Raw genomic sequence first — 50,900 nt, 5'->3', positions numbered from 1 at the left:
AAAAGCCCTCAGCTAACGCTGGGGGCTTTTTTGTTGTTCGCTCTTCGCACGCTCACTGCGTTCGCTCTTCGCACGCTCACTGCGTTCGCTCTTCGTTGTTGGTTTCAACAAACAGCGAACAGCAAACATCGCTCTTTGCTTTTATCTATTAACGCTCGAAGGTGTAGAAGATGTCGCCACCTTGAGCCTGACTACTGGTCATGGTTTCAATGAGTAAACGCTCAGTTAATTGGTAGCGAACCATAAAAGTATTCGTACTCTCTAGTAACCCCACGCCATATCTGACAAACAGTTTTGGCGATAAATACTTACCGATATAAAAAGACGTTTCGCGTGTGTTTGGATCGTTATCAATACCGAACTCATCGATACCAAAAGAATCTTGTAACGACTCTCCAATAGCTTCAGTTCCCTTGGCTCCCAACATAAGCAATGCCTGTAGCTGAATGTCGTCAGATCCCGTTGATGATGCCGACTGCATACTCTTACCTAATATCAGGTACGAAAGAATCTCTGAATCAGGCATGGCTGGTGTCGAGAATAAACGAAAATCTGGCTCAGTTAATGTTCCTACCACCTGTGCGCCAACGTTGACATTGCCAGCGCTATTGCCATTCGATATGTCGCGTTTCACTCTCAGGTTTAAGCCTGGATTACTGATATCGCCACCGTTATAGATAAAGGATCCGCGATCAATGTTTAGCTCTTGTCCATAGATTTCATAGCTACCTTTAGCGACATTGATACTACCGATTGCGGTGGTCGGACGCCGCGGTTCCTCCATAATCTCCAAGCTACCTTGCAGTCGACCGGTAAAGCCGTACGCGTCAACTGTCACTTGTTGCCCTAGGTTAACGCGAATTTGGGCGTTGACCTCTAATTCATCTCCACCTACCAATGCTTCTTCGACGGGCTTACCGTCGCGGGTAATAATTACATCGCTACTATTGCTGACGGAAGTTTCAAAATCAGGGGCTGCAATCGCCGCAAATGGCACATCGACAGTACCTGCGATATCGATCGTACGATTGTTAACGTGAACGGTTAGATTTGGGCTTACATCGACGGTCGCTGTAGGCATTTGCAAAGCACGGAAATTTTGTCCGGTAATCTTCAAATAGGCTTCAGCATCGAGCGGCATGGCCACCCCCTCAACTAACACCCAGCCGTCGTCACCCGCTTTAGCTTGACCTTGAATCTCTATCTCATCCTCAGTTTCAGCTTGATCGATCAAAGCGAGCCGAACGTCATTGAAGACAAAGTTGGTTTCTGCGAAGACGACGGACTCCGCATAGACCTCCATATCACCACTGAAACTGGGTTCTGCTAATGTGCCAGTCAGACTAAGCTGAGCCGTGGCTTTGCCACCGTTGTAGCGCATGCCGGGTAAAACCCAGTCAAGCATTGCTAAGTCATCCAATGCAAATAGCAGATTTCCCTCAACTTTAGGCTCGGTGTAGATATCTAGTAACGCCAGGTCACCGAACAAGCCACCTTCATTGTTAGCGAGTTGACCTTCGACTTCAGCGGTAATGGCATCGGCATTACCACGAGCTGCGAGCTCCCAATACGATAGTCGGGTACTTGTCTCTTGGTTTAAGGCGAAAAATACCGTGTTGTCGCTGGTTAACTGCAGTCCGAGGTCGTTCATTTGAAAGTTATCGCGACTAAAAGTTGTCGTCGCATTGAGCGAAACTAACCCAGCAATGCGCTGCGCTACGTCGCGCTCTCGGAAACGATTCAATAACCATAGCGAGAGGCGCTCGCCAGTTAGGTTCGCAATAACGCTTTCTTGGGTAAGGGCCAACTCGGTGCATAGTACTCCAAATTGGTTAGCGTCATGCTGTAAACACAGTTTATCCAATTCCGCCTGCCAAACCTGATTTTGTTGTTTAATTGCTAGCTGTGTTGGTTCGGTGAGTAGCCAACTGTCTAAACTGGCTGTTTGGAGCTTAAATTGCTGGAATAAGATTTGAAATTCGCTGAGCTGTGCCTGCGTATCAATACTAAACTCGGTTTCAAGCGATTGCAGTTCACTCAAACCCTCAGGAAGGTGAGGGAGCTGTTGAAGATCTTTAACTAACAAGCTACCACGCAAATTGTCATTAGCGGTTGAACCGTTCAACTGAAGTTCGGTTTGGCCAAGTGCTATAGCTAGCTCGGAGAAGCTAAGTTGATTGTTGTTTAGTTCTACGCTACCTGCGAGTAACGCTTCATTACCAGCAAGGCCTATGGTACTGCGTCCTGATTCAATATCTAAACTAAGGTTTAACGTGTTTTCCCATGACGCCTTAAGCGTCCCACGCATTTCAAACTCAGGGCTCGAAAGGGAAAGCTTCGCAACTTCAAGGTGTTTCATAGACCCAGAGCCATCAATCTCAGCTGTTAACTCTTCGACGAGAGATTGCCTGCTGGTTTTCATGCTCATGACGGATTGGTTCACAAATTTAAAGTCACTGAGGGTTCCGACCAACTGAGTAAATCCGACTTCGGCTTGGAGACTTAGGTCTGCGGACTGAAAACCTAAATTCGTGTAAGAAATAAGTAGGTCGAACGGCATCTGTTCATAGCTACTATTAAAGTTGTTATGTTGCCAAAATCCGTTGAGCGTCACTTCGCCTCTACGAGCCAAATTAATTGCGGTGACTTGCTGCAGTTGAATTTCGTTATTATCGACGTGGACATGGCCCGATAAAGCCGACGTTGCGGTGATATAACGTTCACTAACGTCTGCGTAATCGATTAACCAAGGTTGGATCAAGCTTAACGGTAGCTCACTTAAATTAAGCTCGCTTTGCCATGTTGGGTTCGCCAGTGGTGAACTGACGCTGGCAGTGAATTTCTGCTCTGGGGTATTCGCCCCCTTGAACGTACTCGTTAGCTGTAGAGGCACCTCTTGCAAAGCACCTTCCACATTAACTGTGCCTTCGACCATCGGAATACGCGCGTCAACGAACGCTAATGTATAACTACCGACGACCTTTAATGGGTAATTCTCTTTAAGGCGAGCAGAAACACTGCCGTTATGAGCAAAACTAAATTCTGGTTGCTCTGCGCGTAAAGTGAGTCCATTAAGTTTCAATTGACTGTCAACTAGGCTCAGCGAGCTCGATAATTCGATGGTTATGGTATTGAGCGAGCCCGCACCGTCAGCAGCTTGGAAGGCGAAATTAGTGATAGTTAATTCAGCAACATCCACTGCAAAAGGCAGGTCAATAGTGGGTAATACAATAGCGTCGTCGTCGCGCTGAGCTTGCTCTAGAAGCTGCAACTTTGAGTTATACAGGCTTAGTTTTTCAATGGTTAACTGACTATCCAACAATTCCCAGGGGCGCCAAGCCACAATGACCTCGTCGGCACTGTAGCGTTGTTTGGGCGTTTGTAATACGAAGCCATTGAGAGTGAGTTGATCAATAAGACTACCCTCGAGTTGGTCATAGCTCACTGTTACCGGGATAAACTTGAGCGCCTGCGACAGCATGAAGCGCGAGCCGGTCGTGGTGCTGACTAACACGTATAGTAAAATCGGTACGAGGATGAATAAGGCTACAATCACGGTAGCTAATCGTTTTAACCATCTCATAAGTCTGGCCCTATGGTTAAATGCAAGCGCCAAGGTTTATCAGGTTCATCTACTGCTTGTGCGACATCTAAGCGAACAGGGCCGATCGGCGATAGCCAACGTAGTCCAACCCCATACGTCTGCTTCCAGCTCATTGACCAATCCATACCGCTATTACCAACGTCAGTGAACAGGGCAACACGCCAATTGGGCGCTACTAAGTAATCAACCTCGGCGCTGGCGACGCCAAGGTAGCGGCCCCCAACCACGACACCTTCGTCGTTGGTTGGACCTAGTTGTTGATAGGCATAGCCGCGGACACTATGGTCGCCCCCCGCAAAAAAACGTAATGATGGTGATATTTCTTCGAATGCATTGGTTTCCATTGCGCCTAATTCTGCGCGCGCGAGTATGCGCCACTGCTCGTTGAGCGAATAAACAGCTTTACCGCTTAGGGTTAGCGAATAAAATGTGGCACTCGACAGAACGCTATCACTCGCCCCTTGGAGTCGCACACTGACGCGGTAGCCACTATCGACTAAGTTTCGGTTGCGTGGGTCCAGATTGCTACTGACATAGCTAAATTCGGCGCTTGGCACCAAAAAGTTCGACGTTTCTCGGGGATCTGTGCCAAAGCGAAAGTCTTCTTGTTGATAGCTTAATTGGTAGGTACGCTGCCAGCGGTCGTAATGGCGTGTATCGCGCACACTGGTTCGATACAGCGTCGACTGTAGCTCTTCATAACTGCGATCGATGACTTCACCAGTGAGACTGTATTGATCTCGTGCCGGGTTTTTGCCTGGAATAATGTAATCAACAAAGCCCGTGCTTTGTACCTGCGAAAGTCGCAACAGACTCGAAATTCGGTGCCCTCTGTCATTTACCCAGCGTCGGTCAAAGGCTAGCGTAAGGCGCGCACCTGTGTCGGTGCCATAGCCTGGGCCAACTTGATAGAAGTCGCGTTGATTAGGTGTCACCCGCACTGATACCGGAACGTGTTGGCTTTCTGCTTCTTGCCATAACGGTGCAACTTCCACGGTTTCAAAATAATCGCTCCCAGCTAGTGCCACTTGCAGATCCAGCAGGTCGCGGGTGTGAAACCAATCCCCTTCGGCAAACTGAAAGTAACGTTCGATAAATTCGCTCGATAAATGGTTACAGCAGATTGCAACGGAACCAAAACGGAATCGCTCGCCGCTGGCGTAGGTGAGTCGTACCGCCGCACTAGCATCACTCAACTCGACGTGGAGTTCTTGCTGGGTAAACTCTGCGTCGTAATAACCGCGTTCGGCAGCGAGGTTGCGTAGCATGGTCTTTACGCGTTCGTAATCGACGTGACGTAAAGGCTCGCCAACTTTCACCGGAAACCGTTTGCGTAACTCTTTATAAGCCTCGTCTTGTCCTAGTGCGCCAGTAACATTAATGGCAACTTCGCTGATGCGTGTGCGCTCACCCAGCTCAATAGCGTAGGCTACTTCGATTTGTTGTTCGCTAGTGTTGATGTCGGTGTCGACCTTCGTATGGTAATAACCAAAAGGTTGAAGCGCTTGTTTAATTTCAGCTTCACCTCGACGCGCTAGGAAACGCACGCGGAAAATACTCGGCGCCGCTTGGCCTGAGTATTCTAATATCCCAAGGTAACTCTCGACGTTGCTGGCAAGTTCACCATCAACACCGCTGTATGAGACTTTTAAAGTTGCATCGTTTCGCTGTTGTTGGGCGTTAGCGGCGTCGCTCAGCAAACACCCACAGAGTATAACGAGCAAGCCTATTCCATTGCGTACGATCACTTTGCCACCGTTACTTGCTTATTGAATCGCTCATAAAAATGAGTATATCAGAGCAATTACATGAAATCGGTGAAAAAACCCGCAAGTGAACTGTAAATAGCTATAAAACACTTGCCAGCACACAAGTGGCCAGTATAATTCGGGTTCTACTTTGCAGGGGTGTAGTTCCAATTGGTAGAACAGCGGTCTCCAAAACCGACGGTTGGGGGTTCGAATCCCTCCACCCCTGCCACTTTTAAGTCATCTCCAAATTCGCTAAGCTACAACCTTCTTCATTTTAGTGTGGGCGTTATCACTCGGTGTCGCTATGACCATTGATCACAAGAATCCTCCGCTTTGGAGCACGCAACAACAGCAAGCGCTTGCCGCACTTAAATTGACCTTGTGGCGCAGCAAGGGCAATGATGAACAACCTGCGGTCGCAGCGGAATCTACCGCGAAAACCGTTAATTGTTACAAAGCTGGGCCTTGGCTATTCGTAAGTGCTAAGCCGCTCGCTGTCGACTTGCCTGTTTGGTTGCGTGACCTTACTCGAGCCTGCTCGGGCAGCGCTGAGCGGCCAGCAGAAGTGAGTCCTTCGGCTGTGGCTGAATGGCAACAAGAGTTGGTGTTGCAGCTTGCGGAGAGTCTGCCGTCAGCCGCAGACAAGAAAGCGCTGTGGCGGCACATTGCTCATCGAGAACAATGATCACTCGATTAACTCATTATGACCCTCGCATGTTGGCGATTGAGCAGGCAAGCCATGTTGTTCCTTGGTCAGAGCGCACGCTCGAATCCTGTTTTCAAGCAGACTACCGCGTCTATGGTTGGTTTGCGGGCACGGAAAAAGTGCTGCAAGGTTTCTATATTGCACATCTGGTGTGTGATGAATTGACGTTGATGAACATTGCCGTGCATCCCGACTTACAAGGGCAGGGCATAGGTCGTTTACTGATACAGCATCTGTTAACACTGGCAACGCAAGACAACGCAAGTATTTGGCTCGAGGTCAGAGCATCAAATAAGCCAGCCCAAGCACTCTACTTGAGCGTAGGCTTTAGCGAAGTTGGTCGACGGCCCGATTACTATGCAGTGGCAAATGGCCGTGAAGATGCAATAGTCATGCGTTGGCGAGTTGCGGACAAAATGAAAAAAAGTTAAAAGTCTGGGCAGAATTTAGTTTTTAACAGGCGCATGAATTGCAAGGTGTCTTCGTCATTAATTGAATAATAGATCGTTTGCGCTTCTTTACGAAATTTGACCAAGCCTTGTTGCCGCAATACTGCCAAATGCTGCGAGAACGCTGACGGGCTCAATGGGAAATGCTGATTCAACACACCCACGCTCTGTTCACCATTGGCTAGGTGACAAAGGATTTGCAGGCGATGTTCATTGGCAATAGAGCGCAAAAATGTAGCAGCTTGTTGCGCTTCTTCCTGTTGCATTTCTTCGATTGTCAGCGTACTCATTCAGTATTCCTATTCTTATTCCGATCTAGCTAGTTCCCGTTCTGTTTTTAAACCAAAAAGTTTGCGTAGCGCAAGGCTTGCTGGACAAAAACCAGTAAACGACTGCTGAAAAAGGTTAGCACCTATAAAAACGGTCAACCAAACAAAGTTTGGATGTACCCATACAGTTAATGCGACCGATAACAGTACCATGAAACCAGCAAAAGCTGTTAGTGCGCGTTCGACAGTCATAAAACACCTCTATTAAGTTGTAGCTAATTTAGAGTTATCTTAAATATAGATTAGGCTGCCGAATTTGTCCATAGTTGCAGTACGAAAATAACACCCCTTAGCGATTTCATTGATCTCGCTGACTTGGAACAGAGAACCGAAAAGAGTAAGCTGATCGGCCGAAGATCAAGAAAGAAACATTATGAATAACGAACTACATCAATTGGAATTCCTCCGCCAGCATGCAAAGCAAGCAAGCGAAAAAGCTTACGTGCCTTATAGCCAGTTTCCTGTAGGTGCTGCTTTGTTGATGAAGAGTGGGGAAGTGATTAGCGGCTGCAATGTTGAGAATGTCTCTTATGGTTTATCTAATTGCGCCGAACGAACAGCTGTATTTAGTGCTGTCGCGCAAGGCTACGATGCCAGTGATATCGCTGCGGTAGTGGTGTACACCCCTGGTGATAAAGCTTACGCTCCTTGCGGTGCGTGCCGACAAGTTCTCGCTGAATTTTTGGCTACCGGTACGCCGATCGTTTCGACGAGCGAGCGACAAATGCGGCAGTGGGCGATTGAAGATTTACTCCCTGATGCCTTCGAATTCGATGTGAATGCTTATCGGAAACCGCTATGACCAGAAGCGAACGAGATGTCGCGCAACTTGCGTTGCGCTTGATGGATTTAACTTCACTGAATCAGTCTGACAGTCCCGCGGCAATTACCAAGTTGTGCATAAGCGCAGCTTCGTCGTATGGCAGCCCTGCCGCATTGTGTGTGTTTCCCGAATTTGTGATCTGGGCTAAGCATGAGTGCGAACGACTCAACTTAACGCAGGTAAAAATTGCCACGGTAACTAACTTTCCAATGGGCAGTATTGATGTTGCTCGTGGCGTGGCCGAAACAGAGCGAGCTGTGGGCGCAGGTGCTGACGAGGTTGATGTTGTTTTCCCTTACCAAGCCCTCACTGCCGGTGATGAAAAGGTTGGCTATGACATGGTGCAAGCGTGCAAGCAGGCCTGTGCAGAGCGTGCGCTGTTGAAAGTAATTTTGGAAACCGGTGAGTTACAAACGCCACAACTCATCCGCCGAGCCAGCGAAATTGCGATTCAAGCTGGAGCAGATTTTATTAAGACATCGACTGGTAAAGTCGCAGTCAATGCCACTCCTGAAGCCGCAAAAATTATGCTCGAAGCGATTCACGAAAGCGGAACGCAATGCGGATTTAAAGCTGCTGGCGGCGTCCGCACAGCGGCTGACGCGGCAGTCTACCTTGATCTTGCCGAACAGATTATGGGACCAAGCTTCTTGTCGCCAGAGCGTTTTCGGTTTGGTGCGAGCGGCCTTTTAACCAATTTACACGCTATTCTTGCTGGACAAAGTCCAGCATCAGCAGGGACGAGCTATTAATGTTTTTACCGCAAGAGATTATTCGCAAAAAGCGCGACGGAGGCACACTAACTCGCGCCGAAATTGACTTCTTTGTTCAAGGTTTGAGTGACAACTCGATTGCCGAGAGCCAGATCTCGGCTTTAGCGATGGCGATCTTCTTCCAGGGCATGAGTATGCAGGAACGGGTTTGCCTGACTGAAGCGATGCGCGATTCTGGGCAAGTCTTACATTGGCACGATTTAGATCTTGATGGACCCGTACTGGATAAGCATTCCACCGGCGGTGTTGGTGATGTCGTGAGCCTTATGCTGGGACCAATTATTGCCGCCTGTGGCGGTTATGTGCCAATGATTTCGGGACGTGGACTTGGCCATACCGGCGGTACGTTAGATAAAATGCATGCCATCCCGAACTATCAACCGTTTCCAAGCGATAACCAATTTCGTCAGGTCGTGAAAGATGTGGGCGTTGCGATTATCGGTCAGACAGGTAGTTTGGCTCCGGCTGACAAGCGCTTCTATGCTACGCGAGATGTTACTGCGACAGTTGAATCCGTGCCTTTGATAACGGCTTCTATTTTGTCGAAGAAGTTGGCAGCAGGTCTTGATGGACTCGTGCTCGATGTGAAGTGCGGTAACGGTGCCATCATGCCTAACTTGGCACGCGCAGAGGAACTGGCGGAGAGTTTAGTTACGGTAGCGCAAGGCGCAGGTCTCAACACCAGTGCGCTTATTACTGACATGAATCAGGTGCTCGCGCACTCCGCTGGGAATGCCATAGAGGTTCGTGAGGCGATAGCATATTTACGTGGTGACCATCGTACGCCACAGTTACATAAAGTCACGGTGGCGCTCGCTGCCGAGATGTTGTTGCTAGGCGGTTTGGCGCGTTCGCAAGAAGCCGCCGAACAAGCTGTTGATAAAGCCTTGGCCAGTGGTCGAGCTGCGGAAAAATTCGCTGCGATGGTGAAGGCTTTAGGCGGCCCTAGTGATTTGCTTGACAACGCCGCTACGCACCTACCGCTAGCTAAGGTGGCGCGGCCGGTATTTGCAACGGCGGAACAGTTAGCGGCGGGCCATAAGGTTACGCATATTGAAACACGCCAAATTGGCTTAGCTGTGGTTGCATTAGGCGGTGGTCGTCGGCGCAGTGAAGATGAACTCGACTACAGTGTTGGGCTTGAGCATATCGCTGCCTTAGGGCAAAACGTTGACGAACAGACGCCGTTGGCACACATTTATGCTGCTGACGAGACCAGCTGGCAACAGGCTGCAGAAACAGTTCGTCAAGCATTTCGATTTAGCAATGAAGCGAGCGATTTACCGCCCGCTGTTTATCGTCGAATTGGAGCCTAATGATGGCGCGTGCAATTGTCCTCGTACTTGATTCTTTCGGTGTCGGCGCCGCCGCCGATGCGGCAAAATTTGGCGATGAAGGGGCGAATACGTTAGGTCACATTGCTGAACAATGTGCGCAAGGCCAAGCCGACGAAGGGCGCAGGGGGCCTTTGCAGATACCGAACTTAGTGGTGCTTGGCTTAGCCGAAATTAGTCGCGGCGCTACTGGCAGCTATCCTCCTGGTCTTACCCCTATTCCGCAGTGCCGTGGGCGCTATGGTTGGGCACAAGAGCTCTCTTCGGGAAAAGATACGCCGTCAGGACATTGGGAAATGGCAGGGGTACCGGTGCTATTTGAATGGGGTTACTTCACTAACAAAGACGCATCGTTTCCGCCCGAATTACTTGACGAGTTGCTGGCGCAAGCAGCGCTGCCAGGTTATCTGGGGAATTGTCATGCATCGGGTACCGAGATCATCGAGCGCTTAGGTGCTGAGCATTGTCGGACGGGAAAGCCCATTGTTTATACGTCAGCGGATTCGGTTTTTCAGATTGCCTGTCATGAAGATACTTTTGGCTTGGAACGCCTTTACGAAGTGTGTGAAGTTGCCCGGAAGTTGGTCGATCCCTACAACATTGGACGCGTCATCGCGAGACCGTTTAAGGGCTCAGCCGAGAATGGCTTTGTGCGTACCGCAAATCGCCGTGACTATGCGACACCACCACCTGCACCGACGGTACTTGATAAACTCAAAGCTGCGGGCGGTGAAGTTATTAGTATTGGCAAAATTGCCGATATCTTCGCCCACCAAGGCATTACGCAAAAATACAAGGAGGATGGTTTAGAGGCGTTAGTGGCGAAGACGCTTGAAGTGATGACCCAGGCGCCAGAGCGAAGCTTGATCTTCACCAACCTGGTTGATTTTGACACCTTATATGGACATCGCCGTGATGTGGCTGGGTATGCCCGCGCATTGGAGACCTTTGATCGTTTGCTACCGAAGATTCTCGCGGAGCTGGAACAAGATGATATCTTGATTATGAGCGCCGATCACGGTTGTGATCCGACGTGGCCGGGCACCGACCATACACGGGAATATGTGCCGATAATGATGTACGGCAAGAATCTTCCGGCGCATAACTTAGGCCGTCGCGAAAGCTTTGCTGATATAGGTCAAAGTATCGCCGAGCTGTTGGAGCTTGAGCCGATGGATTATGGTATTTCTATGCTCCCTCAACGACTTTAGTGACAGGATAGAATCAACGTGCCAACACCCCATATCAACGCGGCGCCCGACGCATTCGCACCAACGTGTTTACTCCCAGGCGATCCGTTACGGGCGAAGTTCATCGCCGAAACCTACTTGAACGATGTTACCTGCGTTACCGATGTTCGTAACATGCTGGGTTTTACCGGAACCTACCAAGGCGAGCGAATATCGGTGATGGGCAGCGGCATGGGGATGCCCTCTTGCGCAATCTATGCGACCGAGCTTGTTCGCCATTATGGGGTAAAACGTATTATTCGCGTCGGTAGCTGTGGCGCCATCCAACCTGAAGTACAGCTGAATGATGTGATTATTGCGAATAATGCGAGTACCGACTCGAATATGAATCGTCAGCGTTTTGGCGAGTTTGATTTTGCCGCTTGTGCAACCCCGCGCCTTGCACATCAATTTTTAAAGTATGCCGATGCAGCAAAACAGACGGTGGCCATCGGGCATGTGTTTTCGACCGATAGCTTCTATGACGCACCAGATTCGAGACTGGAACAGTTACAGCGCATGGGCGTGCTGGCGGTAGAAATGGAAGCGGCAGGGTTGTATGCCATTGCCGCGCAATACAAGGTGCAGGCGTTGTGTGTGTTGACGGTTTCCGATCATATTCTTAGTGGACAGCAATTAACCAGTGCCGAACGGCAAAGTGGCTTTGCGAAGATGCTTGAGTTCACTCTGAACGCGCTTCATAACAAGTAAAAAAAGCCGCCACCCGCAAGGGTGACGGCAGGGACTAACCTCGATTTAATTTGCGATGCGCGGCAACAATTGGGTTACATCGCGGGCAAATTCCGCTCGTGTTACCTTTTGGTCGCCATTAAAGTAGGCTTTTAGGCTCGGTTGTAGATCAAATGGGCCTTGTTCAACTTCGAGCTCCACTTGTGCTAACCCCATGTTTAAAGCCAGTTGCACATAACCGCGCAGCTCTGCTGGAATCGCTAAGCTATCCTCAAGCTCGATGATTTGGTCAAACCGAGCTACCTGAATAGGTTGTTCTGGATCAAAGGATGTTGCAACAGATTCTAAGCCGAGGGCTTGGACGAGCGTATAGGCAACCGTTGTGCGATCGACCGCGTCTTGACTGCCAAATAGCGAACCGGATGATGGGAATAGCAACGGGGCAGCAGAGGCAGCTCGCAGAATGCCATCGCGTTCTGTGGTCGCATTTGCGAATGCAGCACTCGGGCCAAGAGTATCGACAAACTGTTCTTGATTCCCTTTGGTTGATTGCCGTACTAGGCCTGCCAGCGTTAAGGCATCAGCAAGCTCAATTTTAGTTAGCCATTCGTCGGCGGCAAATCCTGTTGCACGAGCATCCATCAGACGTTCATTGATCGCCAACTCAATAAAAGCTCGCGCCGGGTGATTGACAGTGTCGTCGATGCCTTCAACACCTGCAGTTTCAACGAAGCGAATGGCGACATCGGTGGCGGAAGGAATACCGATACCATTGGTGACGCCCAGTGGGTCAAGCGTTAGGCCACTTACCGAACCAATACCGCGAGCATAGACTTTCCATGTGCCGGCGACTGCTGGCGCACTCACGCCAACCGATGACCCCAACAACGGTAAACCGATACCTGAGCCATAACGATTGCCATTCGGATCTTCCAGCACAAAAGCAGTGCCAGTTTCGATCTGTGCATTGGCTAAGACAAGGGTCGCCGAGGCTGGCACATTAAAGGTTTCGAACGCACTCTCGCCAACAGGTACATATTCGACGGTGCGGGTAAAGCTGTCACCATTGCGCAGTAATGCGTTTGCGTTGAATTCACGATTGAGTTTAACCGTGTCGCCAAAGTCATCGGCATTTCCTAGCGCCGCTGTTACTGCTGCATGGGCGTTAACATAGCCAGCGCCAGCTTCCCAAGCATCACGTCCCGGCATAACGGTGGCGGTATCTTGCAGGATTTGTTTGACTTGTTGCCATTGCAAATTCGGATTAGCTTCAAGCATCAGTGCAACAATCCCTGAGACATGTGGCGCTGCCATGGAGGTGCCGCTAGAAAAGGTGTAGTAAGGGAGTTGTTCCGGCGGCAGTTCCTCGGAATCCTGTGTTGCGCTCAAGGTTCCCGTGCTTGATAGTGAGGCTCGGGCGGAAATGATATCGACGCCAGGTGCGGTGATTGTTGGCCGATCTTCCCATGTAAAGGTTTCGCCATCAATCGTCACTGAGCCTGACTTGCCATCGACACCGCGCGAGCTAAAGTCTGCTAATTTGCCTTCTTTGTCACCGGCCGCGACAGTAATAACCCATGGTGCCTTTTTGAAGTTGCCAGTAATGGTGGATTCCCCGGGGCCTGAATTACCCGCCGAGAACACGGTGATAATGCCATTGTCCGCAAGCGCTTTGGTCGCGACGTTGGTAGGGTCATCTGGGTTGAAATCAGTGCCGACATCACCGGTGTTACCAAATGAGTTTGAGATCACACGAATGTTGTAAATAAACTGGTTGTTGAGTGCGTAGTCGAAGCCGCCTAAGGTATCCAAAATGAACAGCGCCGCGCCTGAACCATAGCCGATAATCGATGCACCCGGCGCAACCCCTGCGTGCTCACCTTTACTCATGGCGCCAGTGCCAGCAATTGTCCCAGCTACATGCGTGCCATGACCGCCGGCGATATCGGTATTCGCGACATTTTCTTGATAAGTAATTGGCGCCACGCCCGACAAGCTGTTTAAATTGACTTGCGCCAAAACATTTTGCACCACGTGTTGTGGATACAGTAGATCGCCGTGCGTACCGTCAACACCTGAGTCATTGACCACCACGCCGACGCCGCGACCCGAGTAGGGCACTCCGGAAGAACGGAGGGTCTTATCCGCACGCAGTTTTTTGACGCCTGTGAGTTCGGTTGCATCACCATTCTCAAGTTCTAGTCGGTCGTTATGCCATACGGAACGAACGTCGTCTCGTTGGTAAATCGCTTCGATTTGTTCTGCGGTAGCTAAGGCACCCACCATTGGTAATCGCTGTAACGCAACACCGTTGATACCTAGGCGTTCGAGAGCCTCCATCTGACTTACAGAAGGCGCATCAGTTTGCTCAAAAGTAATAATAACTGGATGTAAAACATCTGCTTGGGCTCCTGCAATTAATGCTTGAAGATCCGGGTCAAAGGTTTTTGCAAGCGTATTGGGTACGGTAATTGAGAAGGCGAGAGCCAAACTCAGTGCCGACAGTTTGGTTGTTGTTTTCATCATGAACTTCCTCGATTTATGTTGGTAGACGCTCTAACCTTGGCATGAGGGGGGATGTAGTGAAATAGGGGAGAACCCCCAACATTGAGGCGCCAACACCCACAGATATGTGATAAAATTCACGATTCAAATTTAAATCGTTTGTGGTGATATGAGGAATAAGAACTGATGAGTGGTAGTGGTTTGAGCAGCGAAGTCAATAAACGCAGAACATTTGCGATCATCTCGCATCCGGATGCGGGTAAAACGACTATCACTGAAAAAGTTCTGTTGCACGGACAGCGCTTACAAAAGGCCGGTACTGTAAAGGGTAAAAAGTCTGGTCAACATGCGAAGTCTGATTGGATGGAAATGGAGAAAGAGCGTGGGATCTCGGTTACCACCTCAGTGATGCAGTTCCCTTATCGCAATGCCTTGGTGAACTTGCTAGATACCCCAGGCCACGAGGACTTTTCGGAAGATACCTACCGCACACTGACGGCAGTGGACTCCTGTTTGATGGTGATCGATGGCGCTAAAGGTGTCGAGGATCGTACCATCAAGCTGATGGAGGTGACGCGTTTGCGCGATACGCCGATTATCACGTTTATGAACAAACTGGATCGTGATATTCGTGACCCACTTGAACTGCTTGACGAAGTTGAAAGCGTTCTCAACATCATGTGCGCACCCATTACTTGGCCGATTGGGTCGGGTAAGAATTTCAAGGGTGTTTATCACCTTATCGATGACGAGACGATTCTCTATAAAACGGGCCAAGGCCATCGGATTCAAGATCGCGAGGTCATTAAAGGTCTGGATAATCCTGAGCTTGATGCTCGTATTGGCGATTATGCTGATGATTTGCGCGAACAGATCGAGTTGGTGCAGGGGGCTTCCAACGAATTTGATAAAGAACTCTTTCTAGCCGGTGAGCTTACCCCGGTCTATTTTGGTACCGCATTAGGCAACTTTGGTGTCGATCACATGCTCGATGGTCTGGTGCAGTGGGCGCCCACACCGTTGCCACGTGAAACCGATGAAGGTAAGCAAGTAAGCGCCACGATGCCAGAGTTCTCAGGCTTTGTATTTAAGATTCAAGCGAATATGGATCCAAAGCACCGTGACCGTGTTGCCTTTATGCGCATCGTGTCAGGCAAATATGAGAAAGGCATGAAAATGCATCAGGTCCGCATCGGCAAAGATGTGCGCATCGCCGACGCCTTAACGTTCTTGGCCGGTGATCGAGAGCACGTTGAAGAGGCCTATCCGGGTGACATTATTGGGTTGCATAACCACGGTACGATTCAGATTGGTGATACTTTTACCGCTGGTGAAAAGTTTAAGTTTAGTGGTATCCCGAATTTTGCACCTGAGCTCTTCCGGCGGATACGCCTAAAAGATCCGCTGAAGCAAAAGCAGTTGTTAAAAGGCTTGGTGCAGCTCTCTGAAGAGGGCGCCGTGCAAGTATTCCGCCCGTTAGCCAACAATGACTTGATTGTCGGCGCGGTAGGGGTGCTACAGTTCGATGTGGTCGTTCACCGCTTGAAGTCTGAATACAATGTGGACGCTGTGTACGAGTCAATTAATGTTGCTACAGCGCGTTGGGTATCGAGCAGTGACGAACGCAAACTCGATGAGTTCCGCCGCAAAGCTGAACAAAATTTGGCACTGGATGGTGGCGATAACTTAACCTATATCGCTCCGACCATGGTGAATTTAAACCTCGCTGCAGAGCGTTATCCTGACATTGACTTCCACCACACGCGTGAGCATTAACCATGGTTGAGAGCCTCTTCGATACCCATTGCCACCTTGATTTTGAGGTGTTTGATGCGGATCGCGAAGAGGTTCTCCACCGCGCCGCGCAAGTAGGCGTGCAGCACATTTTGGTGCCTGGAACGCGACGCATGGAGCATTTTTCGCCATGCTTCGAGCGCGGCTCGCACATACAGTTACATCGTGCCGTTGGCCTGCACCCCTACTTTATTAAGCAGCACCAAACCCAAGATCTCGATTGGGTTGCCAAGCAATTGCAACACGACAAGCGGTTATTGGTGGGCGAAATAGGCTTAGATCGCACCTGTCCCGAGTGGCAAAAGCAATGCGAGCTATTTGAACAGCAGGTGCAATTAGCGGTGCGTTACCGGCGACCTTTGATCCTACATCACCGTAAGTCGCAAAGTGACTTGCTGGGTCTCCTTACCCCCTACCTTGCTGAGCTACCACAGTGTAAAGGCGTCTTGCACGCCTTTAGCGGTAGTAGCCAGCAAGCGCACGACTGGATTGCGAAGGGCTTCAAACTTGGTGTTGGTGGCACTATAACTTATGCTCGGGCTGCGAAAACGCGGGCTGCAATTGCCGAGGTGCCGTTATCGGGCTTGGTGTTGGAGACCGATGCACCAGATATGCCTTTGGCCGGCCATCAGGGCAAGCGTAATGAACCATCACGGCTCGCTGATATTTTTGCAGCCCTTACTGAACTGCGGCATGAGTCGGCGTCCGAACTGAGCCAAAAACTGTGGGAAAACAGCCTAGAGCTTATTGATTTTCTTGCGGCGGACGCCAGCGACGATAGCGCCATTTATTGAAAGTGATGGTGATTAAAACGCCTGCGAGTAAGGCAAAAATAATCAAGTATTGTCCGTAATAAGTTAGATATTCGTGAGTCGCAAGCGGTTCGGCGAGCAATAGAGGTTGGTTAACGGTAACGTGAAGATAACCATGAATGACCGGCTCTTCACGGATCTCTTCGACCAGGACAAACACCTGTTCGGGTTGCTCGGTTACCGCATCAGCACTAACAACTTCGCGTCCATAGGTGTCGTAGATAGCACTAAATTCTACCAAGCGATGTTGGCTCAGTTGATCCACTAAGGCCTGCAGCTTTTCTTGGTCATTTTCGATGAGCCAATAACGCGCCTCATGGCCCGCTTGTGTGGCCATGAGTTCGACAAGCTGTTGGCTATGCGCCTGTAAGTCTGCGAGACTGGTTTGCTGCATGCTACTCCATAAGTTTTCGATCAGAATGATCAGGAGTAGCGCAGCAACTAATCTTCGTCCGCGGCGATAGACAAGCTTGATGATATTGATAACATGCTGAGTTGTCGTCATGACAAAACTATACGCTGGGAACACCGACGAGAGCAACTAAGAAGAAGAGAAACAATGCCGAATTTACAACAGCCTGGCTTGGTTGTGTTCGATATGGACTCAACGCTGATTACCATCGAGTGTATTGATGAGCTGGCCGCCCTAGTCGGGAAGAAGCCCGAAGTGAGTGCGATTACCGCAGCAGCGATGCGCGGCGAATTGGATTTTGCCGAAAGTTTGCGAGCGCGGGTTGCCTTGCTGCGAGGCGTACAAGAGCAGCAACTTGAAACACTTTTTCAGCCCATCCCGTTGAGTCTCGGCGCTGCTGAGTTGTTGACTTGGTTTCACGCTCAAGGTTGGTACACAGCGGTAGTTTCTGGCGGCTTTACTTGGTTTACCGAACGGCTTGCCGCAACTATTGAATTAGATGCTCACCACGCCAATGCACTGCAGTGGGCGGGTGGACAACTCACCGGCACGGTTGCTGAGCCTATAGTTGATGGGGCAAGTAAGGCGCGTTACTTAATTGAATTGGCGCAACAGTGGTCGATTCCGCTAAGTAACACGATTGCTGTTGGTGATGGCGCCAATGATGTTGCGATGCTAACGGCTGCAGGTTTTGGCGTGGCGTACTGCGCTAAGCCAGCTCTGCGAGACGTCGCCGACCTGGCAATTGATTTCCCCGATTTGATGCAGCTTGCTGATCATTTGAGCACGTTGGCGTAATTTGTAACTTGAGTGAGCGTTATGGCAAAAGCAAAAACAGCCTATGTATGTAATGAATGCGGCGCCGACTTCGTGCGTTGGTTAGGGCAGTGCACCGAGTGCAAGGCATGGAATTCGCTTAGTGAAGTTCGTTTAGGCAATGCGAAAAGTGCAACTGTAGAACGTCGTGGCTTTGCTGGTGCTACACAAGCAAAGGTGCAAACGTTGGCTGAAGTCGACCTCGAAGATCTGCCACGGTTTAGTTCAACCTACCAAGAGTTCGATCGGGTGCTAGGCGGTGGTATCGTGCCCGGCTCAGCAATTTTGATTGGCGGCTCACCGGGCGCGGGTAAAAGTACCTTGTTGCTGCAAACCATGTGTCAGTTAGCGGCCGCCATGAACACTTTATATGTGACAGGCGAAGAATCTTTACAGCAGGTAGCATTACGGGCACAACGCTTGGGCTTGCCGACTGACAAGCTGCGCATGCTTGCCGAAACTTCAGTGGAAACAATTTGCGACTTGGCAGACCGTGAGCAACCCAAAGTTATGGTTATTGACTCGATTCAAGTGATGCACCTTGCGGATATTCAATCGGCGCCAGGTAGTGTTTCTCAAGTTCGCGAATCAGCAGCTTACTTGACGCGGTATGCCAAGCAAAAAGGCGTCGCCATTATTATGGTGGGTCACGTGACCAAAGATGGTTCACTCGCTGGCCCCAAGGTACTTGAGCACTGCATTGATGCCTCCATTTTGCTGGAGGGAACTGCAGATTCACGGTTTCGTACGTTAAGGGGCAACAAGAATCGCTTTGGTCCAGCGAATGAATTGGGTGTTTTCGCGATGACCGGACAGGGCTTGCGTGAAGTAAGTAATCCCTCAGCGATTTTTTTGCAAAGAGGTGAAGAACACGGCAATGGTTCCGTAGTGATGGTCATTTGGGAAGGCACGCGGCCACTACTTGTTGAGCTACAAGCTTTAGTGGATGCCAGTCAACTGGCTAATCCGCGCCGCGTCGCTGTCGGTACCGAAGCAACACGTTTGGCGATGCTATTGGCCGTGTTACACCGTCATGGTGGACTACATATGTCCGATCAAGATGTATTCGTTAACGTGGTTGGTGGTGTGCGGGTTACCGAAACGGGAGCCGATCTTGCCTTGTTGCTTGCTATTGTTTCGAGTTTTCGGGAGCAGCCGTTGCCACGAGACTTAATTGTGTTTGGTGAGGTTGGTCTAGCTGGTGAAATTCGGCCGGTGCAGAATGGCCAAGCACGTTTGAACGAAGCTGCTAAGCACGGCTTTACCCGCGCCATTGTGCCAGCCGGGAATCGTCCTAAGGATGCAATTGCCGGTATGGAAGTGATCGCCGTGAAGAACCTGCAACAGGCACTAGAGGCCATCTAATGGTTGCAGAATTGCTGTTGGCGAGTGTCATTGTGAGTTTGAACCCTTGTTTTGATGACTGGCTGCCACAGTGGTTGGATGAGGACACAGAGGTTGTCACGACGCAAACGCATGGTCAGCGTCTTGAAGCTATCTTGCTACAAGAGCCCGACAGTGTGGTCGCCGGAAGTTTCGTCAATCGCTCGTTGCGACTGGCCTTGGAGGCACGAGTAAAACTGGTCACTCTGCCCTATGTAACAACAACTGAGCAGTGGGATGCTGCGCTACAGCAATTAGGTCAAGAGCTCGAGCACGAGGCTCAACTACAGCATTGGCGTAGTAAGCAACGTCGGCAGTTGCAACGCTTTAATTTACAAGCACTCGGCGAAGTCTTGGTGCTAATGCCGAACGCTTACACGTGGGGGCTGGACAGTTGGGTCGCCCACTTGCTGCAACAGCGCGGTACGAAATTATCGCCACTTATGGGCGGCGGCCAACTGTTGCGCCTGAGTTTGGAGGAGGTGTTATTGACCCAGCCTGACACCGTCATACTTGAGGGCTTCTCGAGTGATTACGCCCGCGCTCATGATTGGTTGTGGCACCGAGCGATGCAAGATTGGTTAGCGCAACGACATGTTGTCGAGGTGAACGGTGCAATTGCCGGTTGCTCGGACCTGCGTGCGGTTGATTACCTTAAGAGTATAAGTCCCGACAATGGAGCGCACCTATGGGGCGACTAACACTAGCTGCTTTAGTGCTTTTCATTATTGCCGTGATGGCTCTGCATACCTTGCTCGGCTCGACTGGATGGGGCATGGCCGTGTTGGGCGATAATGCGGCGATGATTTTTTATGAACTACGCTTACCACGCATGTTGCTTGCGTTACTGAATGGTATCGCTTTAGGTGTCGCTGGCGCAGTGCTGCAAGTGCTTTTTCGTAACCCGCTGGCGGAACCTGGAATTACCGGTGTTGCAAGCGGCAGCGCGCTTGCTGTGGTGTTGGTGCTGTACAGTGGCCTAGTGTTGCCTAGTTTATGGGCTTTACCGGCGATTGGTATGTTGGGCGGATTGTTGAGCCTGATCGCGCTATGGTTGATCGCGGGTGGCAACACCAGTGGTTTTCGACTGATCTTGGCTGGCGTCGCAGTGGCTTCGCTTGCTGGCGCATTGGTTGCATTAGTCTTAAATTTGGCACCTAATCCATTTGCTTATCTGGAGTGGAGTTTATGGTTGCTAGGCTCGGTGGCGAACCGTGGCTGGGAGCAGGTCCTATTGATGTTACCCAACATAGTGCTCGCTGGCGCTGTTTTATATTGGCAGCGCAATTATGTCGATGCGCACATTTTCGATGTCGCTACGCTTGCCACACTTGGCTTTCGGCAGCGTTTCGCGACGTGGTGGGTGCTGCTTGCGGTCACGTTGCTAATTTCAGCGTCAGTTGTAACTGCTGGGGTAATTGGCTTTATCGGATTACTTGCGCCGCATGCGGTGCGTCTTTTGGGCGAACATCGGCCGCTTCCGTTGATTGCGTTGAGTGGTCTTTGTGGTGGTGGCCTGTTGGTGTTGATTGACGCTGTGGTTAAAACCATCCCTACGACAGTCGAACTGCAACTTGGCGTGGTGGCGGCGTTTCTGGGCGCGCCATGGTTAATTTATTTATTGGCAAAGCAGAGGTTTGCGTGAGTCTGGTCTGTGAAGAGCTGAGCTTTGGTGCACGACTCCAACAGGTAAGTTTTAGTGCAGCAACGGGGCAGTTGGTTGGCATTATCGGCGCGAATGGCGCAGGTAAAACGACATTGTTGCAGGCATTAACTGGACAGTTGGCGCCAACCACCGGTAGAGCCACATTTGCGAATGCTACGATTGCGCAATTAGCGCCGCTCGAGCAGCGCAGGTTAATTGGTTTTCTGCCGCAAAATCCTGCCGCTCATAGTGATATAACGGTTGCTCACTTTTTACGTAGTGGCTTGGTTAACTTATCTCTACGCCAATCGCCGTCAGCTGAAGTGAAGCGCGTGGTAGCGTTGCTAAATATTCACGATTATCTAGCCCGTCCACTGACGCAGCTCTCCGGTGGTGAACAGCGCCGCGTACAGCTCGCTCGCGCTTTGCTTGGCGATCAACCGTGGCTAGCCTGTGATGAACCTACCGCAAGCCTTGATTTGCATTATCAGCTGCATGTAATGCAGCTACTTAAACGTCTTGCGCAGCAGGGAAAAATGATAACCGTTGCCTTACACGATCTGAGCTTAGCCGCACGTTTTTGCGACCAGTTAGTGTTACTAAATAAAGGTCACTTGGTTGCTGCTGGCGAGCCAGCAACAGTACTTACCGACGACAACTTAGCGAGCGCTTTTGGTATCTCGGCACGTTGGTTGTGCACCGAGCAAGGCGTCGCACTATTACCGTCGTTGCTTAAGCAGCCATCTTAGAATTCGCGGCGCCATTGTTCGAGTAAGTTGTAGCGTTGCTTGTCTGCTTGGCTATCCGCACTAAAACTTTGCGCTTGGTTGAGTTGTGCGCTCGGACTACAACTACCAAAGCTGATGAAATATTTGGCTTCATCTAGCAACGGATCGCCATTAACGCCCCAGTCACCCGCTAGTGTATCGGCAGCCGAGCATTGTGGTGCGAGACCATCAAAGTAGCGGCCTTCACCATCGGCGTTAACGGTTTCAAAGTTGATCACGAAACTGCGTTTGTCACAGAATGGCTGTGGCGACTGACCCACGGGTTTGCCGCAGGTTGGCTGGCCAACCACAACAACATCAACGTAAGGTTTAAGGCCATTAATGATGAGTTCTGAGGACGAACAGCTTGCTCCGGTTGTCAGCACGAACACGCGGTCTAGATCAAGTTGTTGTACACCATCGACTAACTGGAATAACGAAGTATTGTTGCGATCCGAATTTTTATCGTTATAGATAAGTGAAACAAAGGGGTTGCCAATGACGTTGTCCCCCGCTGCTTGGCTTGCCGCTTGGTTCGCATAACGAATAAGTCCACCACCGTTATAGCGCACATCAATAATGAGCTCATCGACGCCAACGAGCGTATCGTAAGCACTATTGAGATCTGCACCGGTGCGGTCGATAAAGCTATTGAGAACATAGTAGCCGACGTCCTTGCCATCTTGGGCAAAACGGTCAACGGCTAAGACTGTATTGGTTTCAACTGCGGTTTTGGTAATGACGTCGGTTTGCTCTTCACCGTTGGGTTTCTGCCAGCTAAATGTCACCGAAGTGCCCTCTTCCGCTGGGCCTAGCGCTGAATTCAAACTGCCATTTGCAATTAACGTTGCGACTGCGACGCCATCAATCTCGATAATTTCGTCGCCGCGACTCATGCCGACATTGGCTGCTGGAGATTCGGCAAAAACATAATTAAGGAACAAGCGTGAGCCAACCACGCGGCTGGAAAAACCGAAGCCAATGTACTCGGCGTTGACGAAACGCTCTTGATATTCTTGCTCTGTAAGGATGTAGCTGAACCGATCCTGAGGACTGCGAATGGCGTCGAGTAGGGCGTCCACAGACGGGTAACTCGTTGGATCTATTCCGGCCGGAATATCTTCGTACCAAAAATAATTCTCGCGCATGTAGTCAAGAAAGTAACTATTTTGTTCGGCGATGGAACACCCTCCGGTGTCGGGTGAACTATCATTGGAGCCGCCACCGCAGCTAGCGATGAGCGGCAAGCTACCTACGAGTGCTAGTGCGCGAATAATGCGATTGGAATGGAATAACATGGTCGGCTCCTTAATTCCGGTGAATACTCTTTATATATAGCCTTGCGACGAACAAGTCTAGTCCTCGAATTGGTTAGTGACGTGCCGCAGATTTTTTGGCAAACTGCCTCCTTTCATACGTATCAAGTGCGACGGAAGTTCTATGACGGCAGTAATGATAGACCTTGAAGGTACCGAGTTAACGCAAGCGGAACGTGAGTTAGTGGCGCACCCGGCCGTGGGTGGGGTCATCTTTTTTGCACGTAATTTCGCTTCTCAAGAGCAACTTCAAGAGCTGGTTCGACAAACCCGTGCTGCTGCTAGTAATCCGCTTATTCTCGCGGTTGATCATGAGGGCGGCCGTGTTCAACGCTTCCGTGAAGACTTTTCAAAGATCCCTGCGATGGGGACGATTCTGCCAGAAAGTAGCTCAATGGAAGAAGCGCAACATATTGCGCAGGAGCTTGCTTGGTTGATGGCGAGCGAAGTTCTGGCGATGGACATCGACATTAGCTTCGCGCCTGTCCTCGACGTTAATGGCATTAGTGAGGTGATTGGTGAACGGGCGTTTGCATCCTCAGCCGAACAGGTATCCGTTCTCGGCCGTGCTTGGATTAAGGGCATGCATCAAGCTGGGATGAAAGCGACTGGGAAGCATTTTCCAGGACATGGTTCGGTGCAGGCTGACTCCCATATTGCCGCGCCCATTGATGAACGACCATGGGAAGCGATCCGGCGGACCGATTTACCACCATTTATAGAGCTTGCTAACTGTATAGATGCGATTATGCCCGCGCATGTTATCTATCCTGATATTGATGATAAGCCAGCGGGTTTCTCCGAGCGGTGGCTGCAGCACATTTTACGCGCCCAACTGGGTTTCAAAGGTGTGATTTTTAGTGATGATTTAGCTATGGCTGCCGCACACGCGGCCGGTGATATGCCTGACCGCGCTCGTGCGGCGTTGCGCGCCGGATGTGACATGGTGCTTGCCTGTAACGATAGAAGTGGCGCCGAAGCCGTACTTATTGCCATGGAGCAGGAACTCGCCACTATCGAGCGGCAGCCAAATAACTGTTATGAGCGTTTGGCAAAATGTGCCGCGCTGGCGATGCCAATGTTACGTAAACATCCGCGCTGGCACCAAGCACAACGCATACTTGAACGATTCAGCTGAGTTTATGACGATTTATTCGTACGCTAGCGGGTCGATGGCGTCGTTTGCCGCAAATGCTTCAAGCCGTTCAACACAAGCGCCACACTTTCCGCACGCTTTGTCACGGCCGTTGTAGCAAGTCCAGGTGTTCTTGTAATCAAGGCCCATAGCAAGCCCGTCTCGCAAGATTTCAGCCTTGTCATTGTTGAGGTAGGGCACTGTGATTTCGATCGGCTCGTAGTTGGCGATGCGACTTACGTCGTTCATACGCTGAACAAATTCAGGACGACAGTCTGGATAAATCGCATGATCTCCGGAGTGTGCGCCGTAGTAGACCGCTTCAGCGCCAATCGAAACCGCATAACCAATCGCTAGTGAGAGCAGAATCATGTTGCGATTCGGCACCACTGTCGATTGCATTGAAGCTTCTTCGTAATGACCTTCAGGAATAGCGGTGGTCGTGGAGGTCAACGAACTAGTGCTAATTAACTCATTGATCGCTGTGATGTCGACGATTTTATGGGGAATGTTAAGTCCCCGCGTGACTTCGGCGGCAACCGTTAGCTCTTTAACGTGGCGTTGTCCGTAATCGAAGCTTAAGGCATAAACGTCATGCCCATCCCGTATTGCACGGTGTAGCACGGTAAACGAATCCATTCCACCAGAGTAAATAACGACAACCTTTGCCATATCAGAATTCCTTGTGACTTCTTGATCAATACGAATTTAAGGTACAATAGCGGCATAGTTTACCGCAAAACAGGATGAATCCCATTAGTACTCGCTATCCAATCAATGAATTGTTCGAAACGATTCAAGGTGAAGGCTTCTATACCGGCACTCCGGCTATTTTTCTGCGCTTGCAGGGTTGTCCCGTGGGCTGTCCTTGGTGCGATACGCAACACACGTGGGAAAAATCAGCGGCTGATAAGGTGGAGCTTGCAACACTTTTGGCGAAGTCCTCTGCATCTGCTCAGTGGGCAGAACTCACGGCGGCAGAGATTCTGGCAGCCTTTAAGCAACAAGGTTTTCAGGCCAAGCATGTAGTGATCACCGGTGGCGAGCCAGCAATGTACGATCTACGTGAACTGGCACAGGTTCTTGAAGCCGCAGGATACCGCTTGCAAATCGAAACCAGCGGTACCTTCGCTTTGCAGGTCTCGGCTGCGACCTGGGTTACGGTGTCGCCCAAACTAGATATGCCGGGCGGCTTTTTGGTACGTCCCGACTGTATGAAACGCGCGAATGAAATAAAACATCCGGTGGCGATGCAAAAGCATATTGATGCACTCGATAATCTCCTCGCTCAATGTCCGCCTGCCGACAACGTAATCATCGCATTGCAGCCAATATCCCAGCGTTCACGGGCAACCGAGCTGGCGATAAAAACCTGTATCGAACGGAATTGGCGTTTATCGGTGCAGTTGCACAAGTATCTTCACATCGAGTAAGCCTAAGCTCCTTTTTGTCTGACCCCGCTTTCTTGTGGCTATAGTTGAGATATCCATCGTTTGGGTACATTCAACTTTTGCAAGGAGGCTTTATGCAACACGGACGTTCATACTCTTCATTGACCATGGCGCACAAGTTTCATCGCGGCCAGGGAATGACCGAGTACATCATTATTGTTGCCCTCATAGCAGTGGCTGCAATCGGTGTTTACTCATTATTAGGCAAGACGGTACGCAACCAAGTCTCTGGTATTGCACATGAAGTTAGCGGTCAGAGCTCCTCTCAGCAACTTAATGAGGCGCGTTCAAGTGCAAGACGCTCAGGCACTGTAGCTCGCCAGGATGTCAATCTTGGCAACTATGATGAAGCTACCGAGTCCGGTAGCAACTAATGGCGCGCAATGGCTTTACGACTTTATGGCTGATGCCAATTTTGGTCGGCATCATTTTTCTGATTATCGGCTTGATGGCACGTAGTGAAGCCCTGCGCAGTAGTTGGTATCAACAAACCGTCGCCGATAATATGGCAAGTTCGGCTGCAACGGTGTTAGCACGTGAGATGAACCTACTCGCAATGACTAACCGCGCATTGCTCGCGAATGAGTTGGCAATTGCACAACTGTTGGGCTTAGCGAGTTGGTTTCAGATGATGAAGGATGTTGCCGACCGCAGTGCAATGGCTTCGTCTTGGATTCCGTACCTGAACGCCATCACCCGGAATATAGCCAATGCGGTCGATAACTTTGAAGAGCCGTTCCAACAAATCTTGCATGGCGTGCTTTATTTTCAACGCATAGTCACCACAGCGATACGAGCGACGCAATGGTATGCGCGCATTAGTTTCGCCATGACGTTACCGAAAACAATGGAGCAAATACTTGCCGCACATGACGTCGGTGATGAACCGATAAAATGGCAACTTCTGCATGCTCCTGGACTGGTTCCAGTGCCTTGGCTGTGGTGGACCTTTATACCAGCACAAGCCTCGGGAAATGATAATCAGCTTGCGCATCGTTTGATGCTGGAAAGTCTGGACCCCTTCAGTAAGAAGCGTAGCTATGAGTGGCTCGATGCGCTGCAAATTGAAGTTGAGAAAGCTGGTGGTGCGCGCCTTCAAGAAGACTCGAATGGTAGTTGGAGTTGGCAAAGTATGGATACGGTCTCGATTCATGTGCGCGGCCTGCTGGATTCTGACGAATACCCGTGGGGTGATGGCGCAACTTATCTCGGTGAAGAAATCGAAAGTGTTGGCGCTAAAGATTTTGGACGTACTCGAAAGCTCAATCCGACCGCAACCCAGTGGGGTGTTGCCGATCAGGTAGAGTTTTCTGGCAATGCGCAGCCCTTTCGATATTTTAATCGCACGCAATTGAATCCTGCGGATTGGCCTGCTGTTATTGTTGTCTTGCCGGAAGCGGTGGCAAAAGCAAGTGTCGTTTACTCGCGTCCAACGCGTTGGTTTCGACGCTCGGATGGTAAAAACGAGCAGGCTAACCTGTTCAACGCACTTTGGCAGAGTCAACTGCAGTCGTTATCGCAATTAGAGCGCGCGCTATTAACAGCACGAGTTGGTGATGCTCATGAAAAAGTTTAACGCTAACTCGGGGCAGGCAATGGTCGAGAGTCTTATTGTATTGACGTTGTTGGCTGGGCTGATGTTGCTGCTGACCGATACTGTTTTTCCACTCCACGAACACCAATTGAAGCGCATTGAAACAGGGCGTGCGGCAATGTGGAATTGGCAACTGGATAGTACGGTGGAGGTCACCGGAAACTATGCACTTGCCAAGCGCGCTGAAGTGGTTTTAGGCCCTTTAAAGGGATTAACTGGGCTGGCGCTAGAGCAAGATAACTTACGGGTCATCGCAAGTGCTCGTGATGTCGCCGCTATGGCGCGACTTACCGATACTTGGTCGCCGATGAGTGCGGAACAGCTTGATTCTCGACCAGCTCGATTAACACCGCTTGCACGGTTGCAGGAGTTGGGCCTTGGTAAAATTCAGAATTTCATAAGCTGGCTGCACTTTACCGAAGAGTTTTCTGCCGAGAGTTTGCGGTTCGGGTATATCGCTAATGAAGCGACACCTGCCGAATTGCCGTGTAAGACGGGACAGTCATGCTAGCGGTGGATCTTCCGAGCGAATGGCTAGCCGAAGTTTGGTCAACGCAAGCGACGAGTACCGTTTGGCGGTTAGCACTTGCGCAAACACCACGGTTAGAACAGTTAGATTGCCAGACAATGACCATCAAGGCACTGCTTTCATGGTGTGAGAAAGACTCAAGTTTATGGCTCATGCAGCAGTTAGATGGCGTGTATTGGCTAACTGAATATCGCCGCACATCGCTGTCTACAAGTGTTGTGCAAAGCGACTGGCGAGGCACTCGACTTCAGCAGTTTAGTGCTCAGGGCCAGACCGTAGCAATTTATCAAAACAACTATCACCCGAAGCAACTAGAACGTTATCTCAAACTCCGCCACAGTGGGCGGCATCCAATATTTACGGAGTTAAGCCATGGAAGGTTTTATGTATCCTTGCAAAAGCCAAGTGAGGACATCTTCGTCTACGCACGTACGCAGGGTAGTCTTTTGGTCAGTGCGCGGCGTCACTAACGGTCGCTGTTGTCGAACGAACTGTCAACAAACCAGCAATGGCCAAGCAACAGTCGAAACCTTGTTGGTGGCGTTGAGCTTGTTGGCTATCGTTGTGATTCCAGTAACTGCAAACAACAAGACCTTAGTAGAGCTTATCGAGATCATCGTCAGCTCGTGGATGTTGGTGTTCTCGGTTACCTGGCAGCAATTTTTGCTGCACCCATGGGCGGCGTAACTAATGACTAGGTTTGGGTGGCGCTTTGTCGTCCTTGGTCTCGTGGTGTTGGCCATGGTTACTGCAAGTTATCAACTCGTTATGCGGTATTTAGCACAACAGTCACATGAACTGGAACAACGCCTCAACGCCGAGATGGAGTGGGTGCTGGTATTCAGTCATGATCTTGAAGCTGGTGCAGTCATTGGGCTTGAGGATTTGCAGCAGCGTAAATACCCACCGAGTTATATCAGTGACGATTGGCTGCGCCCCAATGATGCTATGGCTGTCGTTGGCAACAGTGTGCAAAACTTCGTCAGCGCTGGGGAGCCGGTCATGCTAGGTCACTTAGGCAGAGTTAGGCGTTCTTCTTTTAGTGATCAGCTCGCGCCAGACGATTATGCCGTTACTGCAACTGTGGGTATCGAGCAGGTCCACCATGGTTTGCTGGCAGTGGGCAATCGCGTGAGCTTAGTTGCTGGCGGTGGTGGTGAGCCGCTGCGTATGCTTACCAATATAGAAGTGTTAGCGCTCGACAACCACAGCAAAGAGTACGTCGGGGGCGCACTCGCGGTGACCATTACTTTCCGATTGAAGGCCGAACAGGCGGCTATTTTTGAAGGGTTTAGGCGTCAGGGTTTTGCATTATGGCTACAACATCCTGAAGCCGAGTATAGCCATGTTAAATCACCTTTAATACCACACCTCTTTACCATCTCAAAAGCAGGGAGCTAATTGATCATGATGTCTGTTATCGGGGCATTTCTTTTTCTTGGGGCGGTAAGTGCAACACCAGCACCAACACAAATACACGTCCAAGTCGGTGAATCGCACATACTCGCGCCGACGGGGATTGAAGAGATCGTCATTACTTCGCCCGAGGTTTTAGGCTACCAACAATTGCCGAGTGGTGCAGTGGTGATTACTGGACATCAACCGGGTAAAGCAGAAGCGTTGACGTTTAAAGCCGGTCAACTTCAGCAAAGGTTCACATTTATTGTTAAGCGAGCGCCAGATAAGCATCTAAAACTTACGCTAGCGACATTGCAACGGCGCTTTCCGCAATTACAGATTAGTGATGGTACTGACGAACTCATTCGATTATCAGGCCAGCTCCCCGCGCAAGTGAAAGCAGATATCAACGATTTGTTGGCGCGTTTTCCTCGTCTTGCGTCACAAATTGAATGGCTTCCGCCAGCTCCCGAACCGATGTTAGTGCTCGAAGTGCGCATTGCCGAAGTCAAACGCTCATTTGCGCGGCACATTGGTGTTCGTTGGCCTGGGCACGTCAACGGCCCGTTGCTTCAAGATATGGGGAATTGGCTTCACCTGCCGTTAAGCGCGCAAACCACACTGGATATCATGGAACGTGAGGGGCGTGCGCGACTGCTTGCCAACCCAACACTCACCGCAGTGAGTGGAGGTAAAGCAGACTTCCTAGTTGGGGGAGAGTTTCCGGTGCCGCAAGTGGTCGCCCAGAGTATGCAAGATGTCAGTTTTCGACCTTACGGCATACAGCTCGAAATTGCCCCTAAGCTGTTAGCTGACCAACAGGTAAGTGCCACACTCGTTGCCGAGCTAAGTTCGATCGATCCGGCGACAGCAGTCAACGGTGTACCTGGCCTTTTAAGCCGTCGCGTATCGTCGACACTGACCTTACCGTTGGGTGAGACACTGGTGTTATCAGGTCTAATCCAACATGAGCAAGCACAACAGGCCGATCGGTTTCCCGAACTGCATAAGTTGCCTATTTTGGGCGCACTTTTTTCGTCGACCCAGTTTCGTGCAGCAGAAACGGATCTGATCGTAATGGTAACGCCGCGTTTAGCCAAACTTGTAAGTGAAGAGCAAGCTAGTCTTGCCGAGTTTGCTACTAAACGCGAGCGCTTTCAAAACGCCGTTGGTTGTGTCGGTCTAATAGAACCCTTTATGGGCGAGGGGGAGAACACGCGATGATTGAGAAAAACCAGCTTATCGAGGCGCTACGCTTGCAAATACAGCGCGTCACGCTACAGCGTGAGTTTGCCAGCACGGATAGTTTAAGGGGCTATGCTTTTGATTTTCTATCAGCTTATATAAAGCAGCACGGTGCTGAACAGCCAACCCATGAACATCAGCATTTGGTTAATGACGTGATAGAAGCATGCATGGGGTTTGGTCCGCTTAGTGGGTTATTAGCTGACGATTCGATCAGCGAGATCATGGTGAATCATTACGCGGGCATATTCATTGAGCGTCGTGGGCACCTAGAAGCGTCCGATGTACGTTTTCAAAGTGAAGCGGAGTTACTGCAGGTTATCGAGCGCATGGTGCTGCCACTAGGCCGACGCATTGATAGTGCTCAGCCGATGGTCGATGCAAGGTTACCCGACGGCTCAAGGGTCAATGCGGTGATCGCTCCATTAGCATTACGTGGTGCGTGTCTCACTATTCGCAAGTTCTCACGGAAGGCTTTAACGTTTGCCGACCTTGAAGCTTCAGGAGCACTATCAAGTTCAGCAACCGATTACCTGAAGAACGTCATCGCACAACGGAAAAATATTCTCATCATCGGTGGCACCGGTACTGGGAAGACGACTTTTCTCAACTTATTAGCCAGTGAGATCCCTGCAGAGCAACGCTTGATTACCATTGAGGACGCTGCCGAATTGCAACTTAACCACGCCAACCTGATCGCTCTCGAGGCGCGCCCTGCAAATGCCGAAGGGAGTGGTCTGGTGAGTATTCGCGATTTGCTCATCAATGCGCTGCGCATGCGCCCCGATCGGATCATTGTCGGTGAGTGTCGCGGTGCCGAGGCGCTTGACATGTTGCAGGCCATGAATACTGGACATGAGGGCTCGCTAACAACCTTACATGCGAATAGCCCACGTGAAGGGCTACAACGCTTGGAGGTAATGGTGATGCTAGCCGGCTTTGATCTTCCGTTGTTGGCCATTAGGCAACAAATAGCCAGCGCCGTCGAGGTGATTGTTCAAGTCACGCGGGGCTCCAATGGTCAAAGGGTAGTGAACGCGATTAGTGAAGTTGTTGGTATCGAATCTTCAGCGTACCAAGTAAGCCCGCTTTTTGAGCGGCGAGATGGGGGCTTACAAGCCTCGGGAATTCGTTCTGAATGGATAACAGATCATGCGTGTTGATGAATGGTTGGTTGTTCTCTTTGTCACCGCGACGGCACTACTTGCTCTTGGTTTAGCGACTTGGGGAGGGATAGCAATTTATCGCGATGCTCGCCAGCAAATTGAACAGCACGCTGAAGCCTCCTTAGCTGTATTTCTCATATTTTTGCCGATGCGGCAGTTTTGGTATGGAGTGCTGTTGCTTACTTCATTGATTGCGTTAATAACCCTGCTACTTACCCATGACTGGCGTTCGATGATGCTGACAATGGTTGTGTCAGTTGGTGCTTTGCCGCTTTTGAGAAATGTTTTACACCAAAAGCGTACGGCACAGATTGAACAACAGCTCCCAGAGGCACTGCGGTTACTGGCAAATAGTCTGCATGCCGGTATGGGCTTGGCATCCGCATTAGCTTTAACGGCACAGCAGGTTTCTGCACCATTAGCGACCGAACTATCTCTTATCGTCCAAAGGCAGCGAACCGGTGAGACCTTAGAGAGTGCATTTGCTGACTTTCAACGTCGTGCGGCGACCTCGATTGTGCAATTTTTCGGATTTATCATTGTTACGAGTGTGCGCCATGGTGGGCAACAAGCTGACGTACTTTCTCGTATGGCCGAAGCGATTCAGCAACAACATTATGCGCAGCAACGGATCTTAAGTTTATCGGCACAAGCGCGCCTGCAAGGACGAGTCATGTTCTTTCTGCCGTTAGGCCTTTTCTTTGCGCTTAAAACGGTACACCAAGACGCCACCACTCTATTGCTTACGACCTCGGCAGGCCAGATTGTCGTCGTCGTGTGTGTTTGTTTGATGGCGGCTGGCTACTTCTTAACGCGACGTATTTTGGGACAGTTTTATGTTGCCGACTAAATGGCTGCTCGGTCTCTTATTTTGCGGGATTGGCGTGTTGGTTTTTGTTTTTTTGAATAGTCTAGCGCAACAATTGTTACCGCGTTTACACAGCTATACCACGGTAGTTCTTCAGCGGATACCACCGCGGTTGCGACGACAAATTGATAAAGCTGCGGAGCATGCAGGCGCAGCGGGTGAAACAGCATTTTTTGTGATGGAGCAAAGCGCGATGTTGATCGCGCTCGTGCTGAGTATGCTTTTACCCCTTCCGCCTTGGGTCGGCTGGGGGGTAGGCGGACTTATTGTGCTCAATGTTGTGCAGCGGCGTGCAAAACGTCGCCTACTGGTACGCCGTTTCGAAAAACAATGGCCAAACTGTTTAGATATGCTGGCGATGTTAATGCGATCGGGCTTGTCGTTTGCGGCAGCCCTCCATGCACTCGCACAACTCCCAAGCACCTCTGTTGCAGTTCGACAACTGCGGCAATTGCAACAGCAACTGCACGCAGGTGTCTCCATGGAAGCCGCTTTTGCGGCGATGAAAGCACGTTTGCCTAGCCCTGCCTTCACATCGTTTGCCGCAGCAGTACTTCAGGCGCGATTAAGCGGCTCGGCATTAACAAACACGTTAATGTTGCAAGCTGAGCAGGCACGTAGCGAGCAGCAGTTAGCGGCGGAAAAATTTGCCCAAGAAGTCGGGGTTAAGCTTTTACTACCTCTAGTGACATGCTTTTTCCCAGTAACCTTTCTAATTATTCTAGGGCCTATTTTTATAGGTTATTTCCAGTCTTGATGCTGCATAAGGAAGATGCATGATGAAATATGGACGTTTGCTGATGAGTCCCGAACAATTTTGCCTATGGCACGAAGTTCATGTCTTGACCAGTTTTCCCCAACGGTTACTTGGATTGCTGACCAAGAGAGGCTTGCCTAGGGGGCACGCCTATTGGTTTCCGAGTTGTTCTGCAGTTCATAGCTGGGGAATGTTATTTGCCATCGATATTGTCGGGCTGGACAAAAATCAACGCATCACTGCGATACGACGCAATGTACAACCGGGTGTGATGCTAAAACTTCAGGGAGTGCATTCGATTATCGAGTGCGAAGCTGGTTACCCATACCCACTTGAGGCTTGGTGTGGCCGCCGTGTCATTTTTGAAGAGCGGGAGGTGAATCATGAAGAGGTTCTCTGAACTACTGGCCATGGTACTCGCCTGCTTGTTCATGGCTGCATGCGTAGCGACTAACAACTCGCCGTCACCGAGTATTGTTGCAGGCCAAGACTCTTCGCGAGAAGTTGCTATGCGCGCCTATGCAGAAGGTGACTATCACCTTGCGGAAGGAATTTTACAACGCCTTGCCGCTGCGCCACATCTTGATCCGCAAGCGCCGTGTTATTTAGGCGCAATTCACTATCGCCAACACGCGTATCAAGCAGCACTGAAACGCTTTCAAGAGTGCACTTCTCAGTATCCGGAGCGTTCAGAGGTTTGGTTTAACGCTGCGGCTTCACATCTTCGTCTAGCTACAGAGCTGCTATTAACCGGGCGAAGCTATCAGATTAATAAGAGCTCATCTACGGCGCTAACCAAGCAGTATGAAGGCTTGCTCAAAGCTCTTTTGCAACTGCAACGGGTGCACGCAGAGGAGGTGTATTGACATGTTCATACGCCAGCAAAGTCATGGCTTTGTGTTACCGATTGTCGTTTTGTTGTTAGGCCTTTTTAGTTTAACTTGGCGTTTTAGTTTCAATCTTTCAGAACATGAGCGGCGCCTCAAGCAGCAACAAACACTAGAGGCGGAGCTACTTTTTTGGCACCGCGCTTTGGCTGCTTTCATGTTGCAGCACGACCAACCTCTGAGTCACTTTAGCGAGTTGCTCGCGTTCTATGAGCTTGAATGGCCCGAGCATCGACTCAGCAATGGTGACAGCGTGACGTACAGCGGGACTTTAGTGGCGCCAGGGGAATTTGAGCTACGGATTGCTAATTTACCAGAAGAGGTGTTCCAAGTTTACCTTGAAGGCTACTCTCCTATGGTGACAGCGGAGCAAACGGGCGACTTAGTCTTTGCCGTGCGTGCGAGTGAGCAGTGGGCATTCACCACTACTCTTATTCGCCGGAGTCAGCCCGCTGCAAGTGTAATGGAAGCCGATATCGATTTGGCTGGGCGCGACATAGTAGGTATTGTGGACTTAGCTGCGGAACACTTTGGTGCTGCTGTTGGCCAGGTGAGCGGTACGGGCTATCTGGCTGCGGGCCAGATGGACGTGTTGACGACCAATAAACTCAACGTAGAAAACGCAACCCTAGCCGGGGTGGAACTACGCAGTTTAATCGACTCTATGATTGCTTTAGATGCGCAACTTGGCCCGTGCTTAACAGTTGACGGGCCGTGCTATAACTAGTCGTCTTTATCGCTGTATTGTTCGGGCTTGGTACGAAAATCACGGGTGTTTTCTGAAAGCTCTAATTCAAGGTGTAGCCCCGCTTTGGCCAACAAGTGAGCACTAATAGGTGCGGTAAGAAACAGAAAAACTGCGATAAGCAATTCGTGCAAGCTGAGCCCGTCGGTCGTGGAAAAATACAGAATAGAGCCAATAATCACGCCGCCGACGCCCAATGTTGTATTTTTAGTTGGTGCATGTAAACGTGCCATGAAATCAGGCAGCCTTAGCAACCCTAATGAGCCGATAAAGGCAAAGCTAGCACCCAGAATGATAAAAAATGAGATGACCCAATCGGCCCACACTGGTAACTCTGTCATGGTGTCACTCCTATTCGATTAAGTCGCCGCGCAGCAAAAACTTCGCAGCAGCGATGGTGCCGATGAATCCAAGCATGGCAATCAACAAGGCCGCCTCAAAATAAAATGCGGTATCGTGCCAAATGCCTAGCAAGATCAAAAGCGCCAAGGAATTTATATAAATGGTATCCAGCGTTAAGATTCGATCCGGCAAACTTGGCCCGCGAATCAAGCGAATGATATTCATCAAAAGTGCCAAGCTAAATAAGCCGAATGCCACTTGTAGAGCATAAACTAGCATTGGAATATCTCCTTTAGACGACGTTCATAGCGCTGTTTAATTTGTTGAATTGTGGCTTCTGGGTCGTCGACGTTTAGCGCATGTATGAGAATACTGCGACCGTCACGCCCAAGCTCGGCTGAAATGGTTCCTGGCGTTAAACTTATGGTGCTGGCTAAAATGGTAATTGGCACAGAACCACTAATCGCTAATGGGAATTCAATCAGCGCCGGTTTAATACTTTTTCGAGGCCTCAAGATAATTGCCGCAATATTGAAATTCGACACGATGATATCGCCTAACAAGATAAAAAAGTATTGCACGCCGAGTAATGGGTGGTGCAGGGTTGTTCGATAATCACGAGCCCGCAATGTATACAACGGAATGATGATTGCCAGCACCAGTCCGAGCAAGGTTGCACCGACGGATACTTTGTTCTGCAATAGCAACCAGAACGCTAATAAAAACAAGCTCCACCAGGGAGCTGGAACAAGCTTACTCATGCTGGCCTCCATCGAGTACATGTGAGATGTAACCTTGTGGGTTCGCTAATTGTTCCGCGATAGCAGAGGTGAAACCAGAAAAAGTTTGAGCAAAAACAGTCAATGCCACCGCACCGAGGAGCAATAATACAACAGCCATGTGCTGCCAATAGGGGTGGCTTACATCGTTCGGCTTACCCTCAAGGGTGTGCCAAAACATACGGCTGCCAGCGCGCGACAATGCAATCATCATGAGAAAAGTTGCACCTAGAATCAATGGCCACAGCCATGCCACTTGAGCACCTGTACGGGCTGCCTCAAGGATGAATAACTTACTGATAAAACCAGAGAGCGGCGGGATTCCAATTACCGTAATAGCGGCGAGGAAGAATAAACCGCCCAATAATTGGTGCTGCGCCATTTTACGCCCTTTGACGATGCGCGACGCGGTTTTGCCACGTTGTTCTGCGATCATGTCGACAAGTAAAAAGAGGGCGCCTGTTACGAGCGTCGAGTGCACGAGATAAAACAGCAAGGCACTTATCGCATCGTTGTGCCCCAGGCTAAGTGTGGTGAGCATCGTCCCGACTGAAACGAGGACTAAGTAGGCCACCACTTGGCGAATATCACGGCTGCCGAGTACCCCTAATGCGCCAATTAAAATCGTCAATAAGCCTAACCACCATAACCAGCCGTAGCCCAAGAATGCGACTTCACCGGCATCAGCGCCAAAAATCAGAGTGAAGACACGAACGATGGCGTAAATGCCGACCTTGGTCATGATGGCAAAGAGTGCGGCAACGGTTCCGGTAGTATTTGCATAGGCTTGTGGGAGCCAAAAATACAAAGGCAATAGGGCTGACTTAAGTGCAAATACGATGAATAAAATCATGCCACCGGCGCGCGCAATTGCAGCATCGTCGCCTTGGAGTAGCGCAACTTTGCCGGCCATGTCAGCCATATTAAGTGTCCCGGTAATCCCGTAGAGTACGCCGAGACTGATAAGAAAGAGCGCTGAACCGGTGAGGTTGAGCACGACATAGTGCAAGGTGGCACGTAATTTTGCTTTACCGCCGCCGTGCATAAGTAGGGCATAACTCGAAATGAGTAGGATTTCAAAGAAAACAAATAAGTTAAATAAGTCCCCAGTAAGAAAAGCCCCCATGATTCCTAACACTTGAAATTGGAATAGTGCTTGGAAATGAGAGCCGAGGTTGTCTTCTCCGTGGCATGCATAAATCAGCACTGGGAGTGCGAGCACTGCAGTCAGCAGAACCATCAATGCTGATAGCTTATCTGCAACCAAAACAATCCCAAAGGGCGCTTGCCAACTGCCAAGCGCATACACCACGATTTCCGTGTGGACGGTGATCACCAGCATGATCGCCACAACAAGTGTTAATGACGAGGCCACAATGCCAATGATGCGGCGATAGTGCTGCGCGCGTTCACCCCACGGCAAAAGCTGTAGTAGTGCCGCCAGCATGGGGATGATAATAGGCAGTGTAATTAAATGTTTAGTTAGCATTACCGCTGCCCATCCTGTTCCGCGTAGTTATAATCATTGACTTCATCTGAACCAATTTCACCACGAACACGCACAGCCAAGATGATGGAGTAGGCCGTCATGGCGAAGCCGATAACAATCGCGGTTAACACTAACGCCTGAGGTAATGGGTCAGTGGTATTTTCGCTCGCCCCAACGATGGGCAGCTCATTAACAATCAAGCGGCCTGTTGAGAATAGAAATAAATTTACGGCATACGACAGCATGGTTAAGCCAATGACGATCGGAAAAGACCGTCCGCGTAAAATTAAAAACACGCTACAGGCAGTTAATGTTCCTACGGTTATGGCGTACAACGTTTCCATTAATAACCCTCCTGACGTGGGCGGTGACGCGTGGTCATTTGACCAAAGTTGGCAAGAATCATGAGCGTTGCTCCGATGACGGTTAGGTACACGCCTAAGTCAAACAAAATCGCCGTAGCTAACTCAAACTCGCCGATGAATGGCCAATGTACATGAGTAAAACTTGACGTTAGGAAGTTGTGGTCGAAGAGCCAGCTCCCAATCCCTGTGAATAATGCGATCATCACGCCGACAGCCGTCAGTGTTTGATAGTTGTAATCAAAGCGCGATTTAACCCAATCGACGCCATTGGCTATGTATTGCAAGATCATTGCAGCGGCCGTAACAAGGCCAGCAATGAAGCCGCCGCCAGGTAGGTTATGACCGCGTAAGAAGATGTAAACAGACACCATTAGTGCTAATGGTAGTAGCGCTTGCGACACAGTTTGCACCAGTAATGGATGCTTCACGCGGTGCCAAGGGCGACCATCGACGTCACTTGAAGGCATAAACGGGCGTAAATTATTAAGTAATTTATGAATACCGGCGGCGGCAATGGCAAGTACGGTAATTTCGCCTAGCGTATCGAACCCACGGAAATCGACCAAGATAACGTTGACCACGTTCGTACCACCGCCACCCGGTACCGAGTTGGCAAGGAAGAAGTCAGAAATACTGTTGAATGGGCGTGTCATAAGGGCGTAATTAAGGGTTCCCACAATGCCGCCGATACTGCCCGCCAATAATACATCACGTGCCACGCGCCGGCCGCTCGATGCGCGCGGAATTCGCTGCGGCATGAAGAACAATGCCAAAATCATTAAGATGATGCTGACAACTTCGACGACCAACTGTGTCATCGCTAAATCTGGCGCCGAAAAGTGAATAAAGCTCAGTGAAACGATAAGGCCAACTACTGAAAGCATCATCAGTGATGTGAGGCGTTGGCGATGTAACATAGCTGTAGAAATGGCCGCTAACATCAGCAAAACAGCACCGACCAAACTCACAGCGTCAATCGGTAGCTGCGGCCGACTCCCCGTTAACTGCAGGATATCGGCAAGTTCGGGGATCACGACGACCAAGGTAAACACCAGCAAAAAAGCAACGTAACGTTGTAATGAACCATTTTCCACTTGTTGCATAAGTTCATCACAAAAACGTGTGGTGTTGCTGACGATTTTGGCAAACACATCTTTGGCATCGTGAGGGTCAAATTGGCGACTAAATGTAAGTAGTTCGGCACGGCCGACATAAATCGCAATCCCGCCCGCGAGAGCTAGGGCACTCATGAGCAACGGCATGTTAAAGCCATGCCAAATGGCAATATCTAAAGTAGGGACGGTGCCGTTCACAGCGAGCACAGCACTCTCCAAGATGTTGGCTGTGAGCAGCATTGGTGCTATGCCAACGGCAATACATAGGATGGCAAAGAAGATCACCGGCATACGCATCATTAGCGGCGGTTCATGCGGTTTTTTCGGCAAGTCGGTCGCTGGTTCTTGGAAGAATACGTCATGTACGAAACGCACCGAATAGGCTACTGATAACATAGCGCCGAGCGTTGCGAGCACTGGCACAAACCACGACAAGCCGCCAAATAGGTGCTGATTGTAGGCTTCGGCAAAGAACATTTCTTTGGATAAGAAACCATTGAACAGCGGAATCCCCGCCATCGCTGCTGAAGTAATTACCGCAAGTATCATGGTGAAGGGCATTGCCTTGCGCAACCCACTCAGTTTGCGCATATCGCGTGAGCCTGTTTCATGGTCGATGATACCTGCAATCATGAACAGACCAGCTTTAAAAGTGGCATGGTTGAGAATGTGAAAAAGCGCAGCAGCTATTGCGCCTGCACTGCCCAATCCCAACAGCATTGTGATCAAACCCAGGTGGCTAATGGTTGAGAATGCGAGTAGGCCCTTTAAGTCGGTTTTAAGTAAGGCAAAATAAGCGCCGAAAAGTAAAGTTGCTAAGCCCGTGAGGGTGACAATGGTGGTCCACTCAGGCGTACCACCTAATGCTGGCGTCAGACGTGCCATTAAAAAAATACCAGCCTTCACCATCGTCGCCGAGTGTAAGTAAGCACTTACCGGTGTCGGTGCTGCCATCGCGTGAGGCAGCCAGAACTGGAATGGAAATTGCGCTGATTTAGTGAATGCCCCGATCAATACCAAGATTAAGGCAGTGAGATAAAGGTCGTGGTTTTTGATTGCCTCGGCGGCATTGAGAACCGCATCGACTTGGTAGCTGCCGGCAATGTTCCCAATCAGTAACAAGCCTGCTAAGAGAGCCAGGCCGCCTGCACCGGTAATCGCCAAAGCCATTCTTGCGCCGCGTCGTGCGGTACTTTGATGAAACCAATAACCAATCAATAAAAATGATGAAATGCTGGTCAATTCCCAGAAGAACCACATGAGAATAAGGTTATCGGCGGTAACTATACCCAGCATTGAGCCCATAAACAGCAGTAGACAGGCAAAGAACCGCGGTGCACTGTCTTTCGCACTCAAGTAATAGTGCGCGTAGATGATGACTAATAGGCCGATACCTAAAATAAGGCCGGCAAACAATAACGCAAGCCCATCTAATCGAAACGCGATGTGAAGCCCTAAATCGGGGAGCCATTCGAGTAAATAGTGGGGCACGGTGCCATTTAGCGCAGGTGGCGCGGCGTAAATCAGTAAGGCTAGGCTGAAGCTGGTCACCCCAGCCGCCGCCAAAGTGCTATATAAACGTGAACGTCCGCCTAAAAGCAGGGGAAGGATTGCGCCGATAAAGGGCAAAAATACTATTGCAGCTAAGTTCATTTGTCCTCACTAGGGCTCGACTTCGTCATTTAAGCGTTCGACTTAACATCTTATAAGGTTGAATTTACCACTTCGATCAGTCGCTTGCCAACTGCTTCGGTCGCAGCTAGCGTGGTGTTGAGCCCTTCCACCTTACTATTGAAACTCATAAATAAGTACAGTGATTAACTGGTAATCGCGAGGTTGAATTGATACTATGTCGGCGTTCGTGGTTGGCTCGAATTGTTAACGCAAAAACCGCTGCGAAACTTCCTCTAAGAAAATCATCCCTAGCACTATCATCTAAAAATTTTATCTGTTACAATTCGCCGCCCTTTTTATAAGGGGAAGTCTTTTATTCTCTTTTCCAACGGCAACGGACGAAAAGTAAGAATAAAAGGACGGACAGCGACCCGAGAGGGTCTGTTTAATTAATCAAGCGGAGCACTGCAATGATCCAAATGCAAACTACACTGGAAGTGGCCGATAACTCGGGCGCACGCAGCGTACAATGTATTAAGGTTCTGGGTGGCTCGCACCGCCGGTACGCAAACATTGGCGACATCATCAAAGTTTCTGTTAAAGAAGCGATTCCTCGCGGCAAAGTGAAGAAAGGTGATGTAGTTAATGCGGTGGTCGTTCGCACCAGAAAAGGCGTCCGTCGTCAAGACGGGTCAGTCATCCGTTTTGACCGCAACGCGGCTGTATTGTTGAATAACAACCAACAGCCAATTGGCACTCGTATCTTTGGACCAGTGACTCGTGAATTGCGCTCAGAGCAATTTATGAAGATTGTTTCTCTGGCACCAGAAGTACTGTAAGGAGTCAGTTATGGCGGCAAAAATCAAACGTGATGACGAAGTAGTAGTCCTGGCAGGTAAAGACAAAGGCAAGCGTGGTAAAGTGCTGAAAGTCGACACCGCTAAAAATCGTGTTTTCGTTGAAGGCGTAAACATCGTGAAGAAACACCAGAAGCCGAACCCGGCTCTTGGCGTTGCTGGCGGTGTGATTGAGCAAGAAGCTTCAATCGACGTTTCTAACGTAGCGGTTTATAACCCAGAGACTGGTAAAGCAGATCGTGTTGGTTTCAAACTTGAAGACGGCAAAAAAGTTCGTTTCTTCAAGTCGAACAACGCAATCATTTAATTTTTAATTTGGAGTTTTACGATGGCGAAACTGCATGATTTTTACAAAGAATCAGTAGTTCCTGAGCTGGTTAAACAGTTCAGCTACAACAGCGTCATGCAAGTCCCTCGGATTGAGAAAATCACCCTTAACATGGGTGTTGGTGAAGCTCTGGCTGACAAAAAGATTCTCGACAACGCAGTGGCTGACCTAGAAGCTATTTCTGGTCAACGCCCAGTTCGTACCGTTGCTCGTAAATCTGTCGCTGGCTTCAAAATCCGTGAAGGCTACCCAATTGGCTGTAAAGTGACTCTGCGTGGCGAGCGTATGTGGGATTTCTTAGAGCGTTTAATCTCTATTGCAATTCCTCGTGTTCGTGACTTCCGTGGTTTGAACCCTAAATCATTCGACGGACGTGGAAATTATAGTATGGGTGTGCGTGAGCAAATCATTTTCCCTGAAATCGACTTTGATAAAGTTGATCGGGTTCGTGGTTTGGATATCACTATCACAACTACTGCAGGCACTGATGACGAAGCTCGCGCTTTGCTCGCTGCCTTTAACTTCCCGTTCAAGAAGTAAGGTGTAGAGTTATGGCTAAAGAAGCAATGAAAATGCGTGAGCTCAAGCGTCAAAAGCTTGCAGCCAAATACGCAGAGAAACGCATCGCACTTAAAGCTGTGATCAGCGATCCGAATACTTCGGATGAAGAGCGTTGGGAAGCCGTGCTGAAATTGCAAAGTCTCCCGCGTGATTCAAGCCCTAGCCGTCAGCGTAATCGCTGCCGCGTTACAGGCCGCCCTCACGGTTTCTTACGTAAATTCGGTATGAGCCGAATCAAAGTTCGTGAGAAAGCGATGCGCGGTGAAATTCCTGGCTTGAAAAAAGCTAGCTGGTAAGCCACGAGTCACGGGAGAAAGCAAATATGAGCATGCAAGATCCAATTGCGGATATGTTCACTCGCATCCGCAACGCTCAGGGTGCTAACAAAGTCGCCGTGCGCATGCCTGCTTCAAAACAGAAAGTGGCTATTGCCCAAGTTCTGAAAGAAGAAGGTTATATCGCGGATTTCAGCGTATCTGGTGAAGTGAAAGCTGAACTAGAAGTAACGTTGAAATACTTTGAAGGCAAGCCTGTTATCGAATCAATTGAGCGCGTAAGTCGCCCTGGTCTGCGTATCTATAAGAAACGCAACGAACTACCTAAAGTTATGGGTGGTTTAGGTGTGGCTGTCGTCTCAACTTCTAAAGGCCTGATGACCGACCGCGCCGCTCGCAAAGCGGGTCTTGGCGGTGAAGTTATCGGTTACGTAGCGTAACGAGGAGTTAGGAAATGTCACGAGTTGCTAAAGCACCTATTGCCATTCCTGCTGGCGTTGAAGTTACGCTAAATGGCCAGGAAGTGACAATTAAAGGTGCCAAAGGCTCATTGAGCCGTGTAGTTAACGACGCTGTCGAACTTGTACAAGAAGACAACGTATTGCGTACAGTCCCTCGTGAAGGCGTTGCAAATGCAACTGCTCAAGCGGGTACAGCACGCGCGTTACTACAAAACATGGTGGTTGGTGTTGCGCAAGGTTATGAGCGTAAGCTGCAGTTAGTTGGTGTTGGTTACCGTGCAAATACTGCCGGTTCTAAACTCAACTTAACTTTAGGCTTCTCTCATCCTGTTGAGTTCGATATCCCTCAGGGAATTACTATCGAAGTCCCAACACAAACTGAAGTAGTCGTTAAAGGTGTAGACAAGCAGTTAGTTGGCCAAGTTGCCGCTAACATTCGCGCGTACCGTAAGCCTGAACCTTACAAAGGTAAGGGTGTACGTTATGCCGATGAGCAAGTGCGCCGTAAAGAAGCCAAGAAAAAGTAAGGTAAGACGATGGACAAGAAAACAGCTCGCTTACGCCGCGCAACTCGCGCACGTAAGAAAATGCTTGAGTTGGGTGCAAACCGCCTGGTCGTTCACCGTACACCACGGCATATTTACGCACAGCTCATTGCACCGAACGGTTCTGAAGTACTAGCTTCAGCTTCAACAGTTGAAAAGGCTGTCAAAGACGCGGTTAAAGCAACCGGTAACGTCGATGCAGCTAAAACAGTTGGTAAGCTGATCGCTGAACGGGCGATTGAGAAAGGCATTAAAGATGTTGCTTTCGATCGCAGTGGTTTCCGTTATCACGGTCGCGTTGCAGCTTTAGCTGACGCAGCTCGTGAAGCTGGACTTCAGTTCTAGGAGACGAACATGGCAAATGCAAATGTAGAAGCTCAACAAAGTGACCTGCAAGAAAAGCTAATCACAGTAAACCGTGTAGCAAAAGTAGTTAAAGGTGGTCGTATCTTTAGCTTCACTGCACTCACTGTGGTTGGTGATGGTCAGGGTAAAGTGGGTTTCGGTTACGGTAAAGCTCGCGAAGTTCCAGCTGCTATTCAAAAAGCAATGGAAAAAGCGCGTCGCAACATGGTAACCGTGCAGCTGAAAGGCGACACTTTGCAACATCCTGTAAAAGGCCGTCACTCAGGTTCACAGGTATTCATGCAGCCAGCCTCTGAAGGTACAGGTATCATCGCCGGTGGTGCGATGCGTGCAGTACTTGAAGTCGCAGGCGTGCACAACGTGCTGTCAAAAGCATATGGTTCAACCAACCCAATCAACGTTGTACGTGCAACTATCAAGGCACTTCACAACATGAAGTCGCCAGATCAAGTGGCGGCTAAGCGTGGATTGCGCGTTGAAGACATTTTGGGGTAGTGAACAATGGCGAATAAGACAATCAAAGTAACACAGACGCGTAGCAGCATCGGTCGTTTACCGAAGCACAAAGCTACTCTACGTGGTCTTGGTCTACGCCGCATTGGTCACACGGTCGAGCTGGAAGATACTCCAGCCGTCCGCGGCATGGTGAACCAAGTCACTTACATGGTAAAGGTGGAGGACTAATACGATGTTCTTGAACTCACTCTCCCCTGCACCTGGTGCTAAAACCAGCAAAAAACGTCTTGGACGTGGTATTGGCTCAGGCTTAGGAAAAACTGGTGGACGTGGCCATAAAGGTCAAAAGTCTCGCTCAGGCGGTTCTGTGAAGCCAGGTTTTGAAGGCGGCCAAATGCCAATCCAACGTCGCTTGCCGAAGTTTGGTTTTACTTCACGTAAGTCATTCGTGACTGCAGAAGTAAATCTTGCTGAAGTAGCGAAAGTTGCTGGTGATACTGTTAACATGGCGAGCTTGAAAGAAGCTGGTTTGATTCGTAACGACATTCTGTTCGTTAAAGTAATCAAGTCAGGCGAAATCAATCGTGCTGTTACAGTGCAAGGCATCAAGGTCACCAAAGGCGCCCGCGAAGCTATTGAAGCCGCTGGCGGCAAAATCGAAGGATAGAGCAAATGGCTAAACCAGGATTGGAATCTAACAGAGCTCAAGGCGGCACCTCGGAACTAAAACGACGTCTGCTGTTTGTACTCGGCGCGTTGATCGTGTTCCGTGCGGGCTCCTTTGTGCCTATTCCTGGTATTGATGCCGCTGTATTGGCGCAATTATTTGACCAGCAAAAAGACACCATCGTTGCCATGTTTAACATGTTCAGCGGTGGTGCACTTGAACGTGCATCGGTATTCGCTTTGGGTATCATGCCGTACATCACCGCATCGATTATTATGCAGTTAGCCTCGGTGGTTCATCCACGTTTGGCTGAGCTTAAGAAAGAAGGTGAAGCAGGTCGTCGTAAGATTAGCCAATACACGCGTTGGGGTACCTTGGTACTCGCAACATTCCAGTCAATTGGTATTGCCACTGGCTTACCAAGTCTGATGCCAGGACTCGTTATTGATCCCGGTTTCGGATTCTACTTTACAGCGGTTGTGAGCTTAGTCACGGGAACAATGTTCCTGATGTGGCTTGGTGAACAGATCACTGAACGTGGGATTGGTAACGGTATCTCTATTCTTATTTTCACCGGTATTGTTGCGGGCCTACCGTCTGCCATTGGGCAAACGGCTGAGCAAGCACGTCAAGGTGACTTACATTTATTGTTGTTATTGCTGATTGGTGTAATTGTTTTCGCCGTGACGTATTTCGTAGTTTTTGTGGAGCGCGGTCAGCGCCGAATTGTGGTAAACTACGCGAAACGTCAGCAAGGTCGTAAAGTCTTTGCGGCGCAAAGTACACACTTGCCATTGAAAGTTAATATGGCTGGTGTAATTCCGCCAATTTTTGCCTCGAGCATTATTTTGTTCCCAAGCACTATCGCAACTTGGTTCGGCCAAGGCGAGGGCATGGTGGCTAACTTCTTACAAGAGCTGTCGTTGACATTGTCACCAGGTCAGCCTTTGTATGTGATGCTTTATGCAGCGGCAATTATCTTCTTCTGTTTCTTCTATACCGCGTTGGTTTTCAATCCGCGCGAGACAGCAGATAACTTGAAGAAGTCGGGAGCGTTTATCCCTGGTATTCGTCCAGGTGAACAAACCTCACGTTACATCGATAAAGTAATGACCCGGTTGACGCTTGCGGGCGCGCTGTACATTACCTTTGTCTGTTTGGTTCCTGAGTTCATGATGATTGCATGGAACGTTCAGTTCTACTTTGGCGGTACATCATTACTGATTATCGTTGTAGTTATCATGGATTTTATGGCGCAGGTCCAGACTCATCTGATGTCGCATCAGTATGACTCGGTCCTGAAAAAAGCTAATCTTAAAGGCTTCGGCCGTTAAGGTTGGATAATTACGGAGTGTAGCAATGAAAGTTCGTGCTTCCGTGAAGAAAATCTGCCGTAACTGTAAAGTTATCAAGCGCAACGGTGTTGTGCGTGTAATTTGCAGTGACCCTAAGCACAAGCAACGGCAAGGTTAATTCGAGAAAGAAGCCCGCAGCCTAGAAAAACTTCTTGGCTGCGGCTTTGATATATTTGCAAATTGGCGACCGGTTGAGTATCCTAACGGGCTTTTCAAATCCGGTCACCCATAAACTATAGGAGACGTGTTAGTGGCCCGTATCGCTGGCATTAACGTTCCTGACAATAAGCATGCAGTCATTGCCTTGACTGCGATCTACGGTATCGGCCGTACCCGCTCAAAGCACATTCTTGCTGCAGTGGGTATCGCGGAAGATACTACGATCGGCTCTTTGTCAGAAGAAAAACTAGATCTGCTTCGCGAAGCAGTAGGTAAATTCGCTGTAGAAGGCGACCTACGTCGTGAAGTTTCTATGAATATCAAACGCTTGATGGACCTCGGATGTTTCCGTGGCCTTCGTCATCGTCGTGGCTTGCCTCTACGTGGACAGCGCACTAAAACTAATGCGCGCACCCGTAAAGGTCCGCGTAAACCAATTAAGAAGTAAGGAGTTGAGCAATGGCTAAACAACCAACTCGTACTCGTAAGCGCGTTAAAAAGCAAGTCGCTGATGGCATGGCTCACATCCATGCATCTTTCAATAACACCATTGTGACCATCACTGACCGTCAAGGTAACGCGTTAGCATGGGCAACTGCAGGTGGTTCTGGTTTCCGTGGTTCACGTAAATCAACACCATTCGCTGCACAGGTTGCTGCTGAGCGCGCGGGTGAAATGGCGAAGGAATATGGGTTGAAAAACCTAGAAGTGTTCGTAAAGGGCCCAGGTCCTGGTCGCGAATCATCAATTCGCGCGTTGAACGCTGTAGGTTATCGCATCACGAACATTACTGATGTGACGCCTATTCCTCACAACGGTTGTCGTCCGCCTAAGAAACGTCGCGTTTAATAGGCGCCATACGATAGTTGGAGAAAGAACATGGCTAGATATTTGGGTCCAAAACTCAAACTGAGTCGTCGCGAAGGAACAGATTTGTTCTTGAAGAGCGGCGTACGCGCGATCGATACGAAATGTAAACTCGAAAGCGCACCGGGTCAGCACGGCGCACGTCGTGGCCGTTTGTCTGATTACGGTTTGCAGTTACGTGAAAAGCAAAAAGTTCGTCGTATGTATGGCGTACTCGAAAAGCAATTCCGTAACTATTACAAAGAAGCTGCCCGTATTAAGGGCAACACTGGTGAGAACCTGCTGCAATTGCTTGAGCAACGTTTAGATAACGTCGTTTACCGCATGGGATTCGCATCAACTCGTGCTGAAGCACGTCAGTTGGTGAGCCACAAAGCAGTGGTAGTGAATGGCCAGGTAGTCAACATTCCGTCGTTCAAAGTTCGTCCGGAAGATGTTGTGTCCGTTCGCGAAAAAGCGAAAAAGCAGGCGCGCATCGCCGCCGCATTGGATCTCGCTGATCAGCGTGAAAAACCAGTGTGGTTAGAAGTAGACGCGAACAAAATGGAAGGTCAATTTAAGCGTCTTCCAGAGCGTTCAGACTTGTCTGCTGAAATTAACGAACAGTTGATCGTAGAGCTTTACTCTAAGTAAAGCTTAAGCATAAAGAGAGGACACAATGCAGGGTTCTGTTACCGAATTCCTTAAACCAAGGCTAGTCGACATTGAACAAATCAGCCCGACTCACGCAAAAGTGACGTTGGAGCCTCTTGAGCGTGGCTTCGGTCACACGCTGGGCAACGCGTTGCGCCGTATTTTACTTTCATCTATGCCAGGTGTGGCTGTGACTGAAGTAAAAATCGACGGCGTTCAACACGAATACAGCAGTAAAGAGGGTGTTCAGGAAGATGTCATCGAAATTCTGCTGAACCTTAAAGGCTTAGCAGTCACCATGGAAGGTAAAGATGAAGCTACGCTGACCTTGAAAAAATCTGGAGCGGGCCCTGTCAAGGCTGGCGATATCACCACTGATGGTGATGTCGAAATTGTTAACCCAGACCACCTGATCTGTACTTTGACAGGTGATACTGAGATTGAGATGTCAATCAAAGTTGAGCGTGGTCGTGGTTATGTTCCAGCTTCGGCACGTCAGTCCGCTGACGATGAAGAGCGTCCGATCGGGCTTCTACTTGTCGACGCTTCTTTCAGTCCAGTTGAGCGCATTGCGTACAACGTTGATTCAGCTCGTGTTGAACAGCGTACTGACTTGGACAAACTGGTTATCGACATGGAAACGAATGGCACTCTGGATCCAGAGGAAGCGATTCGCCGCGCAGCAACTATTTTAGCTGAACAGCTAGAAGCATTTGTTGAATTGCGTGACATGAGCGAGCCGGAAGAGAAAGAAGAAAAACCAGAATTCGATCCGATTCTGTTACGTCCGGTAGACGATTTGGAATTAACTGTGCGTTCTGCGAACTGTTTGAAAGCAGAAGCTATTCAGTACATTGGTGATTTAGTACAGCGCACTGAGGTTGAGTTATTGAAGACTCCTAACCTTGGTAAGAAATCGCTGACCGAGATCAAAGACGTACTTGCCTCACGTGGTTTGTCTCTAGGTATGCGCCTAGAAAACTGGCCGCCAGCAAGTCTTGTTGATCGCGACTAAACCATCTTTTACAGAGAATTACTGAGAAGGGTATAGGTATGCGCCATCGTAAGAGTGGTCGTCAACTCAACCGCAACAGCAGCCATCGCAAAGCGATGTTCAGCAACATGGCAAGCTCACTTGTGCGTCACGAAGTGATTAAAACAACACTTCCTAAAGCCAAAGAACTTCGTCGTGTGATCGAACCGCTTATCACTTTATCGAAGCAAGATAGCGTAGCTAACCGCCGTTTGGCGTTTGCTCGCACTCGCGACAAAGAAGTGGTTGGTAAGTTGTTCAACGAACTTGGTCCACGTTATCAAGAACGTGCTGGTGGTTACACTCGTATTATGAAGTGTGGTTTCCGCGCTGGTGATAACGCGCCAATGGCTTATGTTGAGCTAGTTGACCGTCCAGAAGTTGAAGCTACTGAAGCTGAAGAAGTTGCAGTAGAAGAGTAAAATTCTCTCACGAGAATTAAAAAAGCCGCTCAAATGAGCGGCTTTTTTGTTTGTTCTTTTGAGAGTTAACGATTATGAGCCGCTATCTTTTGATTCCATAACAGTTGCTATCTCTTCTTCATCAATTCCATGTGCATTGGCAATCGCCTCTATTTCCTGGTAGCTCATACCAGCGCGATATGCGCCTTTAAGTACCGATAGCGCCTCTTTTCGTGAGGTGACCTCATTAGCCGAGGGTTCGGCATCATCACTAGCGATCAAGTCGATTAAGTCAGATAGGGAGCTGGCAAGGTAGTCACCGATTGCCGGCAACACACTTAAGGTAGCATGTACAATTCCCTCAACTTTGTCCGGTTGTGATGCGCTAGCTGACTGCATGATACTGTCTGCCATTTCAGGTTCAACCTTCACGGCTACACGTACGAGCTCTTCAACATTCGCAGGATCTACTCGGCTGGCTTCAACTACGATCTCGTCGGCGTAAGCGGGCTCGGCTTCGACCGCAATACGTACGAGTTCCGCAGGTTTGGCGACCTGGGTGTGCATAGCTACTGCCATGATGTCTTTTGTGAAACCAGGTTCAGCGTCGATAGCTGCTTTGATTATTTGCTCGTAGCTTTTCGGGTAGCGTTCAAACGCCGCGTGAAGAATAGGTTCGACATGTTCTGGGTAATTACTTAAGAGGACGCGTACGGTACGAGTGGCCGAGAAGTTTCGCTTGGTGTAATAACGAAACATGCGTAAATAGGTATTAACTAGGCGTTTGTTATCTTCTGTGAGCTGGTAGCTATTGCTATCTATGTAACCTATTTCGTCACTTATGGTAATAGCTTGTGCAGCACTTGGTAAGGCTACACCGAAGGCAACAGCCAGCGCTATTGTAAGTGCTGTATTTGATTTCATCGATTGCACACCCTTAGTGATTCGTTATGTTGTTATTGTTTTTAGAAACGCTTTACAGAACATTAGCAGTGTTTATAGACAATAAACAGACAAAGATCGTTCAATCTGTTCAAAAAAAAAGCAGTCAGTATTTATTTCGCAAAAAGATCTTGCACCAAGGCAAATGATCCTTATAATTCGCCGCCGTTGTCACCGAGGGCAAAGCCAAAGGGGATAACGGTCAGCGGCGCGTAGCGCCTGCAAAAAAAGATCAAAAATGATCTTGACGCTGACAAGGGAAAGCGTAAAATACGCATCCCGCTCGAGAGTTCCGAAAGGCCCGAGCGAAACGCTCTTTAACAATATATCAAGCCAAGCAAACTGTGTGGGCACTTACCGGATTCAGGCAGAGAAAA

The 50,900-nt window shown here is 49.6% G+C and carries 61 protein-coding genes and 1 tRNA gene; 47 read left to right on the top strand and 15 right to left on the bottom strand.

Annotated elements, in window-relative coordinates; all coding sequences use genetic code 11:
• Positions 1-148: 148 nt before the first annotated feature.
• Positions 149-3,583: a translocation/assembly module TamB domain-containing protein gene (locus NV375_RS12580; protein ID WP_258808511.1), complete on the bottom strand. Its 3,435-nt coding sequence runs from the start codon at positions 3,581-3,583 to the stop codon at positions 149-151.
• On the bottom strand, positions 3,580-5,328 hold the full coding sequence (locus NV375_RS12575; RefSeq protein WP_258808510.1) for an autotransporter assembly complex family protein: 1,749 nt from the start codon (positions 5,326-5,328) through the stop codon (positions 3,580-3,582). The genes NV375_RS12580 and NV375_RS12575 overlap by 4 nt, the downstream gene beginning before the upstream one ends.
• A gap of 179 nt (positions 5,329-5,507) precedes the next feature.
• Between NV375_RS12575 and NV375_RS12570 the strand changes: the two genes are divergently transcribed.
• From NV375_RS12570 to rimI, 3 genes are all read left to right on the top strand, one after another.
• Positions 5,508-5,584, top strand: a tRNA-Trp gene (locus tag NV375_RS12570).
• A 75-nt stretch (positions 5,585-5,659) separates the two neighbouring features.
• Positions 5,660-6,040 (top strand): hypothetical protein, encoded by a 381-nt coding sequence (locus NV375_RS12565; protein WP_258808509.1) that lies wholly within the window; start codon positions 5,660-5,662, stop codon positions 6,038-6,040.
• The gene (gene rimI / locus NV375_RS12560; protein WP_258808508.1) at positions 6,037-6,492 is read left to right on the top strand and encodes a ribosomal protein S18-alanine N-acetyltransferase; all 456 of its coding nucleotides are present in this window, start codon (positions 6,037-6,039) and stop codon (positions 6,490-6,492) included. Before NV375_RS12565 ends, rimI begins: the two co-directional genes overlap by 4 nt.
• Here the strand turns inward: rimI and NV375_RS12555 are convergent.
• Entirely contained in the window at positions 6,489-6,800 is a 312-nt protein-coding gene (locus NV375_RS12555; RefSeq protein ID WP_258808507.1) for a metalloregulator ArsR/SmtB family transcription factor, read from the bottom strand. The genes rimI and NV375_RS12555 overlap by 4 nt on opposite strands.
• Before the next feature lie 15 nt (positions 6,801-6,815).
• Positions 6,816-7,031 carry a DUF2892 domain-containing protein gene (locus NV375_RS12550; protein ID WP_126774169.1) on the bottom strand — a complete coding sequence of 72 codons (216 nt, stop codon included), beginning with the start codon at positions 7,029-7,031 and terminating at the stop codon, positions 6,816-6,818.
• A 181-nt stretch (positions 7,032-7,212) separates the two neighbouring features.
• Between NV375_RS12550 and NV375_RS12545 the strand changes: the two genes are divergently transcribed.
• From NV375_RS12545 to deoD, 5 genes are read left to right on the top strand one after another with little or no spacing between them, the layout of a single operon-like run.
• Entirely contained in the window at positions 7,213-7,641 is a 429-nt protein-coding gene (locus NV375_RS12545; protein WP_258808506.1) for a cytidine deaminase, read from the top strand.
• The gene (deoC, locus tag NV375_RS12540) at positions 7,638-8,414 is read left to right on the top strand and encodes a deoxyribose-phosphate aldolase (RefSeq protein ID WP_258808505.1); all 777 of its coding nucleotides are present in this window, start codon (positions 7,638-7,640) and stop codon (positions 8,412-8,414) included. Before NV375_RS12545 ends, deoC begins: the two co-directional genes overlap by 4 nt.
• Entirely contained in the window at positions 8,414-9,751 is a 1,338-nt protein-coding gene (gene deoA, locus NV375_RS12535) for a thymidine phosphorylase (RefSeq protein WP_258808504.1), read from the top strand. The genes deoC and deoA overlap by 1 nt, the downstream gene beginning before the upstream one ends.
• 2 nt (positions 9,752-9,753) lie before the next feature.
• Complete coding sequence (locus NV375_RS12530; protein WP_258808512.1) at positions 9,754-10,980, top strand: phosphopentomutase; 1,227 nt, start codon at positions 9,754-9,756, stop codon at positions 10,978-10,980.
• Positions 10,981-10,998: 18 nt separating this feature from the next.
• On the top strand, positions 10,999-11,709 hold the full coding sequence (deoD, locus tag NV375_RS12525; RefSeq protein WP_258808503.1) for a purine-nucleoside phosphorylase: 711 nt from the start codon (positions 10,999-11,001) through the stop codon (positions 11,707-11,709).
• 45 nt (positions 11,710-11,754) lie between these two features.
• On the opposite strand, the gene NV375_RS12520 is transcribed toward deoD, so the two are convergent.
• The gene (locus tag NV375_RS12520) at positions 11,755-14,214 is read right to left on the bottom strand and encodes a S8 family serine peptidase (protein ID WP_258808502.1); all 2,460 of its coding nucleotides are present in this window, start codon (positions 14,212-14,214) and stop codon (positions 11,755-11,757) included.
• 165 nt (positions 14,215-14,379) lie between these two features.
• Between NV375_RS12520 and prfC the strand changes: the two genes are divergently transcribed.
• Both prfC and NV375_RS12510 read left to right on the top strand, forming a co-directional pair.
• On the top strand, positions 14,380-15,969 hold the full coding sequence (gene prfC, locus NV375_RS12515) for a peptide chain release factor 3 (protein ID WP_258808501.1): 1,590 nt from the start codon (positions 14,380-14,382) through the stop codon (positions 15,967-15,969).
• Between the two features lie 2 nt (positions 15,970-15,971).
• Entirely contained in the window at positions 15,972-16,781 is an 810-nt protein-coding gene (locus NV375_RS12510) for a TatD family hydrolase (RefSeq protein WP_258808500.1), read from the top strand.
• On the opposite strand, the gene NV375_RS12505 is transcribed toward NV375_RS12510, so the two are convergent.
• Positions 16,732-17,304, bottom strand: coding sequence for a hypothetical protein (locus tag NV375_RS12505; protein ID WP_126774155.1), 573 nt, complete (start codon positions 17,302-17,304; stop codon positions 16,732-16,734). The genes NV375_RS12510 and NV375_RS12505 overlap by 50 nt on opposite strands.
• A gap of 54 nt (positions 17,305-17,358) precedes the next feature.
• Between NV375_RS12505 and serB the strand changes: the two genes are divergently transcribed.
• The 5 genes from serB to NV375_RS12480 are packed head-to-tail and all read left to right on the top strand — an operon-like array spanning position 17,359 to position 21,804.
• Positions 17,359-18,009 (top strand): phosphoserine phosphatase SerB, encoded by a 651-nt coding sequence (gene serB, locus NV375_RS12500; RefSeq protein WP_258808499.1) that lies wholly within the window; start codon positions 17,359-17,361, stop codon positions 18,007-18,009.
• Positions 18,010-18,030: 21 nt separating this feature from the next.
• The gene (gene radA, locus NV375_RS12495; RefSeq protein ID WP_258241195.1) at positions 18,031-19,392 is read left to right on the top strand and encodes a DNA repair protein RadA; all 1,362 of its coding nucleotides are present in this window, start codon (positions 18,031-18,033) and stop codon (positions 19,390-19,392) included.
• Entirely contained in the window at positions 19,392-20,111 is a 720-nt protein-coding gene (locus NV375_RS12490; protein WP_258808498.1) for a hypothetical protein, read from the top strand. Before radA ends, NV375_RS12490 begins: the two co-directional genes overlap by 1 nt.
• Positions 20,099-21,055: an iron ABC transporter permease gene (locus NV375_RS12485; RefSeq protein ID WP_258808497.1), complete on the top strand. Its 957-nt coding sequence runs from the start codon at positions 20,099-20,101 to the stop codon at positions 21,053-21,055. The genes NV375_RS12490 and NV375_RS12485 overlap by 13 nt, the downstream gene beginning before the upstream one ends.
• Entirely contained in the window at positions 21,052-21,804 is a 753-nt protein-coding gene (locus NV375_RS12480) for an ABC transporter ATP-binding protein (protein WP_258808496.1), read from the top strand. The genes NV375_RS12485 and NV375_RS12480 overlap by 4 nt, the downstream gene beginning before the upstream one ends.
• On the opposite strand, the gene NV375_RS12475 is transcribed toward NV375_RS12480, so the two are convergent.
• Positions 21,801-23,120, bottom strand: coding sequence for a S41 family peptidase (locus tag NV375_RS12475; protein WP_258808495.1), 1,320 nt, complete (start codon positions 23,118-23,120; stop codon positions 21,801-21,803). The genes NV375_RS12480 and NV375_RS12475 overlap by 4 nt on opposite strands.
• A gap of 142 nt (positions 23,121-23,262) precedes the next feature.
• On the opposite strand from NV375_RS12475, the gene nagZ reads away from it, so the two are divergent.
• The gene (gene nagZ / locus NV375_RS12470; RefSeq protein WP_258808494.1) at positions 23,263-24,276 is read left to right on the top strand and encodes a beta-N-acetylhexosaminidase; all 1,014 of its coding nucleotides are present in this window, start codon (positions 23,263-23,265) and stop codon (positions 24,274-24,276) included.
• A 12-nt stretch (positions 24,277-24,288) separates the two neighbouring features.
• On the opposite strand, the gene queC is transcribed toward nagZ, so the two are convergent.
• Positions 24,289-24,945 carry a 7-cyano-7-deazaguanine synthase QueC gene (queC, locus tag NV375_RS12465; RefSeq protein ID WP_258808493.1) on the bottom strand — a complete coding sequence of 219 codons (657 nt, stop codon included), beginning with the start codon at positions 24,943-24,945 and terminating at the stop codon, positions 24,289-24,291.
• Positions 24,946-25,019: 74 nt separating this feature from the next.
• Here queC and queE point away from each other — a divergent pair, with 74 nt between their 5' ends.
• The 14 genes from queE (at position 25,020) to NV375_RS12395 (ending at position 34,895) form a co-directional block, all read left to right on the top strand.
• Positions 25,020-25,706 (top strand): 7-carboxy-7-deazaguanine synthase QueE, encoded by a 687-nt coding sequence (gene queE, locus NV375_RS12460; protein WP_258808492.1) that lies wholly within the window; start codon positions 25,020-25,022, stop codon positions 25,704-25,706.
• A gap of 92 nt (positions 25,707-25,798) precedes the next feature.
• Positions 25,799-26,098 (top strand): Flp family type IVb pilin, encoded by a 300-nt coding sequence (locus NV375_RS12455; protein WP_258808491.1) that lies wholly within the window; start codon positions 25,799-25,801, stop codon positions 26,096-26,098.
• On the top strand, positions 26,098-27,300 hold the full coding sequence (locus tag NV375_RS12450; protein ID WP_258808490.1) for a hypothetical protein: 1,203 nt from the start codon (positions 26,098-26,100) through the stop codon (positions 27,298-27,300). Before NV375_RS12455 ends, NV375_RS12450 begins: the two co-directional genes overlap by 1 nt.
• Positions 27,287-27,829, top strand: coding sequence for a hypothetical protein (locus NV375_RS12445; RefSeq protein WP_258808489.1), 543 nt, complete (start codon positions 27,287-27,289; stop codon positions 27,827-27,829). Before NV375_RS12450 ends, NV375_RS12445 begins: the two co-directional genes overlap by 14 nt.
• Positions 27,823-28,317 (top strand): hypothetical protein, encoded by a 495-nt coding sequence (locus tag NV375_RS12440; RefSeq protein WP_258808488.1) that lies wholly within the window; start codon positions 27,823-27,825, stop codon positions 28,315-28,317. The genes NV375_RS12445 and NV375_RS12440 overlap by 7 nt, the downstream gene beginning before the upstream one ends.
• Complete coding sequence (locus tag NV375_RS12435; protein WP_258808487.1) at positions 28,301-28,534, top strand: hypothetical protein; 234 nt, start codon at positions 28,301-28,303, stop codon at positions 28,532-28,534. Before NV375_RS12440 ends, NV375_RS12435 begins: the two co-directional genes overlap by 17 nt.
• 3 nt (positions 28,535-28,537) lie before the next feature.
• Positions 28,538-29,248 (top strand): Flp pilus assembly protein CpaB, encoded by a 711-nt coding sequence (locus NV375_RS12430; protein WP_258808486.1) that lies wholly within the window; start codon positions 28,538-28,540, stop codon positions 29,246-29,248.
• Between the two features lie 6 nt (positions 29,249-29,254).
• A complete protein-coding gene (locus tag NV375_RS12425; protein ID WP_258808485.1) occupies positions 29,255-30,469 on the top strand; it encodes a type II and III secretion system protein family protein in 1,215 nt (404 codons plus the stop codon).
• Positions 30,466-31,653 carry a CpaF family protein gene (locus NV375_RS12420; protein WP_258808484.1) on the top strand — a complete coding sequence of 396 codons (1,188 nt, stop codon included), beginning with the start codon at positions 30,466-30,468 and terminating at the stop codon, positions 31,651-31,653. The genes NV375_RS12425 and NV375_RS12420 overlap by 4 nt, the downstream gene beginning before the upstream one ends.
• On the top strand, positions 31,643-32,506 hold the full coding sequence (locus tag NV375_RS12415; RefSeq protein WP_258808483.1) for a type II secretion system F family protein: 864 nt from the start codon (positions 31,643-31,645) through the stop codon (positions 32,504-32,506). The genes NV375_RS12420 and NV375_RS12415 overlap by 11 nt, the downstream gene beginning before the upstream one ends.
• Entirely contained in the window at positions 32,493-33,281 is a 789-nt protein-coding gene (locus NV375_RS12410) for a type II secretion system F family protein (protein WP_258808482.1), read from the top strand. The genes NV375_RS12415 and NV375_RS12410 overlap by 14 nt, the downstream gene beginning before the upstream one ends.
• A 19-nt stretch (positions 33,282-33,300) precedes the next feature.
• Positions 33,301-33,681: a DUF192 domain-containing protein gene (locus NV375_RS12405; RefSeq protein WP_126774119.1), complete on the top strand. Its 381-nt coding sequence runs from the start codon at positions 33,301-33,303 to the stop codon at positions 33,679-33,681.
• Positions 33,665-34,147 (top strand): hypothetical protein, encoded by a 483-nt coding sequence (locus NV375_RS12400; protein WP_258808481.1) that lies wholly within the window; start codon positions 33,665-33,667, stop codon positions 34,145-34,147. Before NV375_RS12405 ends, NV375_RS12400 begins: the two co-directional genes overlap by 17 nt.
• 1 nt (position 34,148) lies before the next feature.
• Positions 34,149-34,895, top strand: a complete 747-nt coding sequence (locus NV375_RS12395) for a hypothetical protein (protein ID WP_258808480.1) — start codon at positions 34,149-34,151, stop codon at positions 34,893-34,895.
• Here the strand turns inward: NV375_RS12395 and NV375_RS12390 are convergent.
• Genes NV375_RS12390 through NV375_RS12365 form a run of 6 tightly spaced genes read right to left on the bottom strand, consistent with a single transcriptional unit; the run spans position 34,892 to position 40,656 of the window.
• Entirely contained in the window at positions 34,892-35,254 is a 363-nt protein-coding gene (locus tag NV375_RS12390; RefSeq protein ID WP_258808479.1) for a Na+/H+ antiporter subunit G, read from the bottom strand. The genes NV375_RS12395 and NV375_RS12390 overlap by 4 nt on opposite strands.
• A gap of 10 nt (positions 35,255-35,264) precedes the next feature.
• Positions 35,265-35,534, bottom strand: a complete 270-nt coding sequence (locus NV375_RS12385) for a K+/H+ antiporter subunit F (protein ID WP_126774112.1) — start codon at positions 35,532-35,534, stop codon at positions 35,265-35,267.
• The gene (locus tag NV375_RS12380) at positions 35,528-36,016 is read right to left on the bottom strand and encodes a Na+/H+ antiporter subunit E (RefSeq protein ID WP_258808478.1); all 489 of its coding nucleotides are present in this window, start codon (positions 36,014-36,016) and stop codon (positions 35,528-35,530) included. Before NV375_RS12380 ends, NV375_RS12385 begins: the two co-directional genes overlap by 7 nt.
• Complete coding sequence (locus NV375_RS12375; protein WP_258808477.1) at positions 36,009-37,523, bottom strand: monovalent cation/H+ antiporter subunit D; 1,515 nt, start codon at positions 37,521-37,523, stop codon at positions 36,009-36,011. The genes NV375_RS12380 and NV375_RS12375 overlap by 8 nt, the downstream gene beginning before the upstream one ends.
• A complete protein-coding gene (locus NV375_RS12370; RefSeq protein ID WP_258241179.1) occupies positions 37,523-37,867 on the bottom strand; it encodes a Na+/H+ antiporter subunit C in 345 nt (114 codons plus the stop codon). The genes NV375_RS12375 and NV375_RS12370 overlap by 1 nt, the downstream gene beginning before the upstream one ends.
• Positions 37,867-40,656, bottom strand: coding sequence for a monovalent cation/H+ antiporter subunit A (locus NV375_RS12365; protein WP_258808476.1), 2,790 nt, complete (start codon positions 40,654-40,656; stop codon positions 37,867-37,869). Before NV375_RS12365 ends, NV375_RS12370 begins: the two co-directional genes overlap by 1 nt.
• 431 nt (positions 40,657-41,087) lie before the next feature.
• Here NV375_RS12365 and rplN point away from each other — a divergent pair, with 431 nt between their 5' ends.
• The 17 genes from rplN (at position 41,088) to rplQ (ending at position 49,602) form a co-directional block, all read left to right on the top strand.
• The gene (rplN, locus tag NV375_RS12360) at positions 41,088-41,456 is read left to right on the top strand and encodes a 50S ribosomal protein L14 (protein WP_026861019.1); all 369 of its coding nucleotides are present in this window, start codon (positions 41,088-41,090) and stop codon (positions 41,454-41,456) included.
• Positions 41,457-41,466: 10 nt separating this feature from the next.
• Entirely contained in the window at positions 41,467-41,781 is a 315-nt protein-coding gene (gene rplX, locus NV375_RS12355) for a 50S ribosomal protein L24 (RefSeq protein ID WP_126764557.1), read from the top strand.
• Positions 41,782-41,802: 21 nt separating this feature from the next.
• The gene (gene rplE / locus NV375_RS12350) at positions 41,803-42,342 is read left to right on the top strand and encodes a 50S ribosomal protein L5 (protein ID WP_126774102.1); all 540 of its coding nucleotides are present in this window, start codon (positions 41,803-41,805) and stop codon (positions 42,340-42,342) included.
• A gap of 11 nt (positions 42,343-42,353) precedes the next feature.
• Positions 42,354-42,659 (top strand): 30S ribosomal protein S14, encoded by a 306-nt coding sequence (gene rpsN, locus NV375_RS12345; protein ID WP_126774100.1) that lies wholly within the window; start codon positions 42,354-42,356, stop codon positions 42,657-42,659.
• Positions 42,660-42,685: 26 nt separating this feature from the next.
• Complete coding sequence (gene rpsH / locus NV375_RS12340) at positions 42,686-43,078, top strand: 30S ribosomal protein S8 (protein WP_034734085.1); 393 nt, start codon at positions 42,686-42,688, stop codon at positions 43,076-43,078.
• A gap of 14 nt (positions 43,079-43,092) precedes the next feature.
• Positions 43,093-43,626, top strand: a complete 534-nt coding sequence (gene rplF, locus NV375_RS12335) for a 50S ribosomal protein L6 (protein WP_258808475.1) — start codon at positions 43,093-43,095, stop codon at positions 43,624-43,626.
• A gap of 9 nt (positions 43,627-43,635) precedes the next feature.
• Positions 43,636-43,989, top strand: a complete 354-nt coding sequence (gene rplR / locus NV375_RS12330; protein WP_126774096.1) for a 50S ribosomal protein L18 — start codon at positions 43,636-43,638, stop codon at positions 43,987-43,989.
• A 9-nt stretch (positions 43,990-43,998) separates the two neighbouring features.
• Positions 43,999-44,505, top strand: a complete 507-nt coding sequence (gene rpsE / locus NV375_RS12325) for a 30S ribosomal protein S5 (protein WP_126755499.1) — start codon at positions 43,999-44,001, stop codon at positions 44,503-44,505.
• A gap of 6 nt (positions 44,506-44,511) precedes the next feature.
• Positions 44,512-44,694, top strand: coding sequence for a 50S ribosomal protein L30 (rpmD, locus tag NV375_RS12320; protein ID WP_126755500.1), 183 nt, complete (start codon positions 44,512-44,514; stop codon positions 44,692-44,694).
• Positions 44,695-44,698: 4 nt separating this feature from the next.
• Positions 44,699-45,133, top strand: a complete 435-nt coding sequence (gene rplO, locus NV375_RS12315; RefSeq protein WP_126774094.1) for a 50S ribosomal protein L15 — start codon at positions 44,699-44,701, stop codon at positions 45,131-45,133.
• A gap of 5 nt (positions 45,134-45,138) precedes the next feature.
• A complete protein-coding gene (gene secY, locus NV375_RS12310) occupies positions 45,139-46,467 on the top strand; it encodes a preprotein translocase subunit SecY (protein ID WP_126774092.1) in 1,329 nt (442 codons plus the stop codon).
• Positions 46,468-46,492: 25 nt separating this feature from the next.
• On the top strand, positions 46,493-46,606 hold the full coding sequence (rpmJ, locus tag NV375_RS12305; protein WP_055439830.1) for a 50S ribosomal protein L36: 114 nt from the start codon (positions 46,493-46,495) through the stop codon (positions 46,604-46,606).
• A gap of 132 nt (positions 46,607-46,738) precedes the next feature.
• Positions 46,739-47,095, top strand: a complete 357-nt coding sequence (gene rpsM, locus NV375_RS12300) for a 30S ribosomal protein S13 (RefSeq protein ID WP_126774090.1) — start codon at positions 46,739-46,741, stop codon at positions 47,093-47,095.
• A gap of 11 nt (positions 47,096-47,106) precedes the next feature.
• On the top strand, positions 47,107-47,496 hold the full coding sequence (gene rpsK / locus NV375_RS12295; protein ID WP_034734070.1) for a 30S ribosomal protein S11: 390 nt from the start codon (positions 47,107-47,109) through the stop codon (positions 47,494-47,496).
• 30 nt (positions 47,497-47,526) lie between these two features.
• On the top strand, positions 47,527-48,147 hold the full coding sequence (rpsD, locus tag NV375_RS12290; protein WP_126774088.1) for a 30S ribosomal protein S4: 621 nt from the start codon (positions 47,527-47,529) through the stop codon (positions 48,145-48,147).
• A gap of 25 nt (positions 48,148-48,172) precedes the next feature.
• Positions 48,173-49,162, top strand: coding sequence for a DNA-directed RNA polymerase subunit alpha (locus NV375_RS12285; RefSeq protein ID WP_126774086.1), 990 nt, complete (start codon positions 48,173-48,175; stop codon positions 49,160-49,162).
• Positions 49,163-49,200: 38 nt separating this feature from the next.
• Entirely contained in the window at positions 49,201-49,602 is a 402-nt protein-coding gene (rplQ, locus tag NV375_RS12280; protein ID WP_126774084.1) for a 50S ribosomal protein L17, read from the top strand.
• Positions 49,603-49,674: 72 nt separating this feature from the next.
• Here the strand turns inward: rplQ and NV375_RS12275 are convergent, their stop codons facing one another.
• Positions 49,675-50,505: a hypothetical protein gene (locus NV375_RS12275; protein ID WP_258808474.1), complete on the bottom strand. Its 831-nt coding sequence runs from the start codon at positions 50,503-50,505 to the stop codon at positions 49,675-49,677.
• Positions 50,506-50,900: the final 395 nt, after the last annotated feature.

Source organism: Pseudidiomarina sp. CB1, assembly GCF_024752025.1.
In the GTDB taxonomy this organism is placed as follows: Bacteria; Pseudomonadota; Gammaproteobacteria; order Enterobacterales; family Alteromonadaceae; genus Pseudidiomarina.
The sequence above is the reverse complement of the archived record's forward strand: the minus strand, read 5'-3'. Positions and strand labels throughout refer to the sequence as shown.

Excerpts from the sequence above, each read along its gene's own strand:
- rplQ (WP_126774084.1), top strand. The coding sequence starts at position 49,201 with ATGCGCCATCGTAAGAGTGGTCGTCAACTCAACCGCAACAGCAGCCAT.
- deoC (WP_258808505.1), top strand. The coding sequence starts at position 7,638 with ATGACCAGAAGCGAACGAGATGTCGCGCAACTTGCGTTGCGCTTGATG.
- NV375_RS12550 (WP_126774169.1), bottom strand. The coding sequence starts at position 7,031 with ATGACTGTCGAACGCGCACTAACAGCTTTTGCTGGTTTCATGGTACTG.
- NV375_RS12580 (WP_258808511.1), bottom strand. The coding sequence starts at position 3,583 with ATGAGATGGTTAAAACGATTAGCTACCGTGATTGTAGCCTTATTCATC.
- NV375_RS12565 (WP_258808509.1), top strand. The coding sequence starts at position 5,660 with ATGACCATTGATCACAAGAATCCTCCGCTTTGGAGCACGCAACAACAG.
- rplO (WP_126774094.1), top strand. The coding sequence starts at position 44,699 with ATGTTCTTGAACTCACTCTCCCCTGCACCTGGTGCTAAAACCAGCAAA.
- queE (WP_258808492.1), top strand. The coding sequence starts at position 25,020 with ATGAATCCCATTAGTACTCGCTATCCAATCAATGAATTGTTCGAAACG.
- NV375_RS12505 (WP_126774155.1), bottom strand. The coding sequence starts at position 17,304 with ATGACGACAACTCAGCATGTTATCAATATCATCAAGCTTGTCTATCGC.
- NV375_RS12390 (WP_258808479.1), bottom strand. The coding sequence starts at position 35,254 with ATGACAGAGTTACCAGTGTGGGCCGATTGGGTCATCTCATTTTTTATC.
- NV375_RS12425 (WP_258808485.1), top strand. The coding sequence starts at position 29,255 with ATGATGTCTGTTATCGGGGCATTTCTTTTTCTTGGGGCGGTAAGTGCA.
- NV375_RS12385 (WP_126774112.1), bottom strand. The coding sequence starts at position 35,534 with ATGCTAGTTTATGCTCTACAAGTGGCATTCGGCTTATTTAGCTTGGCA.
- NV375_RS12455 (WP_258808491.1), top strand. The coding sequence starts at position 25,799 with ATGCAACACGGACGTTCATACTCTTCATTGACCATGGCGCACAAGTTT.
- NV375_RS12370 (WP_258241179.1), bottom strand. The coding sequence starts at position 37,867 with ATGGAAACGTTGTACGCCATAACCGTAGGAACATTAACTGCCTGTAGC.
- NV375_RS12410 (WP_258808482.1), top strand. The coding sequence starts at position 32,493 with ATGTTGCCGACTAAATGGCTGCTCGGTCTCTTATTTTGCGGGATTGGC.
- NV375_RS12380 (WP_258808478.1), bottom strand. The coding sequence starts at position 36,016 with ATGAGTAAGCTTGTTCCAGCTCCCTGGTGGAGCTTGTTTTTATTAGCG.
- NV375_RS12555 (WP_258808507.1), bottom strand. The coding sequence starts at position 6,800 with ATGAGTACGCTGACAATCGAAGAAATGCAACAGGAAGAAGCGCAACAA.
- NV375_RS12445 (WP_258808489.1), top strand. The coding sequence starts at position 27,287 with ATGAAAAAGTTTAACGCTAACTCGGGGCAGGCAATGGTCGAGAGTCTT.
- rplX (WP_126764557.1), top strand. The coding sequence starts at position 41,467 with ATGGCGGCAAAAATCAAACGTGATGACGAAGTAGTAGTCCTGGCAGGT.
- nagZ (WP_258808494.1), top strand. The coding sequence starts at position 23,263 with ATGACGGCAGTAATGATAGACCTTGAAGGTACCGAGTTAACGCAAGCG.
- NV375_RS12485 (WP_258808497.1), top strand. The coding sequence starts at position 20,099 with ATGGGGCGACTAACACTAGCTGCTTTAGTGCTTTTCATTATTGCCGTG.
- NV375_RS12420 (WP_258808484.1), top strand. The coding sequence starts at position 30,466 with ATGATTGAGAAAAACCAGCTTATCGAGGCGCTACGCTTGCAAATACAG.
- radA (WP_258241195.1), top strand. The coding sequence starts at position 18,031 with ATGGCAAAAGCAAAAACAGCCTATGTATGTAATGAATGCGGCGCCGAC.
- NV375_RS12275 (WP_258808474.1), bottom strand. The coding sequence starts at position 50,505 with ATGAAATCAAATACAGCACTTACAATAGCGCTGGCTGTTGCCTTCGGT.
- rplF (WP_258808475.1), top strand. The coding sequence starts at position 43,093 with ATGTCACGAGTTGCTAAAGCACCTATTGCCATTCCTGCTGGCGTTGAA.
- NV375_RS12545 (WP_258808506.1), top strand. The coding sequence starts at position 7,213 with ATGAATAACGAACTACATCAATTGGAATTCCTCCGCCAGCATGCAAAG.
- rpsK (WP_034734070.1), top strand. The coding sequence starts at position 47,107 with ATGGCTAAACAACCAACTCGTACTCGTAAGCGCGTTAAAAAGCAAGTC.
- rplN (WP_026861019.1), top strand. The coding sequence starts at position 41,088 with ATGATCCAAATGCAAACTACACTGGAAGTGGCCGATAACTCGGGCGCA.
- prfC (WP_258808501.1), top strand. The coding sequence starts at position 14,380 with ATGAGTGGTAGTGGTTTGAGCAGCGAAGTCAATAAACGCAGAACATTT.
- NV375_RS12395 (WP_258808480.1), top strand. The coding sequence starts at position 34,149 with ATGTTCATACGCCAGCAAAGTCATGGCTTTGTGTTACCGATTGTCGTT.
- NV375_RS12365 (WP_258808476.1), bottom strand. The coding sequence starts at position 40,656 with ATGAACTTAGCTGCAATAGTATTTTTGCCCTTTATCGGCGCAATCCTT.
- rpsH (WP_034734085.1), top strand. The coding sequence starts at position 42,686 with ATGAGCATGCAAGATCCAATTGCGGATATGTTCACTCGCATCCGCAAC.
- NV375_RS12375 (WP_258808477.1), bottom strand. The coding sequence starts at position 37,523 with ATGCTAACTAAACATTTAATTACACTGCCTATTATCATCCCCATGCTG.
- serB (WP_258808499.1), top strand. The coding sequence starts at position 17,359 with ATGCCGAATTTACAACAGCCTGGCTTGGTTGTGTTCGATATGGACTCA.
- NV375_RS12450 (WP_258808490.1), top strand. The coding sequence starts at position 26,098 with ATGGCGCGCAATGGCTTTACGACTTTATGGCTGATGCCAATTTTGGTC.
- rimI (WP_258808508.1), top strand. The coding sequence starts at position 6,037 with ATGATCACTCGATTAACTCATTATGACCCTCGCATGTTGGCGATTGAG.
- rplE (WP_126774102.1), top strand. The coding sequence starts at position 41,803 with ATGGCGAAACTGCATGATTTTTACAAAGAATCAGTAGTTCCTGAGCTG.
- NV375_RS12400 (WP_258808481.1), top strand. The coding sequence starts at position 33,665 with ATGAAGAGGTTCTCTGAACTACTGGCCATGGTACTCGCCTGCTTGTTC.
- NV375_RS12285 (WP_126774086.1), top strand. The coding sequence starts at position 48,173 with ATGCAGGGTTCTGTTACCGAATTCCTTAAACCAAGGCTAGTCGACATT.
- queC (WP_258808493.1), bottom strand. The coding sequence starts at position 24,945 with ATGGCAAAGGTTGTCGTTATTTACTCTGGTGGAATGGATTCGTTTACC.
- NV375_RS12415 (WP_258808483.1), top strand. The coding sequence starts at position 31,643 with ATGCGTGTTGATGAATGGTTGGTTGTTCTCTTTGTCACCGCGACGGCA.
- NV375_RS12490 (WP_258808498.1), top strand. The coding sequence starts at position 19,392 with ATGGTTGCAGAATTGCTGTTGGCGAGTGTCATTGTGAGTTTGAACCCT.
- secY (WP_126774092.1), top strand. The coding sequence starts at position 45,139 with ATGGCTAAACCAGGATTGGAATCTAACAGAGCTCAAGGCGGCACCTCG.
- rpsE (WP_126755499.1), top strand. The coding sequence starts at position 43,999 with ATGGCAAATGCAAATGTAGAAGCTCAACAAAGTGACCTGCAAGAAAAG.
- NV375_RS12520 (WP_258808502.1), bottom strand. The coding sequence starts at position 14,214 with ATGATGAAAACAACAACCAAACTGTCGGCACTGAGTTTGGCTCTCGCC.
- NV375_RS12475 (WP_258808495.1), bottom strand. The coding sequence starts at position 23,120 with ATGTTATTCCATTCCAATCGCATTATTCGCGCACTAGCACTCGTAGGT.
- NV375_RS12530 (WP_258808512.1), top strand. The coding sequence starts at position 9,754 with ATGGCGCGTGCAATTGTCCTCGTACTTGATTCTTTCGGTGTCGGCGCC.
- NV375_RS12405 (WP_126774119.1), top strand. The coding sequence starts at position 33,301 with ATGATGAAATATGGACGTTTGCTGATGAGTCCCGAACAATTTTGCCTA.
- rplR (WP_126774096.1), top strand. The coding sequence starts at position 43,636 with ATGGACAAGAAAACAGCTCGCTTACGCCGCGCAACTCGCGCACGTAAG.
- rpmJ (WP_055439830.1), top strand. The coding sequence starts at position 46,493 with ATGAAAGTTCGTGCTTCCGTGAAGAAAATCTGCCGTAACTGTAAAGTT.
- NV375_RS12430 (WP_258808486.1), top strand. The coding sequence starts at position 28,538 with ATGACTAGGTTTGGGTGGCGCTTTGTCGTCCTTGGTCTCGTGGTGTTG.
- rpsN (WP_126774100.1), top strand. The coding sequence starts at position 42,354 with ATGGCTAAAGAAGCAATGAAAATGCGTGAGCTCAAGCGTCAAAAGCTT.
- deoA (WP_258808504.1), top strand. The coding sequence starts at position 8,414 with ATGTTTTTACCGCAAGAGATTATTCGCAAAAAGCGCGACGGAGGCACA.
- rpsD (WP_126774088.1), top strand. The coding sequence starts at position 47,527 with ATGGCTAGATATTTGGGTCCAAAACTCAAACTGAGTCGTCGCGAAGGA.
- NV375_RS12440 (WP_258808488.1), top strand. The coding sequence starts at position 27,823 with ATGCTAGCGGTGGATCTTCCGAGCGAATGGCTAGCCGAAGTTTGGTCA.
- NV375_RS12510 (WP_258808500.1), top strand. The coding sequence starts at position 15,972 with ATGGTTGAGAGCCTCTTCGATACCCATTGCCACCTTGATTTTGAGGTG.
- rpmD (WP_126755500.1), top strand. The coding sequence starts at position 44,512 with ATGGCGAATAAGACAATCAAAGTAACACAGACGCGTAGCAGCATCGGT.